The 43,686-nt window shown below is 70.0% G+C and carries 40 protein-coding genes and 1 riboswitch; of the genes, 16 read left to right on the forward strand and 24 right to left on the reverse strand.

Going from position 1 to position 43,686, the window contains the following annotated elements:
• From C516_RS19855 to C516_RS0116140, 5 genes are all read left to right on the forward strand, one after another.
• Positions 1-864 (forward strand): SphA family protein (locus C516_RS19855; protein ID WP_018719452.1); only part of this gene is annotated, 864 nt, incomplete at its 5' end.
• A gap of 61 nt (positions 865-925) precedes the next feature.
• A complete protein-coding gene (locus C516_RS0116125) occupies positions 926-1,126 on the forward strand; it encodes a 2-hydroxymuconate tautomerase family protein (RefSeq protein WP_018719453.1) in 201 nt (66 codons plus the stop codon).
• A 14-nt stretch (positions 1,127-1,140) separates the two neighbouring features.
• The gene (locus C516_RS0116130) at positions 1,141-1,731 is read left to right on the forward strand and encodes a 2-hydroxychromene-2-carboxylate isomerase (protein ID WP_018719454.1); all 591 of its coding nucleotides are present in this window, start codon (positions 1,141-1,143) and stop codon (positions 1,729-1,731) included.
• Positions 1,728-3,116, forward strand: a complete 1,389-nt coding sequence (locus C516_RS20650; protein ID WP_018719455.1) for a methyl-accepting chemotaxis protein — start codon at positions 1,728-1,730, stop codon at positions 3,114-3,116. Before C516_RS0116130 ends, C516_RS20650 begins: the two co-directional genes overlap by 4 nt.
• Positions 3,113-3,778 (forward strand): glutathione S-transferase family protein, encoded by a 666-nt coding sequence (locus C516_RS0116140; protein WP_018719456.1) that lies wholly within the window; start codon positions 3,113-3,115, stop codon positions 3,776-3,778. The genes C516_RS20650 and C516_RS0116140 overlap by 4 nt, the downstream gene beginning before the upstream one ends.
• A gap of 18 nt (positions 3,779-3,796) precedes the next feature.
• Here the strand turns inward: C516_RS0116140 and C516_RS0116145 are convergent, their stop codons facing one another.
• On the reverse strand, positions 3,797-4,684 hold the full coding sequence (locus C516_RS0116145) for a LysR substrate-binding domain-containing protein (protein ID WP_018719457.1): 888 nt from the start codon (positions 4,682-4,684) through the stop codon (positions 3,797-3,799).
• A 116-nt stretch (positions 4,685-4,800) separates the two neighbouring features.
• Here C516_RS0116145 and C516_RS0116150 point away from each other — a divergent pair, with 116 nt between their 5' ends.
• Entirely contained in the window at positions 4,801-5,706 is a 906-nt protein-coding gene (locus C516_RS0116150) for a DMT family transporter (RefSeq protein ID WP_018719458.1), read from the forward strand.
• A gap of 19 nt (positions 5,707-5,725) precedes the next feature.
• On the opposite strand, the gene metE is transcribed toward C516_RS0116150, so the two are convergent.
• Positions 5,726-8,023 (reverse strand): 5-methyltetrahydropteroyltriglutamate--homocysteine S-methyltransferase, encoded by a 2,298-nt coding sequence (gene metE / locus C516_RS0116155; RefSeq protein ID WP_018719459.1) that lies wholly within the window; start codon positions 8,021-8,023, stop codon positions 5,726-5,728.
• A gap of 181 nt (positions 8,024-8,204) precedes the next feature.
• A riboswitch (cobalamin riboswitch) is annotated at positions 8,205-8,342 on the forward strand.
• A gap of 144 nt (positions 8,343-8,486) precedes the next feature.
• On the opposite strand from metE, the gene C516_RS0116160 reads away from it, so the two are divergent.
• Both C516_RS0116160 and C516_RS0116165 read left to right on the forward strand, forming a co-directional pair.
• Positions 8,487-11,291, forward strand: a complete 2,805-nt coding sequence (locus C516_RS0116160; protein WP_018719460.1) for a ribonucleoside-diphosphate reductase subunit alpha — start codon at positions 8,487-8,489, stop codon at positions 11,289-11,291.
• 52 nt (positions 11,292-11,343) lie between these two features.
• Positions 11,344-12,405, forward strand: a complete 1,062-nt coding sequence (locus tag C516_RS0116165; RefSeq protein WP_018719461.1) for a ribonucleotide-diphosphate reductase subunit beta — start codon at positions 11,344-11,346, stop codon at positions 12,403-12,405.
• A gap of 217 nt (positions 12,406-12,622) precedes the next feature.
• Here the strand turns inward: C516_RS0116165 and C516_RS0116170 are convergent, their stop codons facing one another.
• The 3 genes from C516_RS0116170 to C516_RS0116180 form a co-directional block, all read right to left on the reverse strand.
• Positions 12,623-13,900 (reverse strand): metal-dependent hydrolase family protein, encoded by a 1,278-nt coding sequence (locus C516_RS0116170; RefSeq protein ID WP_018719462.1) that lies wholly within the window; start codon positions 13,898-13,900, stop codon positions 12,623-12,625.
• Between the two features lie 156 nt (positions 13,901-14,056).
• On the reverse strand, positions 14,057-14,836 hold the full coding sequence (locus C516_RS0116175) for an alpha/beta fold hydrolase (protein ID WP_018719463.1): 780 nt from the start codon (positions 14,834-14,836) through the stop codon (positions 14,057-14,059).
• Between the two features lie 52 nt (positions 14,837-14,888).
• A complete protein-coding gene (locus C516_RS0116180) occupies positions 14,889-15,779 on the reverse strand; it encodes a fumarylacetoacetate hydrolase family protein (protein WP_018719464.1) in 891 nt (296 codons plus the stop codon).
• Positions 15,780-15,992: 213 nt separating this feature from the next.
• Between C516_RS0116180 and C516_RS21640 the strand changes: the two genes are divergently transcribed.
• Positions 15,993-16,679 (forward strand): FadR/GntR family transcriptional regulator, encoded by a 687-nt coding sequence (locus C516_RS21640; RefSeq protein WP_018719465.1) that lies wholly within the window; start codon positions 15,993-15,995, stop codon positions 16,677-16,679.
• A gap of 17 nt (positions 16,680-16,696) precedes the next feature.
• Here C516_RS21640 and C516_RS19865 read toward each other — a convergent pair whose 3' ends face one another.
• The 8 genes from C516_RS19865 to C516_RS0116225 all read right to left on the reverse strand — a co-directional run bounded on the left by C516_RS19865 (position 16,697) and on the right by C516_RS0116225 (position 24,947).
• On the reverse strand, positions 16,697-17,890 hold the full coding sequence (locus C516_RS19865) for an MFS transporter (protein WP_018719466.1): 1,194 nt from the start codon (positions 17,888-17,890) through the stop codon (positions 16,697-16,699).
• A complete protein-coding gene (locus tag C516_RS0116195) occupies positions 17,887-18,441 on the reverse strand; it encodes a TetR/AcrR family transcriptional regulator (RefSeq protein WP_018719467.1) in 555 nt (184 codons plus the stop codon). The genes C516_RS19865 and C516_RS0116195 overlap by 4 nt, the downstream gene beginning before the upstream one ends.
• Positions 18,442-18,518: 77 nt before the next feature.
• Positions 18,519-19,448: a 3,5-dioxohexanoate:acetyl-CoA acetone transferase gene (gene kce / locus C516_RS0116200; protein ID WP_018719468.1), complete on the reverse strand. Its 930-nt coding sequence runs from the start codon at positions 19,446-19,448 to the stop codon at positions 18,519-18,521.
• A gap of 73 nt (positions 19,449-19,521) precedes the next feature.
• Complete coding sequence (locus tag C516_RS0116205; protein WP_018719469.1) at positions 19,522-20,880, reverse strand: aminotransferase family protein; 1,359 nt, start codon at positions 20,878-20,880, stop codon at positions 19,522-19,524.
• Between the two features lie 32 nt (positions 20,881-20,912).
• Positions 20,913-22,013: an ABC transporter ATP-binding protein gene (locus C516_RS0116210; protein ID WP_018719470.1), complete on the reverse strand. Its 1,101-nt coding sequence runs from the start codon at positions 22,011-22,013 to the stop codon at positions 20,913-20,915.
• 47 nt (positions 22,014-22,060) lie between these two features.
• Positions 22,061-23,215 (reverse strand): extracellular solute-binding protein, encoded by a 1,155-nt coding sequence (locus tag C516_RS0116215; protein ID WP_018719471.1) that lies wholly within the window; start codon positions 23,213-23,215, stop codon positions 22,061-22,063.
• 49 nt (positions 23,216-23,264) lie between these two features.
• A complete protein-coding gene (locus C516_RS0116220) occupies positions 23,265-24,068 on the reverse strand; it encodes an ABC transporter permease (RefSeq protein WP_018719472.1) in 804 nt (267 codons plus the stop codon).
• Positions 24,069-24,077: 9 nt separating this feature from the next.
• A complete protein-coding gene (locus C516_RS0116225; protein ID WP_018719473.1) occupies positions 24,078-24,947 on the reverse strand; it encodes an ABC transporter permease in 870 nt (289 codons plus the stop codon).
• A 167-nt stretch (positions 24,948-25,114) separates the two neighbouring features.
• Here C516_RS0116225 and C516_RS0116230 point away from each other — a divergent pair, with 167 nt between their 5' ends.
• Positions 25,115-26,107 (forward strand): LysR family transcriptional regulator, encoded by a 993-nt coding sequence (locus C516_RS0116230; protein WP_018719474.1) that lies wholly within the window; start codon positions 25,115-25,117, stop codon positions 26,105-26,107.
• A gap of 60 nt (positions 26,108-26,167) precedes the next feature.
• Here C516_RS0116230 and C516_RS0116235 read toward each other — a convergent pair whose 3' ends face one another.
• From C516_RS0116235 to zwf, 4 genes are read right to left on the reverse strand one after another with little or no spacing between them, the layout of a single operon-like run.
• Positions 26,168-26,752: a DJ-1/PfpI family protein gene (locus tag C516_RS0116235; protein WP_018719475.1), complete on the reverse strand. Its 585-nt coding sequence runs from the start codon at positions 26,750-26,752 to the stop codon at positions 26,168-26,170.
• Positions 26,753-26,786: 34 nt separating this feature from the next.
• Positions 26,787-27,704 carry an SIS domain-containing protein gene (locus C516_RS19870; RefSeq protein WP_018719476.1) on the reverse strand — a complete coding sequence of 306 codons (918 nt, stop codon included), beginning with the start codon at positions 27,702-27,704 and terminating at the stop codon, positions 26,787-26,789.
• Positions 27,701-28,435, reverse strand: coding sequence for a 6-phosphogluconolactonase (gene pgl / locus C516_RS0116245; RefSeq protein ID WP_018719477.1), 735 nt, complete (start codon positions 28,433-28,435; stop codon positions 27,701-27,703). Before pgl ends, C516_RS19870 begins: the two co-directional genes overlap by 4 nt.
• Positions 28,432-29,895 (reverse strand): glucose-6-phosphate dehydrogenase, encoded by a 1,464-nt coding sequence (zwf, locus tag C516_RS0116250; RefSeq protein ID WP_018719478.1) that lies wholly within the window; start codon positions 29,893-29,895, stop codon positions 28,432-28,434. Before zwf ends, pgl begins: the two co-directional genes overlap by 4 nt.
• Before the next feature lie 194 nt (positions 29,896-30,089).
• On the opposite strand from zwf, the gene edd reads away from it, so the two are divergent.
• Genes edd through C516_RS20655 form a run of 3 tightly spaced genes read left to right on the forward strand, consistent with a single transcriptional unit; the run spans position 30,090 to position 34,232 of the window.
• A complete protein-coding gene (gene edd, locus C516_RS0116255) occupies positions 30,090-31,937 on the forward strand; it encodes a phosphogluconate dehydratase (protein WP_018719479.1) in 1,848 nt (615 codons plus the stop codon).
• 1 nt (position 31,938) lies between these two features.
• Positions 31,939-32,607: a bifunctional 4-hydroxy-2-oxoglutarate aldolase/2-dehydro-3-deoxy-phosphogluconate aldolase gene (eda, locus tag C516_RS19875; RefSeq protein WP_211210640.1), complete on the forward strand. Its 669-nt coding sequence runs from the start codon at positions 31,939-31,941 to the stop codon at positions 32,605-32,607.
• Positions 32,604-34,232, forward strand: a complete 1,629-nt coding sequence (locus tag C516_RS20655) for a methylglyoxal synthase (RefSeq protein ID WP_018719481.1) — start codon at positions 32,604-32,606, stop codon at positions 34,230-34,232. The genes eda and C516_RS20655 overlap by 4 nt, the downstream gene beginning before the upstream one ends.
• Positions 34,233-34,537: 305 nt before the next feature.
• Here C516_RS20655 and C516_RS0116270 read toward each other — a convergent pair whose 3' ends face one another.
• From C516_RS0116270 to C516_RS0116300, 7 genes are read right to left on the reverse strand one after another with little or no spacing between them, the layout of a single operon-like run.
• Positions 34,538-34,972, reverse strand: a complete 435-nt coding sequence (locus C516_RS0116270) for an SRPBCC family protein (RefSeq protein WP_040409653.1) — start codon at positions 34,970-34,972, stop codon at positions 34,538-34,540.
• A gap of 31 nt (positions 34,973-35,003) precedes the next feature.
• The gene (locus tag C516_RS0116275; protein ID WP_018719483.1) at positions 35,004-35,831 is read right to left on the reverse strand and encodes a phosphoenolpyruvate hydrolase family protein; all 828 of its coding nucleotides are present in this window, start codon (positions 35,829-35,831) and stop codon (positions 35,004-35,006) included.
• 45 nt (positions 35,832-35,876) lie between these two features.
• Positions 35,877-36,968: a branched-chain amino acid ABC transporter permease gene (locus C516_RS19885; protein ID WP_018719484.1), complete on the reverse strand. Its 1,092-nt coding sequence runs from the start codon at positions 36,966-36,968 to the stop codon at positions 35,877-35,879.
• 4 nt (positions 36,969-36,972) lie between these two features.
• Entirely contained in the window at positions 36,973-37,881 is a 909-nt protein-coding gene (locus tag C516_RS0116285) for a branched-chain amino acid ABC transporter permease (protein ID WP_018719485.1), read from the reverse strand.
• A 32-nt stretch (positions 37,882-37,913) separates the two neighbouring features.
• Positions 37,914-38,624 (reverse strand): ABC transporter ATP-binding protein, encoded by a 711-nt coding sequence (locus C516_RS0116290; protein ID WP_018719486.1) that lies wholly within the window; start codon positions 38,622-38,624, stop codon positions 37,914-37,916.
• Entirely contained in the window at positions 38,621-39,379 is a 759-nt protein-coding gene (locus C516_RS0116295) for an ABC transporter ATP-binding protein (protein WP_018719487.1), read from the reverse strand. The genes C516_RS0116290 and C516_RS0116295 overlap by 4 nt, the downstream gene beginning before the upstream one ends.
• Before the next feature lie 30 nt (positions 39,380-39,409).
• Positions 39,410-40,648: an ABC transporter substrate-binding protein gene (locus C516_RS0116300; RefSeq protein WP_026321247.1), complete on the reverse strand. Its 1,239-nt coding sequence runs from the start codon at positions 40,646-40,648 to the stop codon at positions 39,410-39,412.
• A gap of 314 nt (positions 40,649-40,962) precedes the next feature.
• Here C516_RS0116300 and C516_RS0116305 point away from each other — a divergent pair, with 314 nt between their 5' ends.
• The 3 genes from C516_RS0116305 to C516_RS0116315 all read left to right on the forward strand — a co-directional run.
• Positions 40,963-41,829: a helix-turn-helix transcriptional regulator gene (locus tag C516_RS0116305; RefSeq protein WP_026321248.1), complete on the forward strand. Its 867-nt coding sequence runs from the start codon at positions 40,963-40,965 to the stop codon at positions 41,827-41,829.
• Positions 41,830-42,002: 173 nt separating this feature from the next.
• Positions 42,003-43,202: a Tm-1-like ATP-binding domain-containing protein gene (locus tag C516_RS0116310; RefSeq protein WP_018719490.1), complete on the forward strand. Its 1,200-nt coding sequence runs from the start codon at positions 42,003-42,005 to the stop codon at positions 43,200-43,202.
• Between the two features lie 60 nt (positions 43,203-43,262).
• Positions 43,263-43,686: glyceraldehyde 3-phosphate dehydrogenase NAD-binding domain-containing protein (locus tag C516_RS0116315; RefSeq protein ID WP_018719491.1), on the forward strand; the 424-nt coding region annotated here is incomplete at its 3' end.

A 43,686-nucleotide genomic window follows, 5' to 3' on the forward strand; every position in this document is an offset into this window, starting at 1 on the left:
GCCTCGGCCGACGCCACGCAGCACTATGTCCCCGGCGTGGAGGGCAGCCTGGGGGCGTCGGTGCCGCCGCCGGGCTTCTACCTGCGCACCTACGGCGTGTACTACGACTCCGACAACGTCAAGGTCGACGCCATCAGCGACAACGACGGCGAGATCCCCGGCGGCGACGACAGCGCCACGGTCCGGGCGGTGGTGCCCCGCGCGATCTGGATCACCGACAAGCAGTTCCTCGGCGCGGACTACGGCATGGAGGCCATCGCCCCGATCCTGGACAAGGACGTCGACGCCATGGGCCTGAGTGAGAGCGACAGCGGCCTCGGCGACGTCTTCCTCAGCCCGCTGATCCTCGCCTGGCACGGCGAGCGCTACGACACGGTCCTCGCCGCCGGCTACTGGACCGACGCGTTCAGCGACTACGACGACGACAACCCCGTGGCCGCGGCGGCCTCAGTGGGCCAGGGCTACTCCAACGTGATGGTCACCCTCGGCGGCACCTGGTATCTCACCGCCGACCGCACCTGGGCGGTCTCGCTGCTCAACCGCTACGAGACCATGGCCTCGGAGGTCGAGGGCAGCAATATCACCCCGGGCGACAACCTGGTCGCCGAGTGGGGGGTCAGCTACGACGTCAACCCGGCGCTGACCCTGGGGCTGGTGGGCTACGACAGCTGGCAGCTCACCGAGGACGACGCCCCGGCGGGTGTGCCCACGCCCGAGGACGAGGTCCACGCCATCGGCGGGCAGCTCACCTACCGCTCGAAGTCGCTGGGCATGGCCTTCGATGCCGCGCTCTACGACGAGTACGACAGCAAACATCGCCCCGAGGGCACCACCGCCCGGGTCATCGTCACCATACCGTTCTGATACCCGGCGCGGGTCGTCCCCGGGGTGGCCCGCGCCAGGCATGCACAGGGAGATTGACGCGATGCCGATTGCGCACCTGCATATCCTCGAGGGCCGACCGAAGGACAAGCGCGTGGCGCTGATCCGCAACGTCACCCACGCCATTGCCGAGAGCCTGGACGTGCCCGCCGACCGCGTGCGGGTGCTGGTCCAGGAGGTGGCGCTGGACCACTGGGGCATCGGCGGCGAGACCGTCGAGGAACGCCGTCGAGGCGGTGGCTGACCGGGAGGCCGGAAATGGATCCCGTGGACCTGGAAATATTCTTCAACTTCCGCAGCCCGTACTGCTATCTCGCCTCCAAGCGGCTGTTCCGCCTGCTCGACGACTTCCACGTACGCCTGGTCTGGCGGCCGCTGGGCGGCTGGCACGGCCGTTCACCGCCGGAACGGGCAAAGAAGAAGCTGCCCATCGCCCGCCAGGACGTGGGGCGCTTTGCCCGGCGCATGGGCATCCCGCTGAACCCGCCGCCGAAGGAGACGGATCCCACCCGGGCCAGTGCCGGCTCGCTGCTCGCCGAGGAGCAGGGCATGTTGCGCGCCTACACGGTGGAGGCAATGCGCGCGGAGTGGGCCGAGGGGCGCGACATCGGCGAGCCGGCGGTCCTGCGGGACGTGGCGGACCGGGTCGGCCTGGATCCGGATGCGCTGGCGGCGGCAGCGGATGATCCGGGGCGCCGGGAGCGCCTTGACGCCAATTGGGCCGTGGCGGACGAGCGTGGCGCCTTCGGCGTGCCGACCTTCGCCGTGGGCGAGGAGATCTTCTGGGGGCAGGACCGCATCGACTTCGTCGCGGAGCACCTCCGGGAACTCAGGCTGGCACGGTTATGAGCGTCCGCCAGGCCCTGGAGCTGCGTCCGATGCCTGTGTCGGGGGCGCTCGCCATGCTGGTGGCGGTTGGCCTGGCGGCCCATGGGCGGATGGCGGTTTACCCTGCCTTCATTCTGGCACTGGTGGGCGCGGCGCTGGTCCTGGTGCGCTGGCGCCGGGATCCGGTGCAGCCCGGGGCCCACGATCAGGACGGCCGGCCGGACGCCCGGCTCGATGAGCTGGACGCCGCCGGACTGGAGCTGACGGTGACCAGCGCGACCCTGGTCTCCCAGTTCACGGGCGTGATGGCCAGTGCCGACAAGCAGGTGGAGGCGGCCCACCGCATCGTGGCGCTGAAGGAAGAGCTGGGCCGCAGCTCCGAGAGTACCGCGGCCGCGGCCGGTCAGTCGGCGGCCAGCGTGGGCGAGACCCATACCAACGCCGAGGCCGGACACCGCTATGTGCATGACGCCTCCGGCGCGATCGAGGGCGTGGCCCGGACGGTGGACGGCGTGGTCGAGGAGTTCCAGGGCGTGGTGGGGTCCTCGGAGGAGATCGGCGGTATCGCCCGCACGATCCAGGGCATCGCCAAGCAGACCAGCCTGCTGGCGCTCAACGCGGCCATCGAGGCCGCCCGCGCCGGGGAGCAGGGGCGCGGTTTCGCCGTGGTCGCGGAGTCGGTCCGCGAGCTCTCGGAACGTACCCGCCTGGCCACGGCGGACATAGAGACCATCCTCGAGCGGATCACCGGCAGCACCGAGTCCGTGGCCGGCGCACTGGCCGGTGCGGGCGAACAGGTCCGCGAGAGCGTCGACCTTGCCACCCGGGCGGCGACGTCGCTGGAGGAGATCACGCGGCACGCCCGCGAAGCCAACGCCATGACGGAAACCCTGCAGGCGGAATGCCGTACCCAGCTGGGCACGTTCTCGCGGATGGCCGACGAGCTGGAATCCCTGGATTCCGCAGTGCAGTCCACCGACGACGCGGCACTGCGCTGCAACGAGCAGCTGCGCACGGTCGTGGAGAAGGTGGCGACTGCAAAGGAAGTCACGGCGTCCATGAACCCGGACAAGGACCCCCGGACGGCCCTGCTGGAGGCCGTGGAGGAAATGCGGGTCTGCAACATCCTGATCATGAACTCGCGCACGGTGGCCGAGGCCGAGGGACCCATCGGCCGGGTCGCCGATGTGGACCGGCGGATCGACCGGAACTGGCACCGGTACCGGGAACGCTTCCCGGACGCGCCCGGGGAGCGCTTCAGCGACGCCCTGGAGGCCTACCGCGCCGCCCGTGACGCCATGCTTGCGCCGGCGCGGGAGGGGGATTTCGACGCGGTCCGGGCAGTGCTCGCCGAACGGGTCCGCCCGGCCTACGGCAACCTCAAGAACGTGATGGGGGAACTATGAGTCGGCAAACCGGCGATGACCGCCCCGGGATCGAGCTGTTCGACAAGCCCGAGTGTCCGTTCTGCTTCAAGGTGCGTATCGCGCTCGCGGAGCAGGATCGGCCATACCGCCACCGGCCCCATGACGACCCGGCGGTGGAGGCGGAGCGCGAACGGCTCTCGCCCACCGGTACGGTGCCGATCCTGGTGGAGGGCGGTGGCCGGGTGCTCACCGAGTCCGCCGTTATCATGGAATATCTCGCCGAGACCGGTCCCGGCCTGATGCCGGACGACGCCTGGGAGCGGGCGCGGGCCCGCAGCATCGCCCACTTCTCGGACAACCGTGTCGGCCGGGCGGTGCGCGAGGTCATCTTCGAGAAGCGCGACCGGCCGGCGCATGAATGGGACCGGGCGCGCATCGACGCCGGGGTCGCCGCCTGGCGCGGGCAGTGCCTGCCGTATCTCGCCGACGCCCTCGGCGACCGGGCGTTCTTTGCCGGCGTCTACTCCATCGCCGATGCCGCGCTCACCGCGCGTTTCGCCCTGGCGCATGCCTATGGCATGGACGTTCCGGTCGCCTTCCCGAACCTGCGGGCATGGTTCGCGCGAATGACGGACCGGGCCAGCTTCGCCCCCGCGGCGCCGCCGAAGGTGCGTGAGTGCCTGTCGGCCGCGGCCGGTTGAAGTCGATGCCGTTTCCCCCTACGTCGCCGGGTCCGGCTCGCGGCTGCCGTCGCGCAGGCGCGAGACGACCAGGTCCGTGAGCCGCTGGGTTGCCACGCTGGGCCGTCCGGGACTGCGGTGCAGGGCGATCTCCACGCCGGGGAGCACCGGCAGCCCGGTCTCCGCCGGGTCCAGCACGGTCAGCCCCGGACCCAGCATGCTCGGCGTGGCCACGCCCACGGCGAGGCCCACGCTGACCGGTGACTGCAGCGCCGCAAACGCCTGGCTCACGTAGGCCGCCCGCCAGGGCCGGCCAGCGTCGTCCAGACGGCTGGTGGCGGCGGCGCGGAACTCGCAGGTGCCTTCCGGGTAGAGCGCCAGCGGCAGCGGGTCCTGGATGTGGGCGGCACTGCCGGGGGCGCCCACCCAGACCAGCGGCTCCCGCCGCAGCAACGTGCCGCCGGGGGAGTGCTGTTGGCGCGTGACCACGGCCACGTCGATCTCGCCGGCGCGCACCCGGGCGACCAGCGCCTCGCTCAGCTCCGAGCGGACCTCCACCTCCACGCGCGGGTACTGTTCGGCGAAGGAGGCGAGGGTGGCCGGCAGGTAGAGTGCGTAATCCGCCGGTATGCCCAGGCGCACCGTGCCCGCGACCGCCCCGCCCTCGATCCGCCGCCAGACCTCGCCGTTGAGCCGCAGCATCTCCCGGGCGTAGCCGAGCACCTCCTGGCCCTGGCGGGTGGGCTGCACGGTGCGGGAGCTGCGCTGCAGCAGGGTGATCCCGAGCTCCGACTCGAGTCGCCGCAGCTGCATGCTCACCGCCGACTGGGTATAGCTCAGCCGCCGGGCGGCCGTGGTGAAGCTGCCCGCATCCGCCACGGTGACGAGTGTCTGCAGGGCGCGCAGATCGAGGGTCCGCTGTCTCATCCGAACATCACAGATATTGATGGATAGGTAATTATAATTCGTTAGCCAGATAGATGAATTCTGCCCGAAAATCCCCGCCGACGTACACGGTGCAGGCCTGGAAACGGAGAGGTGTCATGGTCGGGCAGAACAGTAATCGAATTTTACAGCACCGTTATGGTCTGATCGTCACCTCCGCTCTGGTGGTGGTGCTCTGGGGACTGCTGCCGGTGCTGCGGGCGATGGCGGCGTCCGTTCCGGCGCTGCAGCTCACCGGCATGGCGATGGCCTGCGCGGCGCTCACGGGCCGTGTGCTGCCCGGCGTCGGCGGCTCGTTCCGGGGTGCCGCGCGTGAGCACCCGTGGTATGCGTGGGTCGCCGTGGTGGGCGGGTTCATCGGCGCGCTCGCCTTCTACTTCGTGGCCCTCGCCCATGCGCCGCCCCACGAGGTGGTGGTGGTGACCTACACGTGGCCGCTGGTCTTCGGTGTGGTCGCGGCGCTCTGTGCCGGGCGGCGGCCGTCGGTGGTCACGGCCCTTGCCCTGTGTCTCGCCCTGGCCGGGGTCGCGGTGCTGCGCGAGGGGGCCGGCGGCGGTGGGAATACCGTGTGGTTCGGCTACGGCGCGGGGCTGCTCTCCGGGCTGTGCTGGGTGGGCTACTCGCTGTTCCTGCAACGCTATTCGCGGCCAGTGACGCCGGCGTATCCGGCCTTTTTCGCCGCGGCCGCGGTGGTCGCGCTCGCCCTGCAGGCCGTCGCCGGCGGGCTGGTCTGGCCGTTACCGCCGGAGGCCCTTCTGGCCGGGGCGTTGCTGGGTATCGGCCCCTATGGCCTGGCGTTCGTCGGCTGGGGGCACGTGGTACGCCATGGCAGCCCGCGGCTGGTGCCGATGGTGCCGTACCTCGTGCCGGTGGTTGCGGCGGCGGTGATGATGCTGGCGGGCTCACTGGAGCCCACGCCGCGCCTGGCCGCGGGTACGGCGCTGGTGACGGCCGCCTGCGCGATGGCGGTGTTCGCCGTGCGCCGCCGCCCCGGGGACGCCTGAGCCCCGGGGCGGATTCCGGTCAGCCGGTGCGGCTGTCCGGGTAGGCGGCGCGCAGCTCGTTGGCCGCGTGGACCATGTTGCGCAGGGCGGGGATGACCTCCTCCCAGCTCCGGGTCTTGAGTCCGCAGTCCGGGTTCACCCACAGCCGCTCCACCGGGATCAGCTCCGCGGCCCGCTGGAGGAGGCGCTTCATCTCCGCCACCTCCGGCGTCCGCGGCGAGTGGATGTCGTAGACACCCGGGCCGATCTCGTTGGGGTACTCGAAGGAGACGAAGGCATCGAGCAGCGTCATCGCGGAGCGGGACGTCTCGATGGTGATGACGTCGGCATCCAGCGCCGCGATGGCCTCGATGATGTCGTTGAACTCCGAATAGCACATGTGGGTGTGGATCTGGGTCTCGTCGCGCACCCCGCTGGTGGCCAGGCGGAAGGCCCGGGTCGCCCAGTCCAGGTAGTCCGCCCAGTCGGCGCGGCGCAGCGGCAGGCCCTCGCGGAAGGCGGGCTCGTCCACCTGGATGGCGGCGATGCCGGCGGACTCCAGGTCCACGACCTCGTCGCGCAGGGCCAGCGCGATCTGCTCGCAGGTGCGCGAGCGGGGCTGGTCGTCGCGCACGAACGACCACTGCAGGATGGTCACCGGGCCGGTGAGCATGCCCTTCATGGGCCGCTCGGTGAGCGACTGGGCGTAGCGCGACCACTCCACGGTCATGGGGCCGGGGCGGCTGACGTCGCCGAAGATCACCGGCGGCTTCACGCCGCGGGAGCCGAAGCTCTGCACCCAGCCGTGCCGGGTGAAGCAGAAGCCCTCCAGCAGCTCGCCGAAGTACTCGACCATGTCGTTCCGCTCGGCCTCGCCGTGGACGAGCATGTCCAGGCCCACGTCCTCCTGCTGGTGCACGGCGTAGGCGATTTCCTCGCGCATGCGCTCGGCGTAGGCGGCGTCGTCCAGCCGGCCGGCGCGGTTGTCCCGGCGGGCCTTGCGGATGCCCCCGGTCTGGGGGAACGAGCCGATGGTCGTGGTCGGCAGCAGGGGCAGTGCCAGACGGGCGTGTTGGGCCGGGGCGCGCTCGGCGTAGGCGTGGGCACGCCGGCTCATGGCCGCGTCGATCGCCGCGGCGCGCTCGCGCACGTCGCCGCGGTGGATGCGCGTCGAGCGCTCCCGGGCCTCGCGTGCCTGTCCGCTGGCCGCCAGGGCCGCGCGCACGTGCTCGCGGCCCTGGCTGAGGGCCGCGCCGAGGGTGGTGACCTCCCCGACCTTCTGTACCGCGAAGGCAAGCCAGCCGCGGAGCTCGTCGTCGAGCCGTTCCTCCGCGGTGACGTCCACCGGCACGTGGAGCAGCGAGCAGCTCGGGGCGAGCCACAGGCGCTCGCCGAGGCGGCGGTAGGCGGTTTCCAGGTCGTCGAGCTCGGCGTTGAGGTCCGTGCGCCAGACGTTGCGCCCGTCGATCACGCCCAGGGACAGGATCTGGTCGCCAGGCAGGGCGGCGATGAGCGCGCCCGGGTCGTCGTTGCCGCGCACCAGATCGACGTGCAGGCCTTCCTTGGACAGCGCAACGGCGGTGTCGAGGTTGTCCCCGAGGGCGCCGAAGTAGCTGGTCACCAGCCGGCGCACGCCGGTGTCCGCGAGGCCGCGGTGAGCCCGGGTCAGCGCTTCGCGCCATTCCGCGTCGAGATCCGTGACCAGCACGGGCTCGTCGATCTGCACCCATTCGACACCGGCCTCCGCCAGCCGGGAGAGCAGCTCACGGTAGACCACCACCAGCGGCTCCAGCAGCGCCAGTCTGCCGTTTTCCGGGTCCTCGTTGCGGGACAGGGCGAGGTAGGTGACCGGGCCGATGAGTACCGGCTTCGGCGTGTAGCCCGCGGCCTGGGCCTCGGTGACCTGCGCGATCAGCGGGCCCGCGTCCAGCTCGAAGCACTGGCCGGCGGCAAGCTCCGGGACGATGTAGTGGTAGTTGGTGTCGAACCACTTGGTCATCTCGCAGGCGTGGGTATCCGTGCCGGTGGGGGCGCGGCCGCGAGCCATGCGGAAGTAGGTGTCGATGTCGCGGTCGTTGTCGCCGGTACGGAATCGCTCGGGGATGACGCCGAACATCAGGGAGTGGTCGAGCACGCCGTCGTACCAGGAGAAGTCGCCGACCGGAACCATGTCCAGGCCGGCCTCCGCCTGCTGCCGCCAGTGGCGGTGACGGAGCTCCCTGCCCGTCTCCGCGAGGGCGTCACGGCCGGTGTCGCCGCGCCAGTAGCTCTCCAGCGCGCGCTTGAGCTCGCGGTGCAGGCCGAAGCGGGGAAAGCCGAGGGTGTGTGTCGTGACCATCGATCCTCCTGTGTGGTCGTCGTCCATCGGTCCGGGGAGCATGCGCGCCGTATAAACGTGAATCAAACTAATTATATTAAAGAAAGACGTGAATATATTTCATGTACCCGGGTCACGCCGACCTCGGCAAGGGTCCGCGCTCGCGTTGTCAACCGGGTTGCAAGAACGCGGGAGGGGCTATATCGTGAGGAGTAGTCCTGATAAGACACCATATGTTGTGGTGTCGAGAGGGGAACACCGGTGAGAATCCGGGGCTGACGCGCAACGGTAACGCGGTCCTCCGCGAAGCCCGAACACCTCTCAGGACAGGGCCATCCGGCCCCACCGCTGGCTGCCTTCGCGACCGAGGTACCCGGTGCAGAGCGACACCCCGCGCCCGCCGCCGTTGGCGGGCGGACAGCTGCTTTGCACACCTTCGCCGCGTAGGGGCCTCCCGGGAATCGACACGATCTGGAGGTCACCGATGCAAACCGTCTCAGCAACCGCCGCCGTTGCCGGCGATCCCGCCGCAGAGCGTCCGCCGCGCGTCGACCTGGACGTGGTCAAGCGCAACGGCACCGTCGCCGACTTCGACCCACAGCGCATCAGCGTCGCCATGACGCGCGCCTTCCTCGCCGTCGAGGGCGAGGCCGCCCGGGACTCCCGGCGCATCCACGACACCGTCGCCCGGCTTACCGACGAGGTGGTCGCGGCCGTGGCCCGCCGGCCGGAGGGGGCCACCGTCCACATCGAGGACATCCAGGACCAGGTGGAGCTGGCGCTCATGCGCGCCGGCGAGCACCGGGTGGCCCGCGCCTACGTGCTCTACCGCGAGGAGCGTGCCCGGGAGCGGGCGGCCGCCGAGCCTCCGGAGGCGCCGCCGGCCCCGGCCACGTTCCACGTCACCGCCGCGGACGGCACCCGTCATCCCCTCGACGAGGCGCGCCTGGAGCGCGTGGTCCGCGAGGCCTGCGAGGGCCTGGCCGACGTGGACGCGGAGCGCGTGCTCACCGAGGCGCGGCGCAACCTCTACGACGGTGTCACCGAGACGGAGCTGGAGCAGGCGCTGGTGATGGCGGCACGGATGCTGATCGAGCGCGAGCCGGACTACAGTGCGGTGGCGGCGCGGCTGCTGCTGGACGCCCTGCGCCGGGAGGCGCTGAGTTTCGTCCACGCCGAGCGCCGCGAGGCCACCCAGGCGGAGATGACGGCGGGCTACGCCGAGTACTTCCCCGCCTACATCCGCCGCGGGGTGGACGAGCAGCTGCTCGACCCGCGGCTGCTGGAGTTCGACCTGGAGCGGCTCGGCCGCGCGCTGGAGGCGGGGCGGGATCTGCAGTTCGGGTATCTCGGGCTGCAGACCCTCTACGACCGCTACCTCCAGCACGTGGGCGAGACCCGCTTCGAGCTGCCCCAGGCCTTCTTCATGCGCGTGGCGATGGGGCTCGCGCTGGAGGAGATCGACCGCGAGGCGCAGGCGGAGACGTTCTACGACCTGCTGAGCTCGTTCGACTTCATGAGCTCGACGCCGACGCTGTTCAACGCCGGCACCCTGCGCCCGCAGCTCTCGAGCTGCTATCTCACCACCATCGGCGACGATCTCGACCGGATCTACTCCGGCATCCGCGACAACGCCCTGCTATCCAAGTTCGCCGGCGGGCTCGGCAACGACTGGACCCGGGTGCGGGCGATGGGGGCGCACATCCGTGGCACCAACGGCACCTCCCAGGGCGTGGTGCCGTTCCTCAAGGTCGCCAACGACACCGCCGTCGCGGTGAACCAGGGCGGCAAGCGCAAGGGCGCGGTGTGTGCGTACCTGGAGGTCTGGCACCGGGACATCGAAGACTTCCTCGAGCTGCGCAAGAACACCGGCGACGAGCGTCGCCGCACCCACGACATGAACACCGCCTGCTGGGTGCCGGACCTGTTCATGAAGCGCGTCCACGAACAGGGGCAGTGGACACTGTTCTCCCCGGACGAGGTCCCTGACCTGCACGACCTCACCGGCGAGGCCTTCGAGGCACGCTACCGCGACTACGAGGCCGCGGCGGAGCGCGGGGAGATGCGTACCGCCCGGCGGATATCGGCGGTGCAGCTGTGGCGGCGCATGCTCACCATGCTGTTCGAGACCGGCCACCCGTGGATCACCTTCAAGGATCCGTGCAACCTGCGCTCGCCGCAGCAGCACACCGGCGTGGTGCACAGCTCCAATCTCTGCACCGAGATCACCCTCAACACCTCCGACGACGAGATCGCCGTGTGCAACCTGGGTTCGGTGAACCTCGCCGCCCACGTCGTCGATGGCGCGCTGGATCACGAGCGGCTGCAGCGCACGGTCACCACCGCCATGCGCATGCTCGACAACGTCATCGACATCAACTACTACTCGGTGCCCGCCGCGCGCCGCGCCAACCTGCGCCACCGGCCGGTGGGGCTCGGGCTCATGGGCTTCCACGACGCGCTCTACCGGCTGCGCCTGCCCTACGACTCCGAGGCCGCCGTGGCCTTCGCCGACGAGTCCATGGAGGCGATCAGCTACTACGCCATCCGTGCGTCCACGGACCTCGCCGCCGAGCGCGGCCGCTACGCCAGCTTCGAGGGCTCGCTGTGGAGCCGCGGCGTGCTGCCCATCGACTCCCAGCGCCTGCTCGCCGAGGCGCGGGACGGACACCTGGAGGTCGACACCACCGAGCGCCTGGACTGGGTGGCGCTACGCGAGCGGGTGCAGCAGGTGGGCATGCGCAACTCCAACTGTCTGGCGATTGCGCCCACGGCGACCATCGCCAACATCACCGGCATCTCCCAGGGCATCGAGCCCACCTTCCAGAACCTGTACGTGAAGTCGAACCTCTCCGGCGAGTTCACCGTGGTGAACCCGTACCTGGTGTGCGATCTCAAGGCCCACGGCCTGTGGGACGAGGTCATGGTCAACGATCTCAAGTACTTCGACGGCTCCGTCGGCCCCATCGACCGGGTCCCGGACGAGCTCAAACGCCTCTATGCCACCGCCTTCGAGGTGGATCCCCACCGGCTCGTGGACGCCGGCAGCCGGCGGCAGAAGTGGCTGGACCAGTCCCAGTCGCTGAACCTCTACATGGCCGAGCCCTCCGGTCCGCGCCTGGACGCGCTCTACCGCCATGCCTGGACCGCCGGTCTGAAGACCACCTACTACCTGCGCTCCCGCGGGGCGACGGCGGTGGAGTCCACGGCCGCACCGGTCTCCGCGGCGGGGGAGGAGGGCGCCGACGTCTGCGCCATCGACGACCCCGAGTGCGAGGCCTGCCAGTAACACGGCGCCGCGCCCCCGGGGCGCGGACGATTACCGGAGACGGAGTGACATCATGCTGAGCTGGAACGACGAGAACACGGCGCGGAGCGAACCCAGGGCCGCGGATGCCGCCGAGCCCGTGCGCGTTGAGGACAAGCGCGTGATCAACGGCCAGGCGGACATCAATCAGCTGGCCCCGTTCCGCTATCCCTGGGCCTGGGAGTACTTCCTCAAGGCCAACAAGAACCACTGGACGCCGGTGGACATCAACATGTCCCAGGACGTGCACGATTACCACCACCGGCTCACGGACACCGAGCGCCACGTCTACGAGAACGTGCTCGCCTACCTCACCACCGCGGACATCCTGGCGATGCGCAACATCGGCCTGGCGGTGATGGAGAAGATGTCGGCCCCGGAGCTGCAGATCTACCAGGCCCGGCAGGTCTACGAGGAGTCCATGCACACCTGGGCCTACCAGCACTGCATCGAGACCATCGGCCTGGAGCAGAGCGAGATCTACAACCGCTACCGCGTGGTGCCCGCCATCCACCGCAAGATCGCGCTCTCCAACCGCCGCCTCAACGCGGTGCTGCGCCCGGACATCGACCTCACCGAGCCCGAGGCCCTGCAGGAGTTCCTGATGTCCTATCTCTTCTTCGCCGCGGTGTTCGAGGGGAGCTGGTTCTACAACGGCTTCAGCCCGATCTTCTCGCTGCAGCGCCGCGGGTTGATGAAGGGCACTGCGGAACAGCTGCAGTACATCATGCGCGACGAGGTCATGCACTTCACCTTCGGTATGCGCGTGGTGCGCCAGATCATGCAGGAGGAGAGCGTGCGCCCGGACCCGGCCGCGGTCACTGCCATGTGGGAGGAGGCGGACGAGGCCGAGCGGGCCTATTCCGATTACCTCCTCGCTGACCCGATCCTCGGCTACGACGCGGACATGCACCACGAGCAGTTCCGCTTCGTCGCCAACCGCCGGGCGCGCAAGGTCGGCCTGGACGAGCCCTTCCCCGGCGCACGCAACGCCCTGCCGTGGCTCGACGAGCAGGCGAACCTGCGCAAGGAGAAGAACTTCTTCGAGACCCGGGTGACGGAGTACCAGACTGGCGGGGCCCTGACCTGGGAATGACGTTATTCCGGTACATGACAATGAGAATCATTGTCATGTACCGGAATCCTGTGTATACTCTCTCCCATCGCGGTCGCGGTGGCGTGTGTCAGGACGTCCCCCGGTTCGTCGCCCCAGACGGGCTAGTCAGCATTAGCGCACGCCCCGTGGCCGCGATCCCTTCAATCATCAGCCGAGGCCGATGGAACGACAGGCAGGGCGTACGTCTGTACGCCGCCTACGCGACCTCCTGCTGATGGCTCATGCGGGCGGACGGGGCCTTGTGGAACTGCCCGTCCTTCATGATCGCGAGCAGACGGTCGTGGTCCTGAAGTATGCGAATGTCCTTGAGTGGATCGCCGTCGACCAGGATCAGGTCGGCAAGGAAGCCGGGGCGAACCTGTCCGAGCTCGTCAGGCTGTTTCATGATCTCTCCGCCCAGGCGGGTCGCCGCGACGAGCGTATCCATCGGCGAGAGCCCGAGCAGGTCGACGAAGTACTCCAGGTCCTTGGCGTAGGTCCCGTGGGGCGTCCATGCGAAGCCGTAGTCGCCGCCGGGCAGCACCTTGACCCCACGTTCGATCATGCGCTTCATCGAGTCGATCGCGGCCTCCAGCTCGCGGACGTAGCCGAGGTCCGCGGCGATCTCCGGGGTCAGGCCCCAGTCGCCGGCGCCGTAGGCCGTCTGCACGAGCCATCCGATCCCCGGTGCCACGAATATCCTGTCGCGGGCCTCCTCGAGCATGTCCAGGGTTTCCTCGTCGACGAAGCTCGCGTGATAGATGATGTCGACGCCCAGGCGCAGGCACATCCGGATCGACTCGTTGCTGCGGGCATGGGCGCACACGCGCACCCCCGGTTTGCGGCGCGCCTCGCGTACCGCCATCTCCGCTTCCTCGTCGGACATGGTGGTCTCTTCCGCCATGACGTTGCCCGTGATGTTCTCCCCGGAGAGATTCAGCTTGATCTGATCCACCCCCTCCTTGAGCAGCATGCGCACGGCACGCCGCATCTCCTCCGGGCCGTTGATCATCTCGACGAAGCTGTAGGCGTTGATGTGACTGGGATTGACGTCGCCCAGGCCGCCGATGGTGGAGATCTCCGGGCCGTTCGCGAGATAGCGGGGGCCGGGGATCTGACCGCTGTTGATCGCGTCCCGGATGACCACGTCCAGCCGCGGCTTGGCGGCGGCCGCGCCGCAGCACATGGTGTAACCGCTGTCCAGATAGGTCTTGGCCGATCCGGCCGCCGCGAGGATGTGCTCCTCGACGGGCATGATGCCGATCTTGTCCAGGCCTGCCTGGTCGATCCAGCTCAGATGGGTGTGCGCGTCGCACAGGCCGGACATCAGCGTGGCGCCGCTGCCGTTGACGACCGTCGCCGCCGGGGCCTTGATCTGGCCGCTCCCCGCGGCGACCTCGGCAATGCGGTTGTCCCGCACGAGGACCTCTCCGGCATAGGGTTGGCTGCCGGTGGAATCCAGGACGTTGACGTTGGTGAACAGGGTCTCGCTCATGACACTCTCCTCCAGTGCAATTCTCGGGCGTGGCGCGCCGGGACGGCGCGCCATTCTCGCCAGTACCCGTGTGCGGCTTGGGCGGCGGCCGTGCCGCCCGGTGCCGCTTTCTGTCGTTGTGCGTCAGTCACCGGTGCCGCGCGTTGCGGCGGGGCATCAGGCGTGGTTGTGGAAATACAGGTTGAGTAGCGCGTGGTTGACCTCGTTGGCGCGTTCCAGCGGGGTCCAGTGGCCACAGCGGTGCAGGATCTCCAGGTGGGCCCCGGCGATCCGTTTCGCCATGTCACGGGCGGCGGTGGGCGGGGCGACCCCGTCCTCGTCGCCGGTGACCAGCAGGGTCGGGCAGCCAATCGCTCCGAGGTCCGCGGCCTGTGCGGCGGCCAGCGCCTCGCAGGTGCGTGCATAGCCTTCCGGGGCCTGGCGCATGACGAGCTCGCGCACGAATGCGGCGACCGCGGGCTGGTGCGCGCGGGTGTCCGCGGCGAGGCTGCCCTGGTACAGGGCGTCGGCGATCGGGATCATGCCGTTGTCCCGGGCTGCGGCGGCGCGGTCGCGGATACCCTTGCGAGCGGCCTCCGGGGGTTCGAGGATCGGCCCCATCAGTGCCAGGCTCGCCGTACGTTCCGGGTGCCGTGCGGCGATGTGCTGACACACGATCGTCCCCATCGAGTGGCCCACCCAGTGGGCGCGCTCGACGCCGAGGGAATCCGCCAGGGCGAGCAGGTCGTCGACGAAGCCGTCGATGGACAGCTCGCCGGTGCACGGTGACAGGCCCGAGCCCTCGAGATCCGGGCGGATCACCCGGAAATGGCGCGACAGCATATTGGCCTGGGGGCCCCAGGCATTCGAGTCGCCGCCGAGCCCGTGCACCATGATCACGGCCTCGCCGTCGCCGTGCTCTTCCACGAGGAGTTGTTTTCCGTTGACCGCGTGCATTGGTTTGCGCTCCTGTCGTCGAATTTGCGGTTAGTCCGGCTTTTCCGGTGTCTTACGCGGAGGTGACGTCGTTGACCAGTTCGCCGAGCCCGTCGATGGCGACACGGACGCGATCGCCCACCTGCAGGAAGCGGGGGGGATCGAAGCCGATCCCGACGCCCTGCGGTGTCCCGGTCGCGATGATGTCGCCGGGCCGCAGTGTCATGCCCGCCGACAGGGTCTCGATCAGTGTCGGGATGTCGAAAATCAGGTCGCGGGTGTTGGCTTCCTGGCGCAGCTCGTCATTCACCCAGCAGCGGACGTTCAGATTCTCAGGGTCCACTTCGTCCGCGGTGGCGATCCATGGTCCCATCGGGCAGAAGGTGTCGAGTGATTTGCCGATGAACCACTGGCGGTGAAGCGCCTGCAGATCGCGTGCGGTGACGTCGTTGACCGCCACGTATCCGAACACGTGCCGATACGCGTCGGCGGCGCGGATCCCGCGGCCGCCCTGGCCGATGACCACGCCCACCTCGGCCTCGTAGTCGAGCTTCTCGCTGATCCCTTCGGGATAGATGACGCGTGCTCCCGGACCGATGACACTGGAAGGCGCCTTGGTGAAAACGATCGGCGCCTCCGGTGCGTCCGCGGACCGTTTGGCGTCGCTGCGGTCGAAACCGCTGCGTGAGAACTCGTTGGCGTGGGCGAGGTAGTTCTTGCCTACACACATGAGGTTGCGCCCGGGGGTGGGGATCGGCGCCATGAGCGCGACCTGGTCGAGACCGATGGCCTTGGCATCATCGAAGGAGGCGTCGGGGACCGATACGCCGTATTGGTTGATCCACTGGGTCATGCTCTCCGGGGCGCCGGCGACGCACGCGGAGGCCGGAAACACGCGTCCCCGGTCCGCGTCGAGAATCCCCAGGCGTGTCGCGCCGTCGTGGCGGTAAGTGACTAGTTTCATGGGCGGTCCCTTTTGGTCCAATTAAACCAATCATTATTTATTGGTTGAGAAAAACCCTAATTTGGTTCCGCATGGGTGTCAAGCGTCGCGGAGGGTCCGAAAGCGCCGGTTCACGTGCTTTTCGAGCCGGATGGCACCGGTGGACGCGCGTAGTGATGTATAATTCCGGTGAACCATTTCGCCCTGTTTGGTATGGCATTAGAGGGAGGTGGCGTGTCCACGAGTCCAGGCGTCGCGACCGGCAAGGAGGCTGTACAGGCCTATCTGGAGGAGCGCATCGCGTCCGGCGAGCTCGCGCCGGGGGACAAGCTCCCCACCGAGCGTGCGCTCGTGGAGCAGTTCGGCCTGTCCCGCAACACGGTCCGGGGTGTGCTCCGGGACCTGGAGGCCAGCGGCAAGATCATCCGCTTCATCGGGCGGGGGACGTTCGTGACCGGGCGCCAGCCGAAGGATCGTGTCCCCGACGTGCCGGCCGGCGCCGATGCGAGTCCGGCGGAGGTGATGGAGGTCCGGCTCATGCTCGAGCCGGCGGTGGCGGAGGCACTGGTCACCCGGGCGAGCGGTGCCGATCTCGCCTACATGCGTACCTGCCTGGAGCGTGCCGAGGCGGCCCGGGACTGGCGGGACTTCGAGAAATGGGATGCGGCGCTGCATGCGGCCATGGTCCGGGCGACCCGCAACCAGTTCCTCATCGAGATATTCGAGCGGATAGACGAGGCCCGGAGTCAGGCCGAGTGGGGCAAGCTCAAGCGGGCGAGCCTCACGGAGGAGCGGCGGCTCGGCTACCAGCACGAGCACCGGGAGATCGTGGGCGCGCTGCAGGAGCGAGACGGCCAGCTCGCCCGGGAGCTGACCGAAAAGCACCTGCTGCACGTGCGCCGGAATCTGTTGGGCTACTGAGCGGCCACCGGCCGACGCTAGCCGGTATGGTCTGTGGCGAAGGTCGGGGCCGTACCGCCCGCCCGCTCGGGCACGAGGGCCGACGCGGTGCAGACCAGCGCCCCCGCCAGGGCGAAGCCAGTGAATACCGCAGCGTAACCGAACCCGGGGATGAGCACGCCGGCGAGCGACGAGCCGCAGACCTGGCCGACGGCGATAGCGGTGAACGGCGGTACCGCCCCGGCGGCGGGACGGTCGTGCAGGATCCTCACGCCGCAGACCACGTGCAGCCCGGTCAGGGTCATGTAGGCGACGCCGAACAGCGCGGCCGAGAGCAGGGCCACCGCGCCGTTGCCTGGCGCGGCGGCGATCAGCACCAGCGCCAGGGCCAGCAGGCCGAGGGCGGCCCCGTGGGTCAGCGGTGCGCCCAGCCGGTGGACGATGTCGCCGGTGCCGCCGCCGGCGAGCCCGGCGAGACCTACCGCGAGCCAGATCAGCGCGGTCTGCCGTGGCGATGCCCCGGCCAGGGCGGTGACCAGGTCCGGGGTGAATACCCAGTACGGCGCGCTCACCAGGCCCATGACGAAGGCGAAGACGGACAGCGTCGCCATCGCGTGACGCTGATCGCGGCCCAGTGCAGGGCGCGTGCCCGGTGCCTCGCCGTTCCCCCCGGGACGCGGTCCCGGCAGGTGGCGCCAGGCGAGCACGGCCGCCATGAGCGCCACGGCGGCGAAGGCCGTGTACGCGCTGCGCCAGTCGGTGGCCCAGGCGAGCACCGCGGGTGCCGCGGCGGCCACACCGATGCTGGTGCCCGCGTTGTTGACGGCGTTGAGCCGGCCATGGAGGCCGGACGGGGCCGAGGCGCGCACCGCCTCGGTCATCGCCGGCATGATCAGCCCCGTGCACACACCGCAGGCGCCGACCCCGAGTGCCAGTACGCCGGCACCGCGGGCACCGGCGATGGCCGCCAGGCCGACGAGGGCGGCCGCCGACGCCAGGACCGCCGTGGTCCGGGCGCCGAGGCGCTCGGCGAGAAACGGCGCGAACAGGCTGGTGGCGACGAAGCTCACGAACGTCAGTGCGCCGATGAACCCGACCGCCTCCGGCGATAGTCCGAGGGTCTCCCGGATGAAGGGCACGAACAGCCCGTAGGCGAAGCGGGCGAGGCCGTAGCCCAGGGCGACCAGCCCGGCGCCGAGTGCTGCGAAGCCGGTCACGCCCCGCCGGGTCATGGCGCCTCCCGGCCGTGCATCGCCCCGAGTAGCGCCCGGGCGTCGGCCCGGATCCGCTCCGCCCCGGTCACCGGGAGCGCCTGGGTCGCCCCTTCCAGTATCAGGTAGACTCGTCCGGCGAGCCGTTCCGGATCGCCGGCGCCATCCCGTGCGGCGGCCTCGCGGATGACCCCGATGACCTCGCGCTTGCAGGCGAGGGCGTTGATGTGGACCGCGGGGTCGTGGTGCTCGTATTCCCCCATAGCCTTCACCAGCATGCAGCCGTGGGCGCTGCGCTCGGCGAGCCATGCGCAGTGGGCGTCGACGAGCCGGGCGACCGAGTTCCCGGGGCCTTCATCCAGTGCCGCGCGCAGTACCGCCAGGTAGCGCCGGTGGCGCCGTGCGAGCACGGCGGCGACCAGCTCCTCCTTGGCCGGGAAGTGATGATAGAGGGTCATGCGGGCCACGCCGGCCTCGTTGACGAGGCGGTCGATCCCGGTGGCATGGAAGCCCTCCGTGTAGAAGAGCCGCTCGGCGGTGTCGAGCAGGGCGTCTCGTTTGCTGACGGTCATGCTGCGCCCCCGTCCGAACTGTATAGAACGATCAGTCTAACAATCGGTCGGGGGACGCCTGAAGGGGGGGCGGCGGGTCAGAAGGCCACGCGGTCGGCGCCCTTGAGCGCGAGCATCTCCCGGGCCTCCGCCGGTGTGGCGATCTCCAGGCCGAGCCCGTCGAGCACCTGGCGGATGCGCCCGACCTGGGCGGCGTTGGAGGGCGCGAGCACGCCACGGTCGAGGAACAGGTTGTCCTCCAGGCCCACGCGCACGTTGCCCCCCATGGCCGCGCCCATGCTCGCCAGCGGGAGCTGGTGTCGGCCCGCCCCCAGCACGGAGAAGCGGTAGTCGTCGCCGAACAGCCGGTCGGCGGTGCGTTTCATGTGTGCGAGCTGGTCCGGGTCCGCGCCGATGCCGCCGAGGATGCCGAGCACGAACTGCACGAACAGCGGCGGCCGCACCAGTCCCCGGTCGAGGAAATGGGCGAGGGTGAACAGGTGGCCGACGTCGTAGCACTCGAACTCGAAGCGCGTGCCGCAACCGTCGCCCAGCTCGGCGAGCAGGGTCTCGATGTCGGCGAAGGTGTTCTTGAACACGAAGTCGCGGCTGGCGTCGAGGAACGCCGGCTCCCAGTCGTAGCGCCAGTGGTCGTAGCGCGAGAGTGCCGGATAGAGGCCGAAATTCATGGTGCCCATGTTCAGCGAGGCCATCTCCGGCTGCGCGCGCAGCGCCGCCTGCATACGCTCGTGCACGGTCATGGGCATGCCGCCGCCGGTGGAGATGTTTACCACCGCGTCGGTGGCCGCGCGGATACGCGGGAGGAAGCGCATGAACACCCCGGGGTCCGGCGTGGGCCGGCCGTCCTCGGGGTTGCGGGCGTGGAGGTGGAGCACTGCCGCGCCGGCCTCGGCGGCGCCGATGGCCTGCTCGGCGATCTGCTCCGGGGTGATCGGCAGGTACTCGCTCATGGTCGGGGTGTGCACCGAGCCGGTCACCGCACAGGTGATGATGACCTTGCGTGTCACGACGCGCCTCCGTTGATTGTCTGTTCCAGGGGACGGGACGGTCCGCGGGACGCCGTGGCGGCGTCCCGCGGCGTTACAGCGGCGCCGCGAGCTCCGCTTCCAGCGCCGCGAGGGCGTCGCCGAGGGTCGCGGCGATCTCCTCGATGTGGGACTCGTCGACGATCAGCGGCGGGCAGACCAGCACGTGGTCGCCGCTGTAGCCGCCGCGACTGCGGCGCCAGTAGATGATCAGGCCGCGCTCGTAGGCGAGCTCCACCAGGCGCGCGGCGGCCATGCGCTCCGGGGGCAGTACCGCCATGGTCTCGTGGTCGGCGACCAGCTCCATGGCCAGCAGCAGGCCCTTGCCACGGACGTCGCCGATCATCGGGAAGCGCTCCGCCAGCCCGTCCAGCCGGGCGCGGAGCCGCTCGCCCATGCGCGCGGCATTGCCCACCAGGTCCCGGGATTCGATCTCGTCGAGCACCGCCAGCCCGGCGGCACAGGCGAGGGGGTTGCCGGCGTAGGTGTAGCCATGGATGAACCCGCCGGTGTCGAGCACCGGCTCGACCATCCAGCCCGGCGCGACCATGGCGCCGAGGGGCGCGTAGCCGGCGGCGAAGCCCTTGGACAGGGCGATCAGGTCGGGGGTCACGCCCCAGTGCTCGCCGGCGAGGAAGCGCCCGGTGCGCCCGGCGCCGGACATCACCTCGTCGTGGATGAGCAGCACGCCGTAGCGCTCGCAGATCTCGCGAATGCGCGGGTAGTAGCTGTCCGGGGCGACCAGGGCGCCGGTGGCGGCGCCGCCCACCGGCTCCATGATGAAGGCGAGCACCGTCTCCGGGCCCTGGCGCAGGATCTCCGCCTCCAGCATGTTGGCGTAGCGCAGCCCGCGCTGGTGCATGTCGAGCCCGTCCCGGTCCAGGTAGCAGGTGGGTGCCGGGATCTTGGGCATCTCGTGCATCATCGGCGAGAACGGCGCGCTCATGGGGGCGTAGCCGGTCACCGCCAGCGCCCCGAGGGTGGCGCCGTGGTAGCTCGGAAACCGGGAGATGACCTTGTATCGGCTGGCCTGGCCGGTGGCGACGGCATACTGGCGCGCCAGCTTCATGCAGCTCTCCACGGCCTCCGAGCCGCCGGAGACGAAGAAAACCCGGTCCATTTCCGGGGGCATGGCCGCCGCGGTGCGGGCGGCGAGCCGCTCGGCGGGTTCGTTCTCGAAGTGCAGCCGGTAGGCGAAGGTCGCGCGGGCCATCTGGGCCTGCATCGCCTCCAGCACCCGGGGGTTGGAGTGGCCGATGTTGCTGACCATCGCCCCGGAGGAGCCGTCCAGGTAGCGCCGGCCGTCGGTGTCCCACAGGTACACGCCCTCGGCCCGGTCGATCAGCGGGCGGCGCTGGCGGGACTGGTAGAACAGGTGGGATGGTGGTCGTTCGTCGCCGGCGGATGCGCTCATGGTCGTTCCCTTCGCTTGCCTGTCGGTGGCGGTCAGTCGCCGTGGCCGTGGAGTATCACGCAGTCGTCGCCGCGCACGCGGACCTGCACCGTCGCGCCCTCGGCGAAGGGGCGGCGGTCGATGGCGTTGATCGCCTGCAGCTGCATCCCGGCGACGCTGAGGAAATAACGGGCCAGCTGGCCCTGGTAGTCGACGGTGTCCACCCGGGCGTTGAGCAGGGTGTCGCCGTCGCGGTGCTCGTGGCCGTCGCCGAGGCGCAGGCGCTCGGCGCGGAGCACCAGCCGCACCGGTGCGCCGGTCTCCAGCGGCCCGGCGTTTCCGGCGGCGGTGAGGATCTCCATGCCCGTGTCCTCGAGGGCGACGCGGTAGTAGTCGCCCTCGCGGCCGCGCACCCGTGCCGGCAGGATGTTCGAGTGGCCGAGGAAGTCGGCGACGAAGGCGGTGGCCGGTTCGTTGTAGACCGCCTCCGGCGTGCCCTCCTGCTCGATCACACCGTGGTTCATGACCACGACCTTGTCGGACATGGCCAGCGCCTCGGACTGGTCGTGGGTGACGAAGATCGTGGCGATGCCGAGCTCGCGCTGGATGCGCTTGAGCTCGATACGCATCTCCTCGCGCAGGTTCGCGTCCAGCGCCGACAGCGGCTCGTCGAGCAGCAGCACGTCCGGCTCGAAGACGATGGCGCGGGCGAGGGCGATGCGCTGTTGCTGGCCGCCGGAAAGCTGGATGGGCAACCGCTCCTCGACGTCGGGCAGGCGCACCAGCGCCAGGGCCTCGCGCACCCGCCGGGTGACCTCCGAGCGCGATACCCGGCGGTACTTAAGGCCGAAGGCGACGTTGTCGAAGATCGACTTGTGGGGGAACAGCGCGTAGTTCTGGAACACCAGTCCGAGGTTGCGCCGGTGGATGGGCACGTCGTTGATGCGCCGGCCCTTGACCAGGATATCCCCCTCGCTGGGGTCCAGCAGGCCCGCGATCATCCGCAGTGTCGTGGTCTTGCCGCAGCCCGAGGGCCCGAGGAAGGTCACGAAGCTGCCCTCGGGTACGTCCAGGTCCGCGCGGCGCAGGGCCACGAAGTCGTCGAAGCGCTTGACCACGCCGCGCAGCTCCACGGCATTGCCGTTGTCCGCCATGCTCTACTCCCGTCGTCGGGCGGGGGCGCGCTGCCCCCGCCAACCGCTCAGTAGCCGCGCTGGACGCGGCCGAAGGTCTTCGACCACTGGCCCTCGTGGTCATTCCAGTAGGCCGGATCGAAGAAGTTCAGCGACGCCAGCGTCCCGCTGGGATCGAACGCCGGCAGGGTCGGCACCTTCTCGCCGAGGTCGACCTTCTTCGGGTTCAGTGCCGGCGGGTAGTTCTGGCCCTCGGCGACGGCGATGGCGACCTCGGGCTCGAGCATGAAGTTGAGCAGCTCCTCGCAGGCGGCCATGGGGCTGCCCTTGATCACGAACAGGCACTCCTGCCAGGCGAGCCCGCCGGGCGGGTCGAGGTAGCCGATGTCGTGGCCCTGGTCCTGCAGTGCGCGGATGCGCCCGGACCAGCCCTCGGTGACGTAGATCTCCTCCTCGCCGAGCAGGCTCATGAGCTCGGCGCCGGAGCTCCAGTACTTGAGCGCGAGGTCGCGGTGCTGGCGCACCGCGTCCCAGACCGCGTCCATGTCCTCGATGTCGTTGGGGTCCTGGCCGGTCTGCAGGGCGGCGTACCAGATGCGCGTCTTCCACTCGCTCCAGCCGCCGATCTTGTCCTTGAAGCGCTCGTCGATGAGCAGCTTCGCACCCTTATCCCTGGCTTCCTCGTCGCTGACGTACTTGCGGTTGTAGGCGATGCCGGTGGTGCCGTAGTCGTAGGGCACCGCCGAGAGGCGGCCGTCGGTGATCCGGCGGAAGGGCTTCTGCAGCGTCTCGATGACCAGCTTCAGGTTCGGGATGTTGTCCTCGTCGAGGGTGGTCGACAGGCCGAGGCCGTCGTAGCGGGCGTAGTCGAACACGCCGGAGAGGTGGGCAATGTTGAACTCCCCGGGCTGGCTGGCGCGGACCCGTGCGAGGTACTCGTCGGCGCCGCCGAAGGTGCCGTCCACCACCTCGATGCCGGTGGCCTTGGTGTAGGGCTTGAAGGCGTACTCGCGGAATGCCTCCGAGACCACGCCGCCCCAGCCGTCGAAGCGGACCTGCTCGACCGCCGCCTTCGCCTCGCGGGGCGTGAGCAGGCCGAACGGTCCGCCGGCGAGGCCGGCGGCCATGCCGGCGAGGCCGAGCATCTTCAGGAAGGTGCGGCGGTCGATGTCCCCGTCGCGGTATCGCGCCAGCAGGCGCTCGTAACGTGTGCTCTCGTCCATCTCGCTGTCTCCTCTCGTGGGATGCGTGGCGGTGGTTGCCGTGGCGCGCTCAACGCCCGCGCATACGGGCGGCGAGCCGCCGTGCGAGTGCGGCGCCGGTCAGGGGCAGGGCGACAGTGATCAGCACCATCACCGTGCCCAGGGCGTTGATCTCGGGGCTGATGGAGTTGCGCAGCATCGCGAAGATCTGCGTCGGCACGGTCTCCACGCCCCCGGGCTTCCAGAACAGCGTGCCGGTGATGTCGTCGAAGGAGATCGTGAAGCTGAACAGCATCCCGGCGAGTACCGCCGGCAGCATCAGCGGCAGCGTGACCTCGCGGAAGGTCTGCAGCGGGTTCGCGCCGAGGCTGCGGGCGGCGTCCTCGTATTCCCGGCGGATGCCCACCAGCCGCGCCTGTACCACCAGCACCACGAAGGGCAGGGTGAAGATCACGTGGCCGGCGAGCAGCAGCGGGAAGCTCTTGGGCACCGAGAGGAACTGCAGGAACAGCAGCAGGGCGACCGCGAGCACCACTTCCGGCACCAGGATCGGTGCCACCAGCGCGGTGGAGACCAGACGCTTGCCGGGGAAGTCATAGCGCACCATCGCCATCGAGGCGAGCACGCCGATGGTGGTGGAGATCATGCTGGTGAGCGCGCCGAGCACCAGCGATGTCTGGAACGCGCGGACAATGGCGTCGTTGTGCCACAGCTCCACGAACCAGCGCAGCGACAGGCCCTCCATGGGGAAGCTGCCGAACTGGCTCGAGTTGAACGACAGCAGCATCACCACCGCCACCGGCGCGAACATGAACAGGCACACCACGATCGTGGCGAGACGGATCGTCGACCAGCCGAGGCCCGTGTCCTTCATCGTGCCTCCCTATCGAAAGCTCTTCGCGATCTGGTCGATGCCCAGATAGCGGGTATAGATGGCCACGAGCCCGCCGAGCAGGGCGAGCAGTACCAGCGACAGCGCCGAGCCCAGCGGCCAGTTGAGCTGGGTGATGATGGCCTCGTAGACGAGGTTGGCGAACATCGCGTCGGTGGGGCCGCCGAGGATCATCGGGGTGATGTAGGTGCCCGCCCCGAGCACGAAGCACAGCAGGCAGCCGGCGGCGAGTCCGGGCAGCGACAGCGGCAGGGTGACCTCGCGGAACGCCTGCCAGCCGGTGCAGCCCAGGGACTTGGCGGCGTCGGTGAGGCTGCGGTCGATCCCGTCCAGGCTCACGTAGATGTTGAGGATCATGAATGGCAGCAGGAAGTGCACCAGCCCGAGGATCACGCTGGGCTCGTTGTAGAGCATCTGCAGCGGCTCATCGATGATCCCGAGCCACTGCAGCAGCGCGTTCACTGCGCCGGAGACGCCGAGGATGCTGATCCACGACATCGTGCGGATGATGTAGCTGATCCAGAACGGCAGCATCAGCAGCAGCAGGAGGTAGGCGCGGTGGCGGAAGCGGGTGTAGGCGATGAAGTAGGCCGGCATGTAGCCGAGCAGGGCGCACACCAGCGTGGAGATGCCGGCGATGCGCAGGGTCTGGCCGAGGATGTCGCGGTAGAACGGGTCGGTGAGGACCTCGCGCCAGTTGTCCAGGTAGAAGCCCGCCTGCTCGGCGCCGGTGCCGGTTCGCAGCCAGAACGAGTAGACCACGATGAAGCACGCCGGGATCACCAGCAGCAGCGTGACCGCGGTCAGCGCGGGCGTCAGCAGCACCCACGGACGGCGGTCCCCGCGCGCCGTCGCCGTCATGTGTCCTCCTCCTCTGGGGCGGGCCGTTGTCGTGTATGGATGGGCGCCCGCACCGCGGTGGTTCATTTCAGTTAAGTAAGGGCTCTGGCATTTCGCAAATAGATAATGGGAATGCAGCGCATAGCCGTGTGCTATGTTCAGGGGGCGACGACGCCCTTGGAGGCAGCGTGACCGGCACCGACGACCCCAGACAGCCGCTGCGGCGCAACTTCGACTGGAACCTGCTCTACACTTTCCTGGTGATCGTGCAGGAGGGTTCCATCACCCGCGCGGCGGAGCGCCTGCTCTTTCGCCAGCCGACGGTGAGCAACGCCCTGCGCCGGCTCGAGGAGCAGCTCGGCAAGCGTCTGGTCGATCGTGGTCCCGGGCGTTTCGAGCTCACCGAGCACGGCAGCGTGCTCTACCGGGAGTGCCAGGAGATCTGCGGCTCCATCGGGCGGCTGCGCCAGCTCCTGGATGACGACGGTGCCGAGCTCACCGGCCACCTCACCATCCACATGGCGAGTCACGTGGCGTTTCCACCCCTGGACGACACGCTGGCGGCGTTTCACGCCCACTTCCCCCGCGTGACCCTGGACATCGAGATCGGCACGTCCAGCAACGTCACCCAGGCGGTGCTCGCCAAGGAGGCGACCCTGGGGATCTGCCTGGTGCACGAGAAGCACCCGCGGCTGGACTACGAGCTCCTTTACCGCGAGCACTTCGGTTTCTTCTGCGGTCCGCGCCACCGGCTGTTCCAGCGCCGCGGGCTGCACCTGGAGGACCTGGGCGGCGAGACCTTCGTGTCGTTCCGCACGGACCAGCTCACCGACGCCCTGCGGCCGGTGGCGATGCTGCGTGCGCAGCTCCCGGTGCAGGGGCCCACGGTGGGGACGTCGTCCAACCTGGAGGAGGTGCGGCGGATGATCGTCGCGGGGCTCGGCATCGGCCCACTGCCGATCCACGTTGTCGACCGGGAGGTGCGCGACGGTGTGCTCTGGCAGCTCCCGCCGTACGACGAGCCGCCGGCGGTGGACATCTACGTCGTCACCAACCCGCGCTCACGCCTCGGCCGTGCCGAGCGGCTGTTCCTGGAGTTGCTGATCGCCCGTGCCGGCGTGCACGAGCAGGGGGCGCTGGAGCTGCCGGGCAACCGCCGGCTGCCGCCCCGGACGGGGTAGGGGCTGGGAATCGGAGTGGCAGGGCCGCGGCCCGCCGGGGGAGGCCGCGGCCGGTTTCAGTTACTCGTGGCTGATGCGGGTGCCCAGCACGGCGAGGAACTGCGCGATCCAGGCCGGGTGGGCCGGCCAGGCCGGGGCGGTCACGAGGTGGCCGTCGGTCACCGCGTCCGTGACCTCGATCTCCGCGTACTCGCCGCCGCCGAGGCGCACTTCCGGCGCGCAGGCGGGATAGGCGGAGATCCGCCGGCCGCGGCCGACACCGGCCGCCGCCAGGATCTGCGCGGCATGGCAGATCGCGGCGATGGGCTTGCCCGTCTCGTCGAAGTGGCGCACCGCGGCGAGGACCCGCTCGTCGAGGCGCAGGTACTCCGGCGCCCGTCCGCCGGGCAGGCACAGGGCGTCGTAGTCCGCCGGGTCGACGGCGTCGAAATCGGTGTTGAGCGCGAAGTTGTGGCCGGGTTTCTCGGAGTAGGTCTGGTCGCCCTCGAAGTCGTGGATCGCCGTGCGCACGCTCTCGCCGGCGCGCTTGCCCGGACACACGGCGTCGACCGTGTGTCCCACGGCCTGGAGTGCCTGGAAGGGCACCATGATCTCGTAGTCCTCGCCGAAGTCGCCGACGATCATCAGGATCCTGCGTCCGCTCATGACGGTCTCTCCCTTGCTGCCAGAGGTTATGGGATCACTGTCCGGTATCGGCGGCGGCCGTGTCGCGGTCGCTGCCGCCCCGTGCCGCCGTCAGACTGCGCTTGGTGCGACGCAGCCGTTCCAGCGCCTCGTCGCCGCCGGCGACGGCAAGTCCGGCGGCGAGGACGTCGAGGATGGCGAGGTGGACCAGCCGCGACATCATCGGGGTGTAGAGATCGGTGTCCTCGTCGGCCTCCGCCCCGAGAACGACGCTGCATTGCGCCGCCAGCGGCGAATCCGCGGCGGTGACGCCGATCACCGCGGCGCCGTTGCCCCGTGCCCGGGCCACGCTCTCCACGATGTCACGACTGCGTCCGGTGTGCGATATCGCCACGACCACCGCGTCCGCCGGGACGATGGCCGCGGCCATGCCGTGGACGTGGGGGTCGGTATAGGCCACCACCGGGATACCGAGGCGGAAGAGCTTGTGCTGCGCGTCCGCGGCGACGACGCCGGAGGCGCCCTGGCCGTAGAGCTCGATGCGGCTCGCGCCGGCGAGCAGGGCCACGGCGGCCTCGATGCGTGCGGTGTCGAGGCTGCGGCGTGCCTGCAGCAGGGTCGCCACGGAGCGGTCCATGACCTTCGCGGTCAGGGATGCGATATCGTCGTCCCGCTCGATACCGCTGATCATGCAGGCGTCGCCGCCGGCGGCGTCGCGGGCCAGGGCCAGACGGAACTGCTGGAACCCGCTGTGGCCCAGCGCCCGGCAGAAACGCACGACCGTGGGCTCGCTCACGCCGGCCCGGGCCGCGAGTGCCGCGATTGGCGCCTCGGGCACCGCGCCGGGGTCGGCGAGCACGCATTCCGCGACCTTACGCTCGGAGCGGCGCAGGCCCGGCAGGGCGGCGCGGATCCCGGCGATCACGGAACGGGCCCCGGTGGCGGCGATCTCGTCCGGGTGCGGCGTGCTCATGCGGGTCCTCCCGGCGTGTCCGCCCAGTAGAGCTCCACCGGGCAGTCGGCCTGCCGGGCGACGGCGGCGATGGGCAGCGGCTTCGTGGTGCCGGCATCGGCCAGGGCCCGGTCGAAGACCGCGCGCTTGTCGTGGCCGGTGAAGCACACGATCAGGCGGCGGGTGGCGGCGAGCCGTGCCGCGGACTGGGAGAGCCGGCCCTCGGGGGCGACCGGGGCGGTCACCGCGGCGCAGTCGGCGTCCGGCCCGCCGGGGATCCGTCCGGGGAAGAGCGACGCGGTATGGCCATCCCCGCCCATGCCCAGGATCACGACGTCGTATGGTCGGGGCAGGCCGGCGAGGCGCTTGCAGCACGAGCGTGTCGCCTGCGCGGCGTCGCCGCCCGGGTCGCCCGCCAGGGGCACGAAACGCGCCGCCCGGGCCGCGCCGGTGAGCAGGTGCGTGTGCACCAGGTGCGCGTTGCTTTGGGGATCGTCCGCCGGCACCCGGCGCTCGTCGGTGAGCGTGACCATCACCGACGACCAGGGCAGCTCGATGCGGGACAGCGCCCGGAACAGGGCGACCGGCGTGCGCCCGCCGGGCACCACCAGTGTGGCGACGCCGCGGGCGGCCACGGCCTCGGTGAGGCTCGCAGCGACGCTCTCCGCCAGCGCGACGGCGAGGGCGTCGGGGTCGGCGTGCTCGACGATGCGGACGTCGGGCGAGGGGGCGACGCGGGAAGGCATGCTCATGACTCCTCCCGCCAGGCCGAGCCGTTGCGTCCCAGCAGGGCGCTGGAGGCGGCGGGGCCCCAGGTGCCGGCGGTGTAAGGTTTGGGCTCGTCCTCTGTCTCCCGCCAGGCGTCCAGGATCGGGTCGACCCATTCCCAGGCGGCGGCGAGCTCGTCACGGCGCATGAACAGGGTCAGCGAGCCGCGGAGGACGTCCATCAGCAGCCGCTCGTAGGCGTCGGGCTGGCGCGCCTTGAACGCCTCGGCGAAATCGAGGTCCAGGTACACCGGGCGCAGCCGCATGCGGTTGCCCCGGGACTTGGCCATGAGGTAGAGGCGCACGCCCTCGTCGGGCTGGAGCCGGATCACCAGGCGGTTGGGCTGGGGGCCGGCGCCCATGCCCTCGAACAGGTTGTGGGGTACGCCGCGGAAGTTCACCACGATCTCCGCGAGGCGCTGCTGCAGGCGCTTGCCCGTGCGCAGGTGGAACGGCACTCCGGACCAGCGCCAGCTCGCCAGCCCCGCCCGCACTGCGACAAAGGTCTCCGTGGTGCTGGTGGCGGGGATGCCGGACTCCTCGCGGTAGCCGGGCACGGGCTGGCCGTCGACGGCGCCGGCGCGGTATTGCCCGCGCACGGTGTTGCGCAGGGCGTCCGTGCCCTGCAACGGCTCCAGCGCGCGCAGGACCTTGAGCTTTTCGTCGCGCACGGCGTCCGCCTCGAGGCTGACCGGCGGCTCCATGGCGACAATGCACAGCAGCTGCAGCAGGTGGTTCTGGACCATGTCCCGCAGCGCGCCGGTGCGGTCGTAGAAGGCGCCGCGGCCCGCGACGCCGCCGTCCTCGGCGACGGTGATCTGCACGTCGCTGATCCACTCCCGCCGCCACAGCGGCTCGAAGAGCATGTTGCCGAAGCGCAGGGCCATCAGGTTCTGAACCGTCTCCTTCCCCAGGTAGTGGTCGATGCGGTAGATCTGGGATTCGGAGAAGATCGCGCCGATGCGCTCGGAGATCGCCGTGGCGGAGGCGAGGTCGTGCCCCAGGGGCTTCTCCAGTACCACCCGCGAGGCCGGTGTGACCAGGTCCCTGGCGGCGAGGTTGTCGCAGATGTCGACGAACAGCGCCGGACTGGTCGCGAGGTAGAACACGCGGGTGCGCCCGGGGTGCGGCGCGAGCCATTCCGCAAGGGTGACGTAGTCTCCCGGGCTGCCGGCATCGACCTGACGGAAGTCGAGCAGCTCGGTGAAACGCCGCCACTGGTGCACGTCGAACTCCTCCGCGGGCACGAACTCGCGGCACTGGGCCTCCGCCTGCTGGAGGAAGCCGTCGCGGTCGAGGGCGGTGCGGGAGAGCGCGAGAACGCGGCCGTTGTCCGGGAGGTCGCCGTCGCGGTGGCGCTGGTAGAGCGCCGGGACGAGCTTGCGCATCGCGAGGTCGCCGGTACCCCCGAAGATGATCAGGTCGAATGGCTCGACAGTGGCCAAGGTGCGTCCCCTCCGTCGGGATGGTCGGGATCGTCCGAGATGGTGTGTAGTAAAATTACATAAATGACGCGACAATCCAAGCACTCTCTGGTCGGTCACGCGGTATCGGGCGCCTTTTTTGACGCTGGAAGGTAGAGGGGCTACCGTTGTTGTAGTTTTCTTACATAACCATGACCGTTCCCCGGAGCCCGTCCATGACAGACATCCATCCCGTGCTCGCCGAGGTGTGCGAGCGCATCCGCGAGCGCAGCCGTGAACGCCGCCGCGACTACCTGGCCGGCATCGATGCGGCGGGCCGCGAGGGGCCCGTCCGCGCGGGCCTGTCGTGCACGAATCTCGCCCACGCCTTCGCTGCTGCCGGCGACTCCGACAAGGCGGCGCTGCGCGGTCTGCAGCGGCCGAACGTCGCCATTGTCTCGGCCTACAACGACATGCTGAGCGCCCACCAGCCGCTGGGGGACTTCCCGCCGCTGATACGGCAGGCGGCGCGGGACGCCGGCGCAACCGCGCAGTTCGCCGGCGGCGTGCCGGCGATGTGCGACGGCATCACCCAGGGCCAGCCCGGCATGGAGCTGTCGCTGTTCAGTCGCGATACCATCGCCATGGCCACGGCGATCGCGCTGTCTCACAACGCCTTCGATGCGGGGCTCTGCCTAGGGGTGTGCGACAAGATCGTGCCCGGACTGCTGATCGGGGCGCTTCACTTCGGTCACCTGCCTTTCGTGTTCGTCCCCGCCGGGCCGATGCCGTCGGGACTGCCGAACGCCGAGAAGTCCCGCATCCGCCAGCTCTACGCCGAGGGCCGGGTGGACCGCGCGGCGCTGCTCGAGGCGGAGTCGCAGTCCTATCACGCCCCGGGCACCTGCACCTTCTACGGCACGGCGAACAGCAACCAGCTGCTCATGGAGGTCATGGGGCTGCACCTGCCCGGTGCCGCGTTCGTGAACCCGGGCACGCCGCTGCGCGACGCGCTTACCATCGCCGCCACCCGTCGCGTGGTCGAGCTGCGTCACGGGGGCGAGGAATACACACCGGTCGGGCGGGTGGTCTGCGAGGAGGCCATCGTCAACGCGGTGGTCGGTCTGCTCGCCACCGGCGGCTCCACCAATCACACCATCCACCTGCCGGCCATCGCCCGCGCTGCGGGCATCGAGCTCACCTGGGATGACTTCGCAGAGCTCTCCCGGGTGGTGCCGCTGCTCGCGCGGATCTACCCCAGCGGCAAGGCGGACGTGAATCACTTCCACGCCGCCGGCGGCATGGCCTACCTCATCGACCAGCTCCTGGACGCCGGGCTGCTGTTTCCGGACGTCATGACCGTGGCCGGCTCCGAGGGGCTGAGCCACTACCGCCGGGAGCCGTACCTGGCCGAGGGCGGCGTCGCCTGGCGGGAGCCCGCGGCGGAGAGCCTGGATTCCTCGGTGCTGCGCGGCTGTGACGCGCCGTTCGACAGGGAAGGCGGGCTGCGACTGCTCACGGGCAATCTCGGCCGCGCGGTGATCAAGGTCTCCGCGGTGGAGCGGGAGCGCTGGTGCGTGGAGGCGCCGGCGCGGGTGTTCGAGAGCCAGGAGGCGCTGCTGGAGGCGTTCTCCCGCGACGAGCTCAATGAGGACATGGTGGCGGTGGTGCGCTTCCAGGGTCCCGGCGCCAACGGCATGCCGGAGCTGCACAAGCTCACGCCACAGCTCGGCGTCCTCCAGGACCGCGGCTACCGCGTGGCGCTGGTGACCGACGGGCGCATGTCCGGTGCCTCCGGCCGGGTGCCGGCGGCGATCCACCTCACCCCGGAATCCACGGCCGGTGGTGCGCTCGCGCGGGTGCGCGACGGCGACCGCATCCGCCTCGACGCCGGCGCCGGGACCCTGGAGGCCCTGGTCGATGCCGACGAGTGGGCGGCGCGGGCGCCGGCGGTCGCGCCGGACGCGGGCGGCCGGGGTATGGGCCGCGAGCTCTTCCAGCTCTTCCGTGCCAACGCCACGCCGGCGGAGGCCGGCGCGCGGGTGTTCGGTCTCGACGGCACGGCGCAGCACGGGGGTGGCTGAGATGACGGGAATGGAGGGGATTGTCTCCCGGGTGAACGTGATCCCGGTGCTTGCCGTCGACGGCGTCGACTCGGCGGTGGAGACGGTACGCGCCCTGGTGGCGGGGGGGCTGCCGGTGGTGGAGATCACCCTGCGCACGCCGGCGGCACCCGCGGCGATCCGTGCCGCGGCCGGGCTGCCCGGTGCCGTGGTCGGGGCGGGTACGGTGCTGACCGGTGCGGACCTGCAGGGCGCCGTCGATGCCGGCGCGGCGTTCGCCGTCAGCCCCGGGGCGACGCCGTCGCTGCTCACCGCGGCGCGTCATAACGGCGTGCCGTTCATGCCCGGTGTGGCCACGCCCTCGGAGGTGCAGGGTGCGCTCGAGGCGGGCTTCACCCACCTGAAGTTCTTCCCCGCCGGGGTGGCGGGCGGCGTCGCCATGCTACGCGCACTCGCGGGCCCCTTCGCCGACGTGCGTTTCTGCCCCACGGGCGGGATCGACCCCGCCTCCGCGCCGGACTATCTCGCCCTCGACAATGTCGTGTGCGTGGGCGGGAGCTGGCTCGCGCCGCCGGCCAGCGTGGCGGCCGGGGACTGGGCCGGGATCACGGAGCGGGCGCGGGCGGCCGCGGCGCTCGGCGGGCGCACGCCGCCGCCGGGCCCCGCCGTGCCGGACCGGAGGCGCGCATGAGCGGAGGTGCGGGCGGGGCACGCCCGGCGGTCGCCGTCCTCGCCAGCCGTAGCCTCCGGCTTGGCCCCGACAGCCCCGCGGCGCGCTTCATCCGGCGGTTCGAGCCGTACTTCCGCGAGGTCCTGCGCCCGGAGCTCCATCTGCTCGAGGGTACGTACCGCTCGCTGTTGCGGTGCGGCCTGCTGCACGACTACGAGCCGGTGGTGCGGGTTCCGCCAGGGGGCGAGGGCGGACTGGTGGCGCTGAGCGACCGGGTCGTCTCCGGGCTGCCCGACGGGCGCCGGCTCGATGCTGTGGTGTATTTCTCGGACCCGCGGGACGCCACCTCGCTGTTCCCGGACAGCCTGGCGCTGAAGCGCGAGTGCGTGGTCACGCGCACGCCGTTCCTTGCCTCCGAGGCCGCCGCGGTGGCGTGGTTCGGTATCGACTGGCTCGCCCGGGACGGGCGCAGTGCCGCGGCCAGCCACATCGATGGCGACGAGGCCGACGCCCTGGGCATGCGCTGGGATCCGGCGAACGACGCGGTTGCCCTGATCGCCCATGACACCCTCAAGGCGGAGATGCTGGCCTTTGCCGACGAGCACCGGGGGTTCCTCTCCCGGTTCGGCACGCGGCTCGGCACGGGGACCACCGGTGCGCTGCTCAACGGCCGCCTCCCGGAGCGCCTGGGGGAGCCGGCACCGGAGGTCCGGAATCTGGCCGGGCGCCTGCGCGGGCTCTCCGCCGCCGGTGACTGGGTCACGGGGATGGCCAGCGGCCCCCGCGGCGGCGACGTGCAGATCGCCGAGCTCGTGCGCCAGCGGCGCTGTCAGGCGGTGGTGTTCTTCGAGGACCCCCACGTCTCCCGGGAGCACGAGGCGGATATCCAGCTCATGGAGCGGGCCACGCGCATCCCCGGCAACGAGGTGCTCTGTCTACACGATCCGGCGACCGCCCGCGAGTGGGCCGCACGCCACCAGCGCTGCGAGGCCGCCGGCCGGGACGGCTGGATGACCCTGATCGACGCCTGCCGCCGGCGCTGGGGCGTGGAGCTCGTGCCCGTGGCGCCGACGGACGAAGGCGGCGATGCGCGCACCGCGCTGCTGGACGCCGCCGCCTGGTACATCCGTGCCCTGGTCTCCGAGCGTGCCCGCGGCACCGCCGCCACCGCCGGGCGGCTGCGTGTCGGCGTGGGCGGTGGTGGCCTGATCGGGGATCTCCTGGACGTCATCGCCTCGCTTGCGGAGCGGCTTCAGGCCGTGGACGATGCCCGTGGCGGTTTCGCCATGCCGCTGGTGCGGCGCGGCTATCGCCGCATGGCCAACGTCGAGGTCGTTCCGGAAGGCGGGGGCGCGGATGCGGTGCGCAATGCCGGTCACCTCGCCGCCGCGCTGTCCGCGACGCTCGCGCGGCCGGCGGCCACGGCGGACGGCGTCGACGTGAGGATCACGACGCTGTCGGACCCGCCGGGGAATGCCGGGGCGGTATCCGCGGGTCGACGCCAATCGATGGGTGACGACGTGCTCGTGGTGCCACCCGGCGCGCACCTGCGGCTCGACGGTCACGTCAGCGGCGGCGGGCTCACCACGGTGATCTCGATGGCGCGGGACGCACGCGCCGCGCTGACGGGGAAGACGCCGGGTTAGGGCGGCGCCGGGTCCCGCACGCCTGGCTGTGGCCTGCCAGTAGGTTGTTCACCCGGGGCCTGCCCGAAGACTGGAGGTGCGAGCCGGACGTGTCTGTCAGGACGCCCGGGTGTACAACCTTGTACGTTGTTCCCGGTCCGGGGTGGCGGATGGAAGTTCGGGCAGGTCGTGCGCCGCAGGCGTGGGACATTCCGGACCGGTCCCGGCGGCGTGGCGCACGGCGCCCCCCGGGCGTCCGTCGGCGACGATGTCGGCTGCCGGGTGCAGCCGACCTTGCATGTCTCGGGTTTGAGGGGGCTGCGCGGCTAGCCGGAGAACCGCGCCGAGACACTCTGGAACGCCTGGCGGAAGGTCTCCGTCACCCGCTCCACGGTCGCCGCCTCATCGGCCGGGTCGACGTCGAACTCGGCCCACCATTCGCCGAAGGTCCGACCGGATTCCGTTACCGGCCAGAGGCGCATCTGCGAGACGTAGTTGCGCACGGGCATGCCCGCCTCGAGGATCCGGTAGGCGCACAGGTATTCCCGGTCCGAGAGGGCGAGGAGCTCCTCGCGGATGCGCCCGCCCTCGTGGTCGACGAAGTTGCGCACACACCCGACCTGATCCGCGGGGCGGCCGTCCTCGATATGGCTTTCCGCGAACATCGGATGGTAGTCCGGCAGGCCGTTGAAGTCCCGGAGCACCCCCCAGGCCTGTTCGATGTCCGCGTCGAGCACCATGGTTACGTAAACCCTTGCCATCGTCTCTCTCCTCCTCGGTGATCCTGCGGGGTCAGGCGATGTCCTTGAAGCGCCGGATCTGGTCGGTCAGCGCGATCTCCGTGGGCAGACGCTCCATGCTGCTCGCGCCGTAGAAGCCCTGGCAGTGCTCGCTGTTGCGCAGCACGTAGCTCGCGTCGTCGGGGTTGGCGATCGGTCCGCCGTGGCAGATAACGAGCACGTCCGGGCGCACGCGCTTGGCCGCCTCGGCCCATTCGTCGATCAGTGCCACGCACTCGTCGAGCGTCCGCGAGGACTGTGCACCGATGCTGCCGCCGGTGGTCACGCCCATGTGCGGCACGATCATGTCGGCGCCGGCGCGTGCCATCTCGACCGCCTCGTCGGCGGAGAACACGTACGGCGTGGTCAGCAGGTCCAGCTCATGGGCCTGGCGGATCATGTCCACTTCCGTGGAGAAGTTGATGCCGGTCTCCTCCAGCGAAACCCGGAACGTCCCGTCGATGATGCCCACCGTCGGGAAATTCTGGACGCCGGAGTAGCCGAGCTCCTTCAGCTCGCGCAGCAGCTTGGGCATGATCACGAACGGATCGGTGCCATTAACGCCCGCCAGCACCGGTGTGTGCTTGACCACCGGCAGGATCTCGCCGGCCATGTCCTGGACGATCTCGTTGGCGTTGCCGTAGGCCAGCAGCCCCGCCGAGGAGGCCCGGCCCGCCATGCGGTAGCGCCCGGAGTTGTAGACGACGATCAGGTCGATGGCCCCGGCCTCTTCGCACTTGGCGGAGATCCCGGTACCGGCGCCGCCGCCGATGATGGGTTGGCCGCGCCGCGCCATTTCCTGGAATCGCTCGACGAGGACCTTGCGCTCGACTCTTGCCATTGTCGGTTCCTTTGCTTGCGTGTCGATTGCCGTGCCGGACCCGGGTTACCGGGTCTGCGGCGACGTTCCGTTACCGGCAGGGGCGCGCGCGCCGTCGCCGGACCCCGCCCCGGTCCAGCGCGTGAGCACGCGCTCGAGGACCCGGCGGGTGCGGGCGTCGACGCCGAAGATCCCGTTCGGGAAGTTCTTGACGACGACGACGAAGATCAGGCCCACCACCGTCCAGTAATGGCTGGTGCCGAACCACTGCTGCATGAGGTAGCTGACGACACTGATCAGCACGGTGACGAGGATGCCCCCGATCAGCCCGCCGACCAGGCTGGATACCCCGCCGACGAGCGCGGACAGGACCACGATCAGCGACGCCGTCAGGCCGGCGACGTCCGGGCTCACCACACCGTGGTAGTAGACGCCCAGCACCCCGGCGAGGCCGGCGATGACGCCCGAGAGCACCATCAGCAGCCAGCGGTGCAGCTGGACGCGGAAGCCGAGGGCCCGCATGCGCTCGGGGCGGTCGCGTATACCCTGGAGGGTCAGGCCGAAGGGGGTGCGCAGCAGCCAGCGCAGGCCCAGGTAGCTCGCCGCGGCCACGATCACGGTCACCAGGTACAGCGGGGCCGCGTCACCCAGCGAGAAGCCGGCCACCTCGGGGGCCTGTATGCCGGCGACGCCGTTGTAGCCGCCGGTCACGGACTGCCACTGCATCGCCACGCCGAAGAACATCTGCAGCAGCGCCAGGGTCATGATCAGGAAGTAGATCCCCGAGGAGCGCACGGCGATCAGCCCGAACAGGCCGGCCAGCACCGCGGCGGAGAGTACTGCCAGCGGCACCGTGAGCAGGGCCGGCAGGCCCATGTCGTGGCCGCCGATGCCGACCACGTAGGCGGCCATGCCGTAGAAGGCCATCTGCGCCAGCGAGACCATGCCGCCGAAGCCCGCGAGGAGGCTGAAGCTCATCGCGACCATGCCCGTGATCAGCCCGCTGGTGAGCAGCTGGAGCTGGAACGTGGTCCCGAGTAGCGGGTAGAGCACCGCCAGGGCCATCAGCACGGCCGCGGTCGTCACGTCGCGGCGGTTGCCGCGCCGGGCGGTGTCCGCCAGCCGCTCATTGAGGGACGTCCGGATCTCGGTATGCATGGGCCTATCCCCTCTCGACGGAGCGCCCGAACAGGCCCTGGGTGCGGAATGCCAGCACCAGGATCACCGTTCCGCTCAACAGGAACATGGACAGCTCGCTGAAGTAGGCGCGCCCGAAGCTGTCGATCAGCCCGACGATCACCGCACCCACCGCGGAGCCGAGGAGGCTGCCGAGGCCGCCGATCACCACCACGAACAGCGCGATGGTGAGGATCTCGAAATCGGTGCCGGGCTGAAACGCGAGGTAGGAGCCGCCGATGGCGCCGCTCACCCCGGTGAGCGCGCCGCCGAGCATGAACACCTTGAGGAACAGACGGTCGATGTCGACGCCCGTTGCGGCGACCATCTCGCGGTTGTCGACCCCCGCGCGGATGATCCGGCCGAGCTGGGAGCGGAACAGCAGCAGGTAGAGCGCGACGCCGATGAACAGCGCAAACGCGATCACGAACACGCGATAGCCCGGGTAGGGGATGCCGGCGATGCGAACCGCCTGGCTCACCGCCTCCGGCGGCTCCAGGGTCAGGGGCAGGCCGCCCCAGATCCACAGGCACAGGTCGCCGATGGTGATCGCGAGCCCCAGGGTGAGCAGGGTCTGCGGCAGCTCGCCGTCGACGCCCCGGATCAGGCGCTGGAGCACCAGGGCGATCAGCGCACCGGCGAGCCCGGCGCCGCAGACCCCGGCTACCCAGCCGACACCGCCGAGGGCGGGCAGCCAGGCGGTGACCCAGTCCGTGACCGTCCGGGAGACGGTGTAGCCCACGTAGGCGCCGAGCAGGTAGATGGCGCCGTGGCTCAGGTTGAGGACGCGCATGAGCCCGAAGACCAGGGTGAAGCCGCTCGCGATGGCGAACAGCAGCGCGCCGTAGGTAAGCCCGTTCATCAGGGTCAGAACGAACTGGAAATAGCTTGGCATTGGTGTTTCCTCCGCTGCCGCACGGGCGGCGGTCAGTCGTTCATCGTGACGCCGAGCAGCTGCTGCTGGAGCGCGCTGTCCGCCTCGAGCTCCCGGGGCGGGATACGCGCCTCCAGGCGGCCGGAGACCATGATCAGCAGCTCGTCGGCTACCGCCGTCGCCATGCGCAGGTTCTGCTCGATCAGCAGGATCGCCATGCCCGAGGCCGCCAGGGTGCGCAGCTTCTCGATCAGCGGCTCCACGATCACCGGGGCCAGCCCCTCGGAGGGCTCGTCCATGATCATCAGCGACGGGTTGGTCATCAGTGCCCGTGCGATGGCCAGCATCTGCTGCTCACCGCCGGACAGGTGGCCGGCATGGACCGTGCGGCGTTCCTCCAGGCGGGGAAAGAGCTCGTAGACCCGGGGCATGGTCCATTCCCCCTCGGTACGACCCGCCAGCATGCGCAGGTGCTCGTCGACGGTGAGCGAGGGGTAGATGTCCCGGCCCTGGGGGACGTAGCCCACGCCCCGCGCGGCCACCCTGTGGGGCGCGTGATTGGTCACCGCGTCGCCCCGTACCCGGACCTCGCCGTCACTGACCGGGACCAGGCCCATGATCGAGCGGGCCAGGGTGGTCTTGCCCATGCCGTTGCGCCCGAGCAGGCAGAGGACGCCGCCGTCGTGCTCGAAGCTCACGCCCTGGAGGACGTGGGCCGAGGCGTAATAGACGTGCAGATCGTCGATGGAGAGCAACGCGCTCATGCCGCTTCGCCTCCCCCGCCGAGATAGACCTCGCGGACGAGCGGGTCGTCCACGATCTGCTCCGGGGTGCCCTCGGCGACCAGCGCCCCGTCGCTGAGCACCACCACGCGCTCGGTCAGGGCCAGGGCCATGTCCATGTCGTGCTCGATCATCACCAGCGAACAGTCCCGGGAGAGCCCGGAGAGCAGTCCCGTCAGGGTCGCGCGTTCCTCGGGCGAAAGGCCGGCGGCGGGCTCATCCAGGAGGATCATCCGCGCGTCCTCGCCCAGTGCCAGGCCGATCTCGAGCTGTCGGCGCTCGCCGTGGGACAGCGCCGCCGCGGTGGTCGTGAGATGCCCGGAGAGACCGACCATGTCCGCGGTGTGCTCCACCTGCGCCCAGCGCGCCCGGGCCGAGCGCAGTGATCGGCCGACCGTGAGGTGGCCGCGTCCGCCGGGACCGAGGGCGCCCAGAAAGAGGTTCTCCGCGACGCTCAGGTTGTCGAACAGCGCGGACTTCTGGTAAGTGCGCCGCAGCCCGCGCCAGACGCGGGCTGCGACCGGGTGCCGGGTGATGTCCTCGCCGAAGAGCTCGATGCGTCCCGAGCTCGGCGGGATGTCCCCGGCGATGAGGTTGAACAGTGTGGTCTTGCCTGCCCCGTTGGGCCCGAGGAGCGCGCAGCGCTCCCCGGGCTCGAGGTCGAGGTGGACGTTGCTGACCGCGGTGATCCCGCCGAACTGGCGGCTCACGCCCGTCAGCTTCAGTGCCGCATCCATCGTGCGCCTCCCTCGAGCGCCCCGGCTGCCTTACGGGCAGCTCGGGGTGTCGCGGTCATAGGCCGGCGCAGCCTGGTACTGCTCCGGATCGAAGGTCCAGAACTGGCTCACCCGCGAATAGGTCCGGATGGGCACGTTGCGCCACTCGCCGTTCACCTTCTCCACGCGGTTGAGGTACACGTCCGGCACCACGTTGTGATAGCGGTCGAAGGAGACGAACGAGCCCGGCGCCTGGAAGCTGGTCTGCAGCAGTTCCTTGCGCAGTGCCTCCTGGTCCTCGACATTGCCGTCGACGTCCTCCAGCGCAAGCAGCGCCCACTTGGCGGCGCGGTAGTAGTTCTCCACGAACAGGGACGGCGGACGCCCGCGCAGCTCGCCGAACTTGCGGTCCAGCGATTTGTAGGCGTCGTTCTCGAGCTGACCGGACATGATCGATCCGGACACCACGCCCTCCATCAGTGGGCCGATGGAGGCCAGCTGGGTGCCGTCCACGGTGACGGTGCCGCCCAGGATGTCCATCTGGTCGAGCAGACCGAAGTCGTCCATCTGGCGGATGAAGTTCACCGCGTCGGTACCGCCCAGGGCGACGAACAGCGCGTCGACATCCGGCGGGATCTGTGCGACGGCGGAGCTGTAGTCGCTGGTGCCGATGGGGACCCAGATCTTCTTGGGCACGCTGCCGCCGCGGGCGCAGAACGTCTTCATGAAGCCGCCGACCTGCGCGTACGGAAAGGCGTAGTCCTCGGCCACGATCGCCACCTTGCGGTAGCCCTGGTCATAGGCGTAATCACCGAGGGGGAAGGTCGGCTGTGCGCCGGTGTAGGACGTGCGGAACACGTTGGGCGCGACCCCGCGCATGGTGATGTCCTCGGCGGCGGAGCCGGCCACGATGATGGTGGCGTCCGGGAATTCGCCGGCACCCTTCTTCACCGCCAGGCCGGCGGCGCCGCTCAGGGGGCCGAGAACCACCTGTGCGCCGTCGCGGTTCACCAGCGCGCGGGTCTTCTCGACGGCGACACTGGGATCCATGGCGCTGTCCTCGATGAACAGCTTCACCGGCCGGCCGTTGATCTCGCCGCCGAACTCCTCAACCGCCAGCTTCACGCCGTCGACGCCGTCGGCGCCCATCTGGGCGAATGCCCCGCTGAGGCTCGCCATCACCCCGATGCGAATGGGTTCCTTGTCCTGTGCCATGAGCGGCGAGCTCACCATGCCGAGGGCCATGCCGCAGCCGGCGATGGCCGCGGTCACTCTGGTCGTGACTCTCATCTCTCTCCTCCGTCGGGCGTATCGCCCGGTTCTGGTTGTGTCGGTCCGCCCGGTGCCGGTCCGTCTGGCCTGAGCCTCCGTGCTGCGCCCCGTTTATACCGATAAGCACATGCCGCACCGTGCCGCCGCAGGTCCCCCGGGAGGCGGTGCCTGCGGTGGTGCGGGGCGGCCGTTCCGCCCCGGGGGCGGCTCTCCGGCCGCGGCCGCGATCAGCCCCGCTTCGGGCACGCTTGCACCCCTTTCAGGGGTCTGGCGTTATGATTCGTGGCGCGTGACCGTGCTTGAAAACTAGTACGCGACGAGAAAGGCGGGCCATGGCTACAAGACACGACGACCTGTCCGAAACACACATCGTGGGTGAGGACACACAGCAGTGGATCGTCCGCGCCCAGGACTGTCCATCCCTGGCGGGCAGGCACATCTCCCATGTGGGTGTCGGCGATGCCGCCGTGCCCTACCGGATCGTGCGGCTGCGCCTCAGCGGGGCCTATATCCATGCCTGCCTGGGCGGTGAGGGGGTGATGCTGCTGGACGGCCGCTGGCGGCGCATGGGTCCGGGCATGATGTCGTTCGCGCCCGCTCATGGCCTGCACGCCTTTCATGCGGTCCCCCGGAGCCGCTGGCAGTACTGCTGGGTACGCTATCTGCCGACCGCGCCGCGCTCCGTGGTGGGCACCATGGCGCCGGTCATGGGTGCGTTCCGGGCGGAGCCGCTCAAGCACGCGATCCTGGGTCTGCACAGCGAGGTGTTCCTGGGTGAACACGACCCCGCCGCGTGCGTGCTCTGGATCGACAGCATCGAGCGTTACATCTCGCGGTTCGCGGATCCGTGGCGCAACGACCGGCGCATCGTGGCGGTCCTGGAGCGTGTCGAGGCCGGGCTTGAGCAGCGCTGGACCGTGGAGTCCATGGCGGCGATCGCCCACGTCAGCGCCGAGCACCTGCGGCGGATATGCCAGGCCGCGTTCGGCCGAAGTCCGATGCAGCAGCTCGCCCACCTGCGCATGCAGCACGCCGCCCACCAGCTCGCCACCACCGAGTTCAGCATCGAGGCGATCGCGCGTTCGGTGGGCTATCACAGTGCATTTGCGTTCTCCAAAACCTTCAAGCGGATGACCGGGGTGTCGCCCTCGGATTTCCGCGCCCGTTCGACCGCCGTCACGGCTGCGCCGGGGGACTGAGCGCGCGGCGCGGGCACCGACCCGCCCGTGTGCGTTTCGGACAGGTGGTTGCGTTTCTGGACCATTCCGGCGGTGCCACGTTTTGCGGCAGCGTCAGGGCATCGACGCGATAACAGGATGCACAGCGACGACACGGATGCCCGCCGGTGCCGGGGTCCGGGAGCGAGGAGAGCATGACCACTGCCTATCTGATCGGCACGTGCGATACGAAGGCTGAAGAGCTGTCGTACGTCGCCGGATGCCTGCACGCCTGGGGAATGGATACACGGGTCGTCGACATCGGCACGCGTAGCGACGCCGGCTGGGTGGATATCCCGGCCGCCGAGGTGGCCGCGTACCACCCCGAAGGGGCTGCAGCCGTGCTGGTGGACGACCGGGGCAGGGCGGTATCCGCCATGGCCACGGCGCTGGAGCGCTTCCTGCCGGAGCAGGGGGATGTCGCCGGCGTGATCGCGCTGGGGGGATCCGGGGGTACGTCCGCCGCGGCGCCGGCGATGCGGGCCCTGCCCATCGGCGTGCCCAAGATCATTGTCTCCACGGTCGCGTCCGGGAACGTGCGCCGCTACGTCGGACCGGCGGACATCATGATGATGAACGCCGTCACGGACCTTGCCGGACTGAACAGTGTCTCCCGGCGCGTGCTCGCCAACGCGGCGAATGCACTCGCCGGAGCGGTCCTGGGGGACGTACCGTCCGCCGGCGATCAGCGCCCGGCGGTGGGGCTGAGCATGTTCGGCGTCACCACCGAATGCGTCGGGCGGCTGGTCGACGCCCTTTCCGCCGATTACGAGCCACTGGTCTTTCATGCCACCGGCGTTGGTGGCGAGTCTCTGGAAAAGCTCGTCGACACCGGCGCGATTGGCGCGGTGCTCGACGTCACGCTCACCGAGGTCTGCGATCTGCTGATGGGCGGTGAGCTCTCTGCGGGCGAGGATCGTCTCGGCGCGGCCATCCGCACGCGCATCCCCTTCGTGGGGTCCGTGGGCGCACTCGACATGGTGAATTTCGGTCCCCGCGAGACGGTCCCGGAGCGTTACCACGACCGGCTGTTCTACGAGCACAACGCGCAGGTCACGCTCATGCGCACCACCGCCGAGGAAAACCGGCGCATGGGGTACTGGATCGCGGACCGTCTCAACCGCATGGAGGGGCCCGTGCGTTTCGTGCTGCCGGAGGGTGGTGTCAGCGCAATCGACCGCCCGGGCCAGCCCTTCCATGACCCGGAGGCGGACCAGGCGCTGTTCGACGCCGTCCGGGAACGTTTCCGTCCGGCGCCGCAGCGCCGCCTGGTCTCTACGCCGTACAACGTCAACGACCCGGAGTTCACGCGGGAGCTGCTTGTGTGTTTCGAGCAGGTCATGCACGGCGGCTGACGCGTGCCCCGACGGATGAACGGAGTCCGGGTAGCACGGCAATCGCGACGAGAGGCAGCAATGACGATCAAGGTAGGCATCAACGGTTACGGGCGTATCGGCCGTAACGTGCTGCGTGCGCTCTACGAGACGGGGCGCAGCGACGAGCTCCGCGTGGTGGCGGTCAACGACCTTGGCGACGTGGAGACGAACGCCCATCTCACGCGCCACGACACCACGCACGGCCGCTTCCCCGGCGAGGTGGCGGTGAGCGAGGGGGCGCTGGAGGTGAACGGCGATCGCATCGAGATGCTCAGCGAGCGCGACCCGGCGAAACTGCCCTGGGGCGAGCTCGGCGTGGACGTGGTGCTGGAGTGCACGGGGCTGTTCGCGAGCGGCGAGAAGGCGTCCGCGCACCTGGCGGCCGGCGCGCGCAAGGTGGTGATCTCGGCGCCGGCGGGCAGCGACGTGGACGCCACGGTGGTCTACGGGGTCAACCACAGCG

It is taken from the genome of Arhodomonas aquaeolei DSM 8974 (assembly GCF_000374645.1).
In the GTDB taxonomy this organism is placed as follows: domain Bacteria; phylum Pseudomonadota; class Gammaproteobacteria; order Nitrococcales; family Nitrococcaceae; genus Arhodomonas; species Arhodomonas aquaeolei.

What these genes read in the sequence shown, in the direction of transcription:
- C516_RS0116125 (WP_018719453.1), top strand. Translation starts at nt 926, where the DNA reads ATGCCGATTGCGCACCTGCATATCCTCGAGGGCCGACCGAAGGACAAG.
- C516_RS19885 (WP_018719484.1), bottom strand. Translation starts at nt 36,968, where the DNA reads ATGCATACCGAGATCCGGACGTCCCTCAATGAGCGGCTGGCGGACACC.
- C516_RS0116305 (WP_026321248.1), top strand. Translation starts at nt 40,963, where the DNA reads ATGGCTACAAGACACGACGACCTGTCCGAAACACACATCGTGGGTGAG.
- C516_RS0116140 (WP_018719456.1), top strand. Translation starts at nt 3,113, where the DNA reads ATGAGTCGGCAAACCGGCGATGACCGCCCCGGGATCGAGCTGTTCGAC.
- C516_RS0116205 (WP_018719469.1), bottom strand. Translation starts at nt 20,880, where the DNA reads ATGAGCGCATCCGCCGGCGACGAACGACCACCATCCCACCTGTTCTAC.
- metE (WP_018719459.1), bottom strand. Translation starts at nt 8,023, where the DNA reads ATGGTCACGACACACACCCTCGGCTTTCCCCGCTTCGGCCTGCACCGC.
- C516_RS19865 (WP_018719466.1), bottom strand. Translation starts at nt 17,890, where the DNA reads ATGACCCGGCGGGGCGTGACCGGCTTCGCAGCACTCGGCGCCGGGCTG.
- C516_RS0116270 (WP_040409653.1), bottom strand. Translation starts at nt 34,972, where the DNA reads ATGGCAAGGGTTTACGTAACCATGGTGCTCGACGCGGACATCGAACAG.
- eda (WP_211210640.1), top strand. Translation starts at nt 31,939, where the DNA reads ATGACGGGAATGGAGGGGATTGTCTCCCGGGTGAACGTGATCCCGGTG.
- C516_RS0116180 (WP_018719464.1), bottom strand. Translation starts at nt 15,779, where the DNA reads ATGAAACTAGTCACTTACCGCCACGACGGCGCGACACGCCTGGGGATT.
- C516_RS20655 (WP_018719481.1), top strand. Translation starts at nt 32,604, where the DNA reads ATGAGCGGAGGTGCGGGCGGGGCACGCCCGGCGGTCGCCGTCCTCGCC.
- pgl (WP_018719477.1), bottom strand. Translation starts at nt 28,435, where the DNA reads ATGAGCATGCCTTCCCGCGTCGCCCCCTCGCCCGACGTCCGCATCGTC.
- C516_RS0116275 (WP_018719483.1), bottom strand. Translation starts at nt 35,831, where the DNA reads ATGGCAAGAGTCGAGCGCAAGGTCCTCGTCGAGCGATTCCAGGAAATG.
- C516_RS0116290 (WP_018719486.1), bottom strand. Translation starts at nt 38,624, where the DNA reads ATGAGCGCGTTGCTCTCCATCGACGATCTGCACGTCTATTACGCCTCG.
- C516_RS20650 (WP_018719455.1), top strand. Translation starts at nt 1,728, where the DNA reads ATGAGCGTCCGCCAGGCCCTGGAGCTGCGTCCGATGCCTGTGTCGGGG.
- C516_RS0116285 (WP_018719485.1), bottom strand. Translation starts at nt 37,881, where the DNA reads ATGCCAAGCTATTTCCAGTTCGTTCTGACCCTGATGAACGGGCTTACC.
- C516_RS0116310 (WP_018719490.1), top strand. Translation starts at nt 42,003, where the DNA reads ATGACCACTGCCTATCTGATCGGCACGTGCGATACGAAGGCTGAAGAG.
- C516_RS0116225 (WP_018719473.1), bottom strand. Translation starts at nt 24,947, where the DNA reads ATGACGGCGACGGCGCGCGGGGACCGCCGTCCGTGGGTGCTGCTGACG.
- C516_RS0116235 (WP_018719475.1), bottom strand. Translation starts at nt 26,752, where the DNA reads ATGAGCGGACGCAGGATCCTGATGATCGTCGGCGACTTCGGCGAGGAC.
- C516_RS0116300 (WP_026321247.1), bottom strand. Translation starts at nt 40,648, where the DNA reads ATGAGAGTCACGACCAGAGTGACCGCGGCCATCGCCGGCTGCGGCATG.
- C516_RS0116150 (WP_018719458.1), top strand. Translation starts at nt 4,801, where the DNA reads ATGGTCGGGCAGAACAGTAATCGAATTTTACAGCACCGTTATGGTCTG.
- C516_RS0116165 (WP_018719461.1), top strand. Translation starts at nt 11,344, where the DNA reads ATGCTGAGCTGGAACGACGAGAACACGGCGCGGAGCGAACCCAGGGCC.
- C516_RS0116295 (WP_018719487.1), bottom strand. Translation starts at nt 39,379, where the DNA reads ATGGATGCGGCACTGAAGCTGACGGGCGTGAGCCGCCAGTTCGGCGGG.
- edd (WP_018719479.1), top strand. Translation starts at nt 30,090, where the DNA reads ATGACAGACATCCATCCCGTGCTCGCCGAGGTGTGCGAGCGCATCCGC.
- C516_RS0116170 (WP_018719462.1), bottom strand. Translation starts at nt 13,900, where the DNA reads ATGAGCGAGACCCTGTTCACCAACGTCAACGTCCTGGATTCCACCGGC.
- C516_RS0116130 (WP_018719454.1), top strand. Translation starts at nt 1,141, where the DNA reads ATGGATCCCGTGGACCTGGAAATATTCTTCAACTTCCGCAGCCCGTAC.
- C516_RS0116215 (WP_018719471.1), bottom strand. Translation starts at nt 23,215, where the DNA reads ATGGACGAGAGCACACGTTACGAGCGCCTGCTGGCGCGATACCGCGAC.
- C516_RS0116160 (WP_018719460.1), top strand. Translation starts at nt 8,487, where the DNA reads ATGCAAACCGTCTCAGCAACCGCCGCCGTTGCCGGCGATCCCGCCGCA.
- C516_RS0116220 (WP_018719472.1), bottom strand. Translation starts at nt 24,068, where the DNA reads ATGAAGGACACGGGCCTCGGCTGGTCGACGATCCGTCTCGCCACGATC.
- C516_RS0116195 (WP_018719467.1), bottom strand. Translation starts at nt 18,441, where the DNA reads ATGACCGTCAGCAAACGAGACGCCCTGCTCGACACCGCCGAGCGGCTC.
- C516_RS0116210 (WP_018719470.1), bottom strand. Translation starts at nt 22,013, where the DNA reads ATGGCGGACAACGGCAATGCCGTGGAGCTGCGCGGCGTGGTCAAGCGC.
- C516_RS0116145 (WP_018719457.1), bottom strand. Translation starts at nt 4,684, where the DNA reads ATGAGACAGCGGACCCTCGATCTGCGCGCCCTGCAGACACTCGTCACC.
- C516_RS0116175 (WP_018719463.1), bottom strand. Translation starts at nt 14,836, where the DNA reads ATGCACGCGGTCAACGGAAAACAACTCCTCGTGGAAGAGCACGGCGAC.
- C516_RS19870 (WP_018719476.1), bottom strand. Translation starts at nt 27,704, where the DNA reads ATGAGCACGCCGCACCCGGACGAGATCGCCGCCACCGGGGCCCGTTCC.